Here is a 54,392-nt window from a genome sequence, read left to right as displayed (position 1 = left end):
GAGACCCGTACGACGGGCACGGCGTCGCCGCCGTATCCGTGCGCGGTGAGCAGTTCGCGCACCTCCAGCTCGACGAGGTCGGTCAACTCCTCGTCGCCCGCGTCTGCCTTGTTGAGCGCGACCACGATGTGGTCGACGCCCACCTGCCGGGCGAGCAGCACGTGTTCGGCGGTCTGCGGCATGATCCCGTCCAGCGCGGAGACGACGAGGATCGCGCCGTCGAGCTGGGCGGCGCCGGTGACCATGTTCTTGACGTAGTCGGCGTGGCCGGGCATGTCGACGTGCGCGTAGTGCCGGGTGTCGGTCTCGTACTCGACGTGCGCGATGTTGATGGTGATGCCGCGCGCCGCCTCCTCGGGGGCGCGGTCGATGCGGTCGAACGAAACGTACTGGGTGGTGCTGCCGGCCCCGCGCTCGGCGAGGACCTTGGTGATGGCGGCGGTCAGGGTGGTCTTGCCGTGGTCGACATGGCCCATCGTGCCGATGTTCAGATGCGGTTTGGTGCGGACGTACGCCGTCTTGGACATGGCGGTACCTCGAAGCCTCGTGGCGGTGGTGGGGACCCCTGGGGCCGGCCGACCCTCCCCCTGCGGGGTCCGCCGGACGATCCGGGGAGGGTCAGCTTCGGGCGCCGTCGACTGCGGCGGTGAAGTGGGCGACGGCAGCCTTCGGGGCATCCGCGACCGCGGATGCTGCGAGGTGGAAGGCGTACCGGAACATGACGCCGATCATCGCCGACGCTTCGTCGCACGTCGAATGGTTTTTGAGGGAACGGCAGTTCGAGAAAACGGCATGCCGGTACTCCGTACTACGGACCGATGGTCCGCAGCGCCTCCCGCACGGACAGCGGTGCGAGCCGGGTCCGGTGCCCGGCCACGAAGGCACGGACGGCGTCGGGGTCCGTCTTGGCGTACTCGCGCAGGCACCAGCCGACGGCCTTGCGGACGAAGAAGTCGCCGTGGCCGGACTGGCGCGTGCAGTAGCCGAAGAGGCGGTCCGTGTCGGTGCGTTCCTTGTAGCGCAGCTGGTGGAGGAGCGCCGTCCGCACCAGCCAGAGGTCCTCGTCCTCGATCCAGGCGTCCATGTCGGCCGTGAGACCGCGGTCGGCGGTGACCAGTCCCCCGACGACGTGCGCGGCGAGCAGGTCGACGGTGTCCCACCAGGGGACGGTGGTGAGCAGATGCCGGACCACGGGCAGGAACCCCGACGAGCAGTGCGTCACGTACCGGCGCAGGTAGTCGACGGCGAAGTAGTGGTACTCGCGCTCGGGCAGCCGCCAGCAGCGCAGTGCGATCGCGGTGCAGTCCGGCTCGTCGGGGCGGGGCACTCCCGCCAGCACGGTCCGGGAAAGGGAGCGGCGAACGGGCGAGGTCATGCCCAGGAACGGCGCCACGTCCTTCATGTACGCCCGCAGTCCGACGGCCCGCCCGGGGTCGGCCGCGGTGGGGTACTCGGCGGTGAGCCGCTCCAGTACGGTGTCGGCGAGAGCGCTCCGCGGCGCGTCCGGAACCGGCCGGGCTGTGACGCTCATGAGACGCAGCATACGGCGATCACACACATTTGTCGGTTAGTGTCACCGGATGCTCGATGCCACCACCCGCTCTGGGGGCACCGCCACGGTCTCTCCCCGGACCGCCACCGCGGAACTCGCCGTCGCCACCGCCGCCGGACCGGTCGCACCGTCCGGTTTCACCGCCCGTGCGACGAGAGTGCTGCTGTCCCCGTGGTCGCGTCTCTCCCTGCTCGTCGCCCTGCTGGCCGCGGCCGCGACGGCGGTGTTGCTGTTCCAGCCGCAGGAGTTGCTGACCAACGGCTGGCCGCCGCAGCTCGGCGGGGCCGCGGCTGCCCTCGCCTACGCCGTGGCGTACGGGCTGTGCACCGTCGCGTTCGTGCCGCGTCCGCTGCTCAACCTGGCGGCCGGCGCGCTGTTCGGCTCTCAGCTGGGCCTCGCCTCGGCGCTGGCCGGGACGGTGCTCGGCGCCGGGATCGCCTTCTGCCTGGGCCGCGTGCTGGGCCAGGAGGCGCTGCGTCCGCTGCTGCGGGGCAAGTGGCTGAAGGCCGCGGACGGGCAACTGAGCCGGCACGGCTTCCGGACGATGCTGGCGATGCGGATCTTCCCGGGGGTCCCCTTCGCGGCGTCGAACTACTGCGCCGCCGTCTCCCGCATGGGCCTGCTGCCCTTCCTGCTGGCGACGGGGCTCGGTTCGATCCCCAACACCGCCGCCTACGTCGTCGCCGGCGCCCGCGCCTCGACGCCCACCTCGCCGGCCTTCCTCATCGCGCTGGCCTGCATCGCCCTGCCGGGGCTCGCGGGTGCGGTGGTGGCCTGGCGCAAGCGGCACCGGCTGCGCGGGCACTGAGCCGGCGCCGATCGGGCACTGACGGGGCGTTACACCACTTCCAGGATCATGGCGTTGGCGAGACCGCCCGCCTCGCACATCGTCTGAAGGCCGTAACGGGCTCCGCGTTCGCGCAGGGCGTGGACGAGGGTGGTGGTCAGGCGGGTGCCGCTGGCGCCGAGGGGATGACCGAGCGCGATGGCGCCGCCGTGCACGTTGACCTTGTCCAGGTCGGCACCGGTCTCCTGCTGCCAGGCCAGTACGACGCTCGCGAACGCCTCGTTGACCTCGAAGAGGTCGATGTCGCCGAGCGACAGTGACGCCCTGCGGAGCACCTTCTCGGTGGCCGGGACGACGCCGGTGAGCATGAGCAGGGGGTCGGAGCCGGTCACGGCGAAGCTGTGCAGCCGGGCGAGCGGCCGCAGGCCGAGCCGGGCCGCCGTCTCGCCCGAGGTGATGAGGACGGCCGAGGCGCCGTCGTTGACCGGGCTCGCGTTGCCCGCGGTGACGTTCCACTCGATCTGCGGGAACCGTTCGGCGAAGGCCGGGTCGTGGTAGGCGGACCTCAGACCGGCGAGGACCTCGACACTGCTGTCCGGGCGGACGCACTCGTCGCGCGACACACCGTCCAGGGGCGCGATCTCGGCGTCGAAGCGGCCGGCGTCCCAGGCGGTGGCGGCCTTCCGGTGGGAGGCGACGGCGAAGGCGTCCATGCGTTCCCGCGTGAGCGACCACTTGGCGGCGATCAGTTCGGCACCGATGCCCTGCGGAACGAGCCCCTCCGGGTAGCGGGCGGCGACGCCGGGGCCGAAGGGGTCGGTGCCGGGCGGCACGTTCGACCACATCGGCACGCGGCTCATGGACTCGACCCCGCAGGCGACGACGAGGTCGTACGCGCCGGCCATGACGCCCTGGGCGGCGAAGTGGACGGCCTGCTGGGAGGAGCCGCACTGACGGTCCACGGTGGTCGCGGGGACGGACTCGGGGAAGCCCGCCGACAGCAGCGCGTAGCGGGTGGTGTTCATGGCCTGCTCGCCCACCTGGTCCACGGTGCCGCCGATGACGTCGTCGATCAGTGCCGGGTCGACCCCGGACCGCTCGACGAGGGCGCGCAGCGTGTGCGCGAGGAGCTCCACGGGATGGACGTGGGCGAGGGCGCCGTTCGGTTTGCCCCTGCCCATGGGAGTGCGTACGGCTTCCACGACGACTGCGTCACGCATGGTGCGGACCTCCGGTGGTCGGCGAACTGCCGGTGCGGAACTACCAGTGAGTAGGAAATCTGGACTCACCATAGCCGAGCGAGTTGGAATTTCAAACCCTCTCCCGTTCCTCGCCTAGACTGGCCGCCATGGCCGCCGCTCCCAAGAACCCGCGTCCCTGCTCGATCGCCGACACCCTGGCGCTCGTCGGCGAGAAGTACTCCCTGCTCGTCCTGCGCGAGGTCTGCCTGGGCAACGGCCGCTTCGATCAGCTGGTGCGCAACACCGGCGCCCCGCGCGACGTCCTCGCCACCCGGCTGCGGCGGCTCGTCGACGCGGGGATCGTGGCCAAGGAGCCGTACAGCGAGCGTCCGCGGCGCTTCGAGTACCGGCCGACCCCCGCGGGTCTCGAGCTGGAGCCCGTGCTCATGACGCTCATGGCGTGGGGCGACCGCCACCTGCGCGCGGACGGCGACCGCCCCATGGTGATCGAGCACGTCTGCGGCCACGAACTGGTCCCCCAGGTCACCTGCCCGGCCTGCGGCGACGCCGTCCGCCACGAGGACCTGACCGCCCGTCCACAGGTCCCCGGCTGGACGGTGACGGGCCCGGCGGTGGCGTAGGCACCCGCTCCCCCCCCCCGTCGTCCGGGGTTCATTTTGGGGCGCTACGCTGCCCCTCGGCACGCCAGGTCCCGATCACCGCACGCGACGGTTCGGCGTGTCCGCCGACCGTTTCTCGCCGTTCCCCGATCGCCGCTTGGACTGACGCAACTCCATGTCTTGGTTTGAATCCCTCGTCCTCGGACTCGTCCAGGGACTGACCGAGTTCCTTCCCGTGTCCTCCAGTGCGCACCTGCGGCTGACCGCGGCGTTCTCCGGCTGGCACGACCCGGGCGCGGCCTTCACGGCGATCACGCAGATCGGCACCGAGGCCGCGGTCCTCATCTACTTCCGCAAGGACATCGGGCGGATCATCTCGGCCTGGACGCGCTCGCTCACCGACAAGTCGATGCGCCACGACCCCGACGCGCGCATGGGCTGGCTGGTGATCGTCGGCTCGATCCCGATCGGCGTGCTCGGCCTGACCCTGAAGGACCAGATCGAGGGCCCCTTCCGCGACCTGCGGATCACCGCGACGATGCTGATCGTCGTCGGTGTGGTCATCGGCATCGCCGACCGGATGGCCGCCCGGGACGAGAAGGGCGGCCGGCACCGCGCGCCGCAGCAGCGCAAGGAGCTGGAGAACCTGGGCGTGCGGGACGGCCTGATCTACGGCCTGTGCCAGGCGGCGGCCCTGATCCCCGGTGTCTCCCGCTCCGGCGCGACCATCAGCGGCGGCCTCTTCATGGGCTACCGGCGCGAGGCGGCCGCCCGGTACTCGTTCCTGCTCGCGATCCCCGCGGTGCTCGCCTCCGGCGTGTTCGAGCTGAAGGACGCGATGGAGAGCGACCACGTCTCCTGGGGGCCGACGCTCTTCGCGACGGTCATCGCCTTCGCCACCGGGTACGTGGTCATCGCGTGGTTCATGAAGTTCATCTCCACCAAGAGCTTCATGCCGTTCGTCTGGTACCGCATCGCACTCGGCATGGTCATCATCGCCCTGGTGGCGACGGGTGCCCTCAGCCCGCACGCCGCGGAGTCCGCCGGCTGACCGCAGCCGCTTGTGTAGCCGTCCGGTAGCGCAGCGTCAGTGCTTGCCCCTAGGCTTGTCCGCATGTCCCCCGATTACGTGACCCCTGGTTCCGTGCGGTCCGCCGCGGAACTGAACGATCAGATCCGTGCGCTGTGGCGGCGCGCGGGCGGGACCCTGTCCGCGCAGGAGCGCGTGGAGTACGAGTTGCTGGTGGTCGAGTGGGCGACCGCGATCCGGGGCCAGGTCATCGAGGCGGCCTGAGCCGGGACGACCCGGGCCGGGACGGCCGCGGCCGAGGCGCGAGCCGGGACACCGTGGCCGAGGGACCGGTGTCGAGCGGACCGGTGCCGGGGGCCGTCCCCGTTGCGGAAGCGGCCCCGGCCGCGGGCCCCGGTCAGCGCCCGCCCGCCACCCGGAGCACCGTCCCCGTCGTGTACGACGCGTCGGGCGACAGCAGCCAGGCGATCGCGGCGGCGATCTCCTCCGCCCGGCCGGCGCGCCCCATGGGCACGGCCGCCCCCATCCGCGTCGCCCGGCCGGCATCGCCCGCCGCCGCGTGCATCTCGGTGTCGATCACCCCGGGCGCGACGGCGTTGACCCGGATCCCGTCCGGGCCCAGCTCCTTGGCCAGGCCCAGCGTCAGTGCGTCGACGCCCGCCTTGCTCGCCGCGTAGTGCACGTACTCCCCCGGGCTGCCGAGGGTCGCGGCGCCCGACGACACGTTGACGATCGCCCCGCTGCCCCGCGGTGTCATCAGCCGTGCGGCCCGCCGGGCGCACAGCAGCACGCCCAGCAGGTTGACGTCGAGGACCCGGCGCAGGTCCGCGGTGTCGCTGTCGGCGAGCCGTCCCAGCGGGCCGGTCACGGCCGCGTTGTTCACCAGCCCCGTCACGGCGCCCAGCCGCTGTTCCGCCGTCTCGAAGAGGCGCTCGACGTCGGCCTCGACGGACGTGTCCGCCCGCACCGCGACTCCGCGGCCGCCCGCCTCGCGCACCCCTGCCACGACCGACTCCGCGGCCGCCGAGTCGCGCGCGTAGCCGACGACCACGTCGTGCCCGTCGGCCGCGAGGCGCAGACAGGTCGCGGCGCCGATCCCCCGGCTGCCGCCGGTGACCACGGTGATGGGTCGCGTCATTGATGCCTCCAGGTCTGACCCAAAGCCTTCGATCGATCATCGATCATCTTAGGGAAGGAGTCACGCGCCGGACAGGCCCCGGTGTGATCAACTGAATTCGCCGTCGTCGCGGGCGCACGGTGTGCGGATGATCGGGTAGGCAGCATCGGTAAGGAGGCGCCCATGAAGCAGCTCGACCACTGGCTCGCCTCTCCGTGGCGGCGTTCGGCCCTCGCCGTGCTCGCCGGGGCCCTGCCCGTGCTCGCCTTTCCGGGCCCCGCCCTGTGGTGGTGGGCCTGGTTCGCGCTGGTCCCCTGGATCCTGCTGACGCGTACCGCGCCGGGCGGCAGGCGTGCGGCGTACGACGGATGGTGCGGCGGGTTCGGCTTCGTCCTGGCCATGCACCACTGGCTGCTGCCCAACCTGCACGTGTTCACGTTCGTCATCGCCGCGCTGCTCGGCGCGCTGTGGGTCCCGTGGGGCTGGCTGGTGCGCCGGACGCTGGGCGGGGCGCCGTCCGCCGGCCGGGCCTGGGCGGCCCTCGTGGTACTGCCGTCGGGCTGGCTGCTCGCGGAACTGGTCCGCTCCTTCCAGGGGCTCGGCGGCCCCTGGGGGATGCTCGGCGCCAGTCAGTGGCAGGTGGCCCCGGCGCTGCGGCTCGCCTCGGTGGGCGGCGTGTGGCTGCTCAGCTTCCTGGTGGTCGCCGTCAACGTCGCCCTCGCCGTCCTCGTCGCCGTGCGCCGGGCGAGGGTGCCGGCCCTGGCCGGGCTGGTCGCGACGGCCGCGGCCACCTCGGCGGCCTGGGTCTGGTCGCCGCGCCCCGACACCGACGAGCGGGCCGCGATCGCCGTGGTGCAGCCGGGCGTCGTCGCCGGGGCGGACAGCGCCGACCGGCGGTTCGACCGCGAGGAGCAGCTCACCCGGCGGCTCGCGGACCGGGACCTCGACCTGATCGTCTGGGGCGAGAGCAGCGTCGGCTTCGACCTGGACGACCGGCCGGACCTCGCCGGGCGGCTGGCCGCGCTGTCCCGGGAGACCGGCGCGGACATCCTGGTCAACGTGGACGCGCGGCGCTCCGACAAACCCGGCATCTACAAGAGCTCGGTGCTCGTCGGCCCCGAGGGCCCGACCGGCGACCGGTACGACAAGATGCGACTCGTGCCCTTCGGCGAGTACGTGCCGTTCCGCTCGCTGCTCGGCTGGGCGACCTCCGTGGGCAAGGCGGCGGGCGAGGACCGCAGGCGGGGCACCGAGCAGGTGGTGATGGACGTCGGCGACGGCCTGCGGATCGGGCCGATGGTCTGCTTCGAGAGCGCGTTCCCCGACATGAGCCGCAGCCTCGCCGCCGACGGTGCCGAGGTGCTGGTCGCCCAGTCCTCGACCTCGACCTTCCAGCACACCTGGGCACCCGAGCAGCACGCCTCGCTCGCCGCGCTGCGCGCCGCCGAGACCGGCCGGCCGATGGTGCACGCGACGCTGACCGGCGTCTCGGCCGTCTACGACGCGAACGGCGCCCGGATCGGCTCCTGGCTCGGCACCGGCGCGAGCACGTCACGGGTGTACGAGGTCCCCGTCACCCACGGCACCACTCCGTACGTCCGCTACGGCGACTGGACGGTGTACGGGGCGCTGGTGACGCTCGCGGCCTGGGGCGCCGCCGAGGGTGTGCGCGTCGTGCGGCTCAGGCGGGGCCGTCCAGCACGGCCCGGACCACCCGCTCGCACAGCTCATGGGTCTCCAGCGCGTCCCGGGCACTGAGCACCTCGCCCGAGCGCACGGCGTCGAGGAAGGCGAGCACCGCCTGCTCGATGCCGCGCTGCCGGGCCACGGGGACCCAGTCGCCGCGCCGCCGCACGGTCGGCTGGCCCTTGTGGTCGATCACCTCGGCGAGGTTGACCACCTGGCGCTTGGTGTCCTGGCCCGAGACCTCCAGGATCTCCTCGGCCGAGCCGCTGAGCCGGTTCATCACACCGAGCGCGGTGAAGCCGTCCCCGGCGAGCTGGAGCACGACGTGGTGGAGCAGGCCGTCCTCCGCGCGGGCGCGCACGGTCACGTCGTCGACCGGTCCGGGCACCAGGAACCTCAGCGTGTCGACGACGTGGATGAAGTCGTCGAGGATCATCGTGCGCGGGTCCTCGGGCAGTCCGGTGCGGTTCTTCTGCATGAGGATCAGCTCGCGCGGGTGCTCGGCGCACTGCGCGTACCCGGGGGCGTGGCGCCGGTTGAAGCCGACGGCGAGGCTGGTGCCGCGGTCCTCGGCGAGGGCCACCAGGCGCTCGGAGTCGGCGAGTTCGTAGGCGAGGGGCTTGTCGACGTAGGTGGGGACACCGGCGTCGAGCAGCCGGGTCACGATCTCGGGGTGGGCGGCCGTCGGCGCGTGCACGAAGGCGGCGTCCAGGCCCTGGGCGAGGAGCGCGTCGAGGTCGGCGTGGCGCTGCGCCGGCGGGATGCGCAGCTTGTCGGCGACGCGGGTGAGGGTGGCGGGGGTACGGGTCTGGAGGTGCAGTTCGATCCCGGGGAGGGCGGCGAGCACCGGCAGGTAGGCCTTCTGCGCGATGTCGCCGAGTCCGATGCAGCCGACCTTCACGGGATGTGCTCCTCTAACGCTCGTTGTGCTCGCCGACCTGGGTCCGCCGGGAAGCATACGGGGGCTGCGGCGGCCGCCAGTCGGCGATCCCGTCGAAGCCGCGCAGGAACAGGGCGGGACCGGCCTTGGACAGGGCGAGGATCGCGGCGTCGCGGACGGCGGTCCCGGCGCGGTTGCGCATCAGGTTGAGGCGGGCCACCTTGACGGCCTGGCGGGCGATCGCAGTGGTGCGGGGCAGCCGGGCGGCCGTGTAGGCGGCGAGGTCCAGGCTGTGGTGGGCGAGCACGACCGCGTCCTCGATCGCCTGGTTGCCGCCCTGGCCCAGGTTGGGCGGCATGGCGTGGGCCGCGTCCCCAAGCAGGGCGACCCGGCCGCGGTGGTAGGCCGGAAGCGGCTCGGCGATGTGGTGCACGTCGTGGCGCAGGACGTCCTCGGGACGGGCCGCGGCGAGGACGGCCGGGATCGGGTGGTGCCAGTCGCCGTAGCGGTGCAGCAGTTCCGCCCGCTCGTCGGCCGCGTGCCCTCCGGCCGGCGCGACGGCGGCGGCGTAGGCGTAGACCCGGCCGTCCCGCAGCGGATGCGTGCCCCAGATGCGGCCCCGGCCCCAGGTCTCGTGGGAGGCGAACTCCACGCCGGGGACCGGGATCACGACCCGCCAGGTGGTGAAGCCGGAGTAGACGGTGCCGGGGTGGTGCGGGAACAGCGTGCGGCGTACGACGGAGCGGATGCCGTCGGCGCCGACGACCAGGTCGGCCTCCAGCTCGCCGTCCGGCGTGCGGACCCTGGCCGGACGGTCGCGGTCGCCGGGGTCGGCGAGCATCGCGTCGGCGCCGGTGCGGACGGCGTCCGGCGGCAGCAGCGCGGACAGGCGCTCGACGAGGGTGGACCGGTGCAGCAGCACCAGCGGACCGCCGAAGCGCGCCTCGGCTGCCTCGGCGCTGGACCGGGAGAGCCAGCGCCCTGCGGGGGTGCGCAGTCCCCCGTCGCCCTGCCAGGCGGCGAGGTCGCGGATCTCGTCGCCGAGACCGACCACGTCCAGGGCGCGCAGGGCGTTGGGCGACAGCGAGATGGCCGCGCCGACCGGCCGGAGCGAGGGGGCGCGCTCCAGCACGGTGACCCGCAGGCCGCTCAGGTGCAGGGCGGCCGCCGCGGTCAGGCCGCCGATGCCGCCGCCGATCACGACGGCCGTCCTCGTCCTCGTCATGACACTCCTCGGCACTCGGCCCGTCTCGAAACTACAGATGTAGTAGCACGCGCCTCCGACTGTACTACAGCCGTAGTGAGGCCGGTAGATTGATCTCCATGTCCGCTCCTGCCGCACCTTCCGGGCCCTCGTCCGGCGCGTCCCGCGCCGACCTCGTCGCCGACGCCGCTCTGGCGCTGCTCGCCGAGCGCGGGATGCGCGGGCTGACGCACCGGGCGGTCGACGAGGCGGCCGGGCTGCCCCAGGGCTCCACGTCCAATGTCGCGCGGACCCGGCAGGCACTGCTGGAACTGACGGTGCGACGCCTGGCCGACCGGGAGGCGCGGGTGCTGGCCCTGCACGAGATGCCGGACCCGCGCGCCGGCCTCGACGCCCTGGTCGACGCACTGGCACTGGCGACGCACCGCGCCCTGACCCGCAACCGCGCGCTGACGCTGGCCCGGTACGAACTGGCCCTCGAGGCCACGCGCCGCCCCGAGCTGCGGGCGCACTTCGACGCGGCGGGCGCCCGCTTCCGGGAGCAACTGGGCGCCCTCGTCGCCGCGATGGGCTCGGACGCCCCGGCCCGGCACGTGCTCTCCCTGGTCGCCTGGGCGGACGGCCTGATGTTCAGCTGCGTGGCCGGAACCTTCCACGCCGAGGTGCCGGGCCTCCCGGACGTGCGGGCGGGGCTGCGGGAACTCCTGGACGGCATGCTGGGCGACTCGCGTCGCGGTGTGCGCGGTGATCTGCGCGGCGGTTCGCCGGAGGGCTGAATTCCCTTGGTGGGACAGGCCGGTCTGGGCGAGGATGCCGCCATGACGACCGAACGCAGTGAACCCCCCGTCGACGCCGACGAACGCGCCATGCTGGAGGGCTGGGTCGAGTATCACCGGCAGACCCTCGCCTGGAAGTGCGAAGGGCTCACCGACGAGCAGTTGCGGACGGCCGCCGTGGCACCGTCGACGCTGACCCTGATGGGCCTGGTCCGGCATATGGCGGAGGTGGAGCGCAGCTGGTACCGCAGGGTGCTGGCGGCCGAGGACGCCGGCCCGATCTACTACTCCGACGAGGACCCGGAGGGCGAGTTCCGGCTCACCGGGGCGGACACCTTCGCCGAGGCGCACGCCACCTGGCAGGCGGAGATCGAGGCGGCCCGGCGCAACGCGGCCGGAGTGCCCCTGGGCGAACCGACCCGGGGCAGGCACCTGCGCACCGGGGAGCGCTACACCCTGCGCTGGATCCACACCCACATGATCGAGGAGTACGCGCGTCACAACGGGCACGCGGACCTGATCCGCGAGCGCCTGGACGGAGCCACGGGCGACTGACGTCACCTCCGGTCGCCCACGGCACTCCGTACGGGGCCGGAGATCACCCGTGCGGGGCAACCTCCGCTTGTCCGGCGCCGGTCGGGGGGCCCGAAGCACCAGAGTGGCGCGGGTGCATCGAACGACGACCACCGCAACGCTTCTGCTGACCGTGGCTGTCTCGGCCGCCCTGACCGGCTGTACGACCGTCCAGGGTCCGGCCGCGGCCCAGCCGTCCGCGTCCGGGGCCCGCTCGTCCGCGCCGCACCCGGACGGCCCGGCCGAGCCACGGGTCGTCCAGGCCCCGGCCCGGGAGGCGCTGGAGATGATCGGCCCCTCCCCCGCGCCGGAGTCCGCCACCGCGTCACCACGCCGTACGCAACCCCGGGCACCCGCTGCCGCGCCGCGCGATCAGCCGGCCGGCGGTGCCCCCGCACCGCGGTCCGCCCGCCCGGCGGCGCCCGAGCACACCCGCGCCCCCGCACCGCCGCACGACAAGGTGCCCGACCTGCCGGGCGCGGCCGGCGGCGGCACCGGCGCGAAGGCGGACGTGTGCTCCCTCGGCAAGCGGTACGGCGGCTGGCGGCCGGGCAGCCCCGAGGCGCGCATCTGCGAGCAGGCGTACGGCCACTGAGGCCGGCCGGTACCCACCGGGCCGGCCGGCCCTACGGTCGCTGCCTCGGCGGTCGGCCCCGCCCCTCCGGCCCGTCGGACCCGTCGGGCCGGTCGTGGCCGTCCGTGCGGGGACCGGCGCCGTTCAGGCGCAGCTCCAGCCGGTCGATCGAGGCGCGTACGCCCTCTCCGTAGCGGTCCGGGGCGAGGGCCCCGGCCGCGGCGCGGGCGCGCCCCAGGTGCAGACGGGCCGCCTCGCGGTGACCGAGCCGCTCGTAGTCCGCGGCCAGGTCCAGGTGGAGCGAGGGGTACAGGGCGCGGGCGGCGGGCGTGTCCTCGTGCCGGTCGGCCCGCCGGTCCTCCGTCAGCTCCTCGGCGGCCGACAACGCCCTCAGGTCCCACGTCAGCTCCTGCGCCGGATCGTCCTGGGTGTCGGCGAGGTAGCGGGCCAGCGTGCAGCGGTGCAGGGGGTCACCGCGCTCGCCGATCTCGGCCCACAGGGCGAGGTAGCGGTCCCGGGCCTCCTCGCGGTCGCCCGCGTGATGCAGCATGGCGACCTGACCGATCCGTGTCAGCACGGCGTCCGGCGCCGCCTGCTCCTGTCCCTTCGCCACCAAGTCCTCCGTGCCCTCGTCGCCTGTGCCGACGACGCTAACGGCACGCACCCGCTTTCCCGGTCAGGCGGCACCGGGACGTGCGCGGGCCGGTCGGGCGACGGACCGGCCCGGTCGCCGGGATCAGCCCAGGTTCGGAACGGTCCAGTCGATCGGCTCGTGGCCCTGCGCGGCGACCGCCTCGTTGATCTGCGTGAACGGGCGGGAGCCGAAGAACTTCTTCGCGGACAGCGGCGAAGGGTGGGCCCCCTTGACCACGACGTGCCGCGTCTCGTCGATCAGCGGCAGCTTCTTCTGGGCGTAGTTGCCCCACAGCACGAAGACCGCCGGGTCGGTCCGGCCGGCCACCGCGCGGATCACCGCATCGGTGAACAGCTCCCAGCCGCGGGCCTTGTGCGAGTTCGCCTCCCCGGCGCGCACCGTGAGCACCGCGTTGAGCAGCAGGACGCCCTGCTCCGCCCACGGCATCAGGTAGCCGTTGTCCGGGATCGGGGTGTCCAGCTCCGCGTGCATCTCCTTGTAGATGTTCCGCAAGGACGGCGGGACCTTCACACCGGGCCGCACCGAGAAGCACAGCCCGTGTCCCTGCCCCTCGCCGTGGTAGGGGTCCTGGCCGAGGACCAGCACCTTCACCCGGTCGAAGGGCGTGGCCTCCAGCGCGGCGAAGACCTCCTCGCGCGGCGGGTAGACGGGGCCGTTCGCCCGCTCCTCCTCGACGAACCGCATCAGCTCCTTGAAGTAGGGCTCTTGCAGCTCGCCGCCCAGCACCTCGCGCCAGGACTCGGGCAGGATGGCGATGTCGGTCACGTCAACTTCCTTACGCTGTGCGGTCGCTTCCGGTCCCGTAGAACCTACCGGCGACCACTGACAACGGGGGCGCCGGGCGGCGCCGGGCGGCGCCGGGCGGCGCCGGAAAAGCGTTGTCCCGCGGCGGAGCGGGGCTGGTAGGAAGTGGGCATGACCTCCGACGCGATGAGCCCCACGGAACGCCTGCTCGCGGAACGCGCCTGCGAACGGCTGGTCGTCGACCTGGTCCGCCGTCTCGATCTCGGCGACCCCGGATCGGCGGCCGACCTGTTCACCGCCGACGGGGTCTGGCAGTGGCCCCACGGCGACCGTCGTGTCGAGGGCCGGGAAGCGCTGCGGACGTACTTCGGCTCCCGGCCGGCGGACCGGTTGTCGCGCCGGGTGATGACGAACATCCTCGTCACCGTGGACTCCGCGACGACGGCGACCGCGACCTCGTACCTGACGACCTACCGTGTCGACGGATACGTCGACGGGATGGTTCCGCCGCGGCTGCCCGCCAACGTCGGACACTACGAGGACACGTTCCGGAAGGTCGACGGCGAGTGGCTGCTCGCCGCGCGGACCCTGTTCCTCGCCTTCGGCGGCGGCACCGAGCGGCTGGCCGCCCCGTCTACCAGCTCGTCTTCCGGTGGAGCTGCCACATCATCATGATCGTCGACGGGTCCAGGGCCTGCTCCGCGCCCGAGATGTCCGTGCTGGCGGCGACGTACTGCTTGCCCTGCCACAGCGGCAGCAGCCGTACGTCGTTCACCATGATCTGCTGCGCCCGCTCGAAGTCCCGCTCCACGTTGCCGCGGTCGCTCTCCCGGCGGGAGCGCGGCAGCAGCTCACCGGTGATCTCCGGGGTGAGGTAGGGCGTGCCGAGCGCGTTCTGCTTGCCGACGAAGGGGGCGATGAAGTTCTCCGCGTCCGGGAAGTCCGGGGACCAGCCGCGGCCGAACACCGGGTACTCGCCCTTCTGGTAGCCGGCGACGTACGTCTTCCAGGGGCGGCTCTTGAGCGTCACCTCGAACAGGCCCGAGGCGTCGAGCTGCCGCTTGATCTCCTTGAACTCCTTGCCCGTCTCGGAGCCGTAGCGGTCGGTGGTGTACCAGAGGGTGAGCGGGACCGGGTCGGTGATGCCGGCGTCCTCGAGCAGCTCGCGGGCCTTGGGGACGCTGGGGTCGCCGTAGTCGTCGAAGAAGCCGGTGGTGTGACCGGTGAGGCCCTTGGGGACCATCGAGTACAGCGGATCGACGGTGTCCTGGTAGATCTTGTGCGCGATCGCCGCCCGGTCGATCACCTGGGCGACGGCCTGGCGCACTTCCTTGCGTCCCGCCCACGGGTCCTCGGGGTTGAAGACGAGATAGCTGATCTCCGTGCCGCTGCCCTCGACGAGCTGGAGGTTCTCCTCCTTGCCCTCCTTGCCCTGGAGCGTGATGACGTCGTCGGCGGCCAGGCCGCGGTAGGTCACCTGGATGTCGCCGTCGCGCAGCGCCTCCACCATGCCGGCGGAGTCCTTGAAGTAGCGGATGGTCACCGCCTTGTTGTGCCGTTCGGCGAAACCCTTGTAGCGGTCGTTGCGCACGAGTTCGGCCCGTGCGCCGTCCTCGTAGGACTGGAGCGTGTACGGGCCGGATCCCACGATTCCGCTGCCTTCGCGCAGGGCGTCCGCGGGATAGTCGTCGGGATTGACGATCGACATGGCGGGCGTGGCGAGCACGAACGGGAAGGTGGCGTCGGGCTTGTTGAGGTGGAAGACCACCTCGCGCTTGCTGGGCGCCTGGACCCGTTCGAGGCTGCCGAGCAGGCCGGCCGGGCCGCCGTTGACGTTGATGTCCTTGATCCGGTCGATCGAGTACTTGACGGCCCGGGCGTCGAGGGCGTCGCCGTCGGAGAAGGTCAGGCCCTCGCGCAGTCGGCAGGTGTACACCTGGTTCTTGGTGTCGGTGAACGAGCACTGCTCGGCGGCGTCGGGCTGGGGCGCGGTGGCACCACTGGGGTAACTGAGCAGCGTCTGGTAGATGTTCCGGAACAACTCCCAGGAGCCGTCCCACGAAGCGGCCGGATCGAGGGTGCTGGGGGCGCTGGTCGTCCCCACGACGATCGGCTCCTCGTCGTCCGAACTGTCGGACGACAGGATGCCGCACCCGGTGACCAGTGAAGATATGGACACGATGGCCGCGATCCGCCGCAGGCCCCGCTTCCGGTTGAACACGCGCACGCTCCTCGATCCGCCGTGCCAAGGGTCGGCAGACCTTACCGCAGCACAACGCCCCCTGAACCCCCTTCTGAACAGGGGTTTTGATCATTTGGCGATGACTACGTTGTCATCGTGCACCGGGTTCCGATACGCGGACACGGGCGCCGTTCTCATCAACGGCACCCGTGTCCGGGATTGATCTTGAGAGGGCCTCGGGGTCGAGATCAGGCCACGCCGGCGTTCAGGAAGATGCCGCCGTCGACGACGAGCGTCTGTCCGGTGACCCAGGCGGACTGCTCCGAGGTGAGGAACTCGGCGGCACCGCCGATGTCGGAGGGCACGCCGAGCCGGCCCAGCGGGTAGCCCGAGGCGGCCTCTTCCTCACGGCCCTCGTACAGGGCGGCGGCGAACTTGGTCTTCACGACCGCCGGGGCGATCGCGTTGACCCGCACCCCGGGCGCGAACTCGTGCGCCAGCTGCGCGGTGAGGTTGATCAGCGCGGCCTTGCTGACGCCGTATGCGGCGATGAAGGGCGAGGGCGAAAGGCCCGCGACCGAGGCGATGTTGACGATCGCGCCGCCGTTGTCCTTCTGCCAGGCGTGCCAGGTGCGCTGGGCGAAGCCGAGCGCCGAGATCACGTTGGTCTCGAAGACCTTGCGCGCGACGTTCAGGTCGAGGTCCGCGATCGGCCCGAACACCGGGTTGGTACCGGCGTTGTTGACCAGGAAGTCGACGCGTCCGAAGGCCTCCATCACCCGCTCGACGGCGACGGCCTGGTGTGCCTCGTCGTGCGCCTTGCCGGCGACGCCGATGACCCGGTCGGCGCCGAGCCGCTCGACGGCCTCCTTCAGCGCGTCCTCGTTGCGGCCGGTGATGCAGACCCGGTCGCCGCGCGCGACCAGCGCCTCGGCGACGCCGTAGCCGATGCCGCGGCTGGCGCCCGTGACGAGCGCGACCTTGCCGGACAGTCCGGGCGTTTCAGTCATGTCAGTGTTCCCAACCGTTCCTGGTCTCCGTGTTCACTGTTCGCTAGTCGAGCGGTCCGCCGGCCACGTACAGCACCTGGCCGGAGACGAAGCCGGCGGCCTCGCCGGTGAAGAAGGCGATGGCGTTGGCGATGTCGTCGGGCTCGCCGACGCGCGCGACCGGGATCTGGGTGGCCGCGGCGGCCTTGAAGTCGTCGAAGCCCATGCCGACGCGGTCGGCGGTGGCCTTGGTCATCTCGGTGGCGATGAAGCCGGGGGCCACGGCGTTGGCGGTGACGCCGAACTTGCCCAGCTCCTTGGCGAGGGTCTTGGTGAAGCCCTGGAGACCGGCCTTGGCGGCGGAGTAGTTGACCTGCCCGCGGTTGCCGAGGGCGGAGGAGGAGGACAGGTTGACGACGCGGCCGAACCCGGCGTCCACCATGTGCTTCTGGCAGGCCTTCGTCATCAGGAAGGCACCGCGCAGGTGCACGTTCATGACGGTGTCCCAGTCGGAGACGCTCATCTTGAACAGCAGGTTGTCGCGCAGCACGCCCGCGTTGTTGACGAGGATCGTCGGCGCGCCCAGCTCCTCGGCGATCCGTGCCACGGCCGCCTCGACCTGCGCCTCGTCGGAGACGTCGCAGCCGATCGCGAGCGCCCTGCCGCCGGCCGCGGTGATCTTCTCCACGGTGTCCTTGCAGGCGGCCTCGTCGAGGTCGATGACGGCGACGGCACGGCCCTCGGCGGCCAGTCGTACGGCGGTGGCGGCGCCGATGCCGCGCGCGGCTCCGGTGACTACGGCGACCCGCTGCTCAGTGGTGGACATTCGCTGCTTCTCCTCGTCCTGGGGATGCGGCCCGTGCGGAGCGTGCGCCCTGGGTGAGCGACCGCTTAGTACCTTCCGCAGACGTGACGCTAGAAGCCCTGGCACCCGGTGTCAACGGGACACCGGGCCGGTGTGATCCATTACCCGGCCCTCCCGGCGCGCCACTCGCCCCCGGTCGCCCGATCGGCCCAGCGCTGCGGGCCGCCCGGCCGCCGGGCCCATAGCGTCGAAGCGCGAGCCACCCGTGGCCGGAAAGGAGGCGTCCATGCGCCGTCGTACCGGTGCAGCAGGCATAGCCGTCGCGATCGCCGCGATCGTGCCGCTGGCCGACCCCGCACCCGCCCAGGACCTCAACGCGGACCTGGGCCAGGACTGCCGGAGCTTCACCTACCAGGAAGCGGTACCGATCGGGCTGGACACGGATCCGGGCAACCCGGATTCGCCGTGCCCGGACGCGCTGTACGAAGACCCGTCCGCCGACGCCCCGCTGGACGAGGGCCGGTCCGACGACGGCCGGCTCGACGGGGGCGGACTCGGCAACGGTCGCCCGGACGAGGGGCTGTCCGACGGAAGCGGACCCGGCCAGGTCCGGCCGGACGGGAACGGCTCCGGCGGAGGCGGACTCGACGGAGGCCGTCCGGACGGAGGGGGTCTCGACGGAAGCGGTCCCGGCGGGGGCGGTCTCGACGGGAACGGAACCGATCCCGGCCGGCCCGGAGACGGCCGGTTCGACGAGGGCCTGCTCGACCAGAACCGGCCCGGGACGTCCCACTCCACCGGCCAGGGCTCGTTCGGCCAGGGCGGAATCCGTGAGATCCGGGACGCGGACGGCGGCGTGGGCGGCGGCGCGGCGCATCCGCGGGACCAGGACCCGACGATCTCCGCCACCTCCCAGCCGCGTCCGGCCACGACGGCGCCCGCCCCGGTCGTCACCGCACCCGCGCCCGTCGCCTCCCCCGCCGTGACGCCCACGCTCGGCACCCAGGGCGGCCTGGGCGGCGCCTCGGGCACCGGGCCCAGCGACTGGGACATCGGTATCGGTCTGACCTTCGTCACCGGCGCCGCGCTCGCGACCGGCTTCGTGGTCCGGCGCCGCCGACGCGCCTGAGGCACGGCTCGGCCCCGCGGGTGTCCGACCACCCGGGGCGGGCCCCGTCCCCCGCCGCGCTCAGCGCACCAGCAGGTCCAGGAGCCGCTCCGTCTCGGCGGCCGGGTCTGCCGTCAGGCCGGTGTGGACGGGGCCGGGCTGGACGATCGTCGAGCGGGGGGCGATCAGCCAGCGGAACCGGCGGCCGGGGTCGTCCCCGGCCGCCTGGCCCGCCGCGTCCCCTCCGGCGCACACGCCCTCGACGGCATCCAGCGCCGCCCGCACCCCGGGCAGGTCCACCCGCGGGTCCAGGGCGAGCAGCCGGCCCTCGTCGAGGTGGGTGCGGGCACCGACGTAGGACCTGGCCCGGCAGTAGACGAGGACGCCGGCGTTGACGCACTCCCCGCGCTCGACCCGCGGCACCACGCGCAGCAGCGCGTACTCGTAGACGTGGCGGTCGCTCACCGCTCCCCCTTGGTTCACTTGACGCGTTCGTGGATCGTGGCGGCCCGCGCGAGCAGCGGCGCGGCGTAGGCCCTGCGCAGGTCGTCGGGGGTGGCGAAGCCGGGTTCGTCGCGCAGCCAGACGTCCGGGATCTCGGCGGTGACCTCGGCGAGGAGTTCCTCGGTGACCAGCGGCGCGAGCGCGGCGGCGGCCGAGCGGACGTCCGGCGCGAAGCGCGCGAGGGCGTGGTCGGCGGCGTCGTAGGGACGGGCGGCGGAGGCCTCGGCGCCGGGCCAGTTGTGGTGCCAGATCATGGTGGCGCCGTGGTCGATGAGCCACGTCTCGCCGCGCAGGCGCAGCAGGTTGGGGTTGCGCCAGGAGCGGTCGACGTTGTTGACCAGCGCGTCGAACCAGACGATCCGTCCGGCCTCCTCGGCGCTCACCCCGAAGGCGAGCGGGTCGAATCCGAGCGCGCCGGAGAGGAAGCCCATGCCGAGGTTGGTGCCGCCGCTGGACTTGAGCAGCTCCTGCACCTGCTGGTCGGGTTCGCCGAGCCCGAGCACCGGATCGAGGTCGACGGTCACCAGCCGCGGCACCCGGAAGCCCAGCCGGCGGGCGAGTTCGCCGCAGACCACCTCGGCGACGAGCGTCTTGCGGCCCTGTCCCGCGCCGGTGAACTTCAGGACGTACGTGCCGAGGTCGTCCCCCTCGACGAGGCCCGGCAGCGAGCCGCCCTCACGCAACGGCGTGATGTAGCGGGTCGCGATGACTTCCTTCAGCATCGCCCCAGGCTACCGGCGTGGCGCGGGGGCGCCGCACCTGGCCGGTGTGCGGCCGACAGCGAATCGACAGCCGTGTTTTACGCCCGCCCGACCGCCGGCCCGACAGCATCTCGGCACGGTCTGAACAGCACGTGCCACGGGACCGTACCTCTCGGCAGATCATCACGCGTCCTCCCCGGAAGGGAATCCCAGCATGACCAGCGCATCGTTTCATCCCGCAGCGGGACCGGCCCGTCGTACCGTCGTGGCGGCGGCCGGAGCGGCAGGGCTCACCGCCGTGCTGGCCGCCTGCTCAGGCTCGGACGACGACGCTTCGGCCGACACCGGCACCGCCCCCTCGGACGCCGCCTCCCAGGAGGCGGGCAGCAGCGGTTCGGGCGGCGGCGAGAACGCCGGGGCGGGGCCGGCGCTCGCGGCGACCGCCGACATCCCGGAGGGCGGCGGGAAGGTCTTCCCCGACCAGAAGGTGGTGGTCACCCAGCCCGCGGCCGGTGAGTTCAAGGCGTTCTCCGCCACCTGCACCCATCAGGGCTGCGCCGTGAAGAGCGTGGCCGACGGGGTCATCAACTGCCCGTGCCACAACAGCAACTTCTCGATCACCGACGGCAGTGTGCAGGGCGGTCCCGCGCCCAAGCCGCTGCCCGCCGTGCAGATCACGGTCAGCGGGGACTCGATCCGGCTGGCCGGATGACCGTGACGCAGCGCCGGGGGCGCCGGATCATGATGACCCCCGGCGAACTGGAGGCGTTCCTCACCGCCCAGCGCACCTGCCGGGTCGCCACCGTCTCGGCCGACGGAGCCCCGCACGTGAGCACGCTGTGGTTCGTGTGGGACGGCTCGTCGATGTGGCTGTACTCCGTCGTGCGCAGCCGGCGCTGGACGGACCTGCGGCGCGATCCGCGGGTGGCGATCGTCGTCGACACCGGCGAGGAGTACGGCGAGTTGCGGGGCGCGGAGCTGTCCGGCCGGGTGGAGTTCGTGGGCGAGGCGCCGCGCACCGGCGAGCTGTGCGCCGAACTGGACTTCCCGGAGACGCTGTTCGCCCGCAAGAACTTCGGCATGCAGGAGATGCCGCACGACGGCCGGCACGCCTGGCTGCGGCTGACACCGGAGAAGGTCGTCTCCTGGGACTTCCGCAAGCTGGCCTCCGCCTAGGCGGGCACGCCGGGGCCGGGGCCCGCCGGGCGCGGGGCCGGGGCCCGCCGGGCGCGGGGCGTGGGACGCGCCGTGCGCGGGTCACCGGGCGCGGGGCGTGGGCACGCCGTGCGCGGGTCACCGGGCGTGGGACGCGCCGTGCACGGGTCGCACGGGTCGCCGGGCGCGTCTCACCCCGCCTGGCCCACCTCCTTCGCCGTCGCCCGCAGTGCGTCCACCGCCGCCCGGATCGACGGGCGGCGGTCGGCGTCGGCCCGCCAGACGACGTACACGTGCCGGCGCACCCGCTGCCTCAGCGGCACCGTGACGACGTCGGCGGGCATGGGGTGGCGTCCGAGCAGCGGCGCGATGCACACGCCGAGCCCCGCGGCGACCAGCCCGAGCTGGGTGTGGGTCTCGGCGGCGCGGTGGCCGACGATCGGCTCGATGCCCTTCGACCGCAGCGTGAACATCAACCACTCGTGGCAGAACTCGCCCTCGCCCCAGGTGATCCACTCGTCCTCGGCGAACTCGGCTAGGTCCACCTCGTCCCGGGCCGCGAGCCGGTGGCCGACCGGCAGGGCGACGTCGGCGGGATCGTCCAGGAGCGGTGCCTTGACCAGACCGTCGGGCAGCGGGATCGGCTTGTTGTACCAGTCCAGCACGACGGCCAGGTCCAGGTCGCCGCGCACCACGCCGCTGATGCCGCGCTCCGGCTCCAGCTCGGAGGAGCGGATGCGCAGCGCGGGGTGTCCGGCGCGCAGCGTCGCCAGCGCGGCGGGGAAGAGTCCGCGGGCGGCCGTGGGGAACGCCGACAGTCTCAGCTCGCCCGCCACCTGCCCGCGCTGCGCCTCCAGGTCGGCCTGGGCCAGCTCGACCTGGGAGAGGATGCGGGCCGCGTGCTCGGCGAGCAGCCGGCCGGCGTCCGTGAGCCGGACGCCGCGCCCGTTCTTGGCGAGGAGCCGCTGACCGGCCTCCCGCTCGAGCTTGGCCATCTGCTGGGAGACGGCCGAGGTGGTGATGTGCAGACCGGCGGCGGCGCCGCTGACCGAGCCGTGCCGGGCGAGGGCGTCCAGGGTCCGCAGGCGCTCCAGGTTCAACATGTAAGCGATGCTACGAGATATTCCGTGCGAAATCTCGATTGTGCTACGAGGACGGCTGCCGCATCGTTGCCAGCATGAGCAGCGTCCCGGCCTCCTCCGCCCCCGTCCCCGTCCCGGCCAAGCCCCGCCGCGTCCTCGACTGGCGGCTGCGTTTCGGGGCCCTCTCCCTCGTGTGGGGGTTCAGCTTCCTCTTCATGAAGGTGGGCACCGAGAGCTTCGCGCCGTTCCAGGTGACGCTCGGGCGGCTGGCGTTCGGTGCGGCGGTGGTCGCGGCGGCGATGGCGGTCAAGCGGGAGCGGCTCCCGCGCGGGGCGTGGACGTGGGTGCACCTGACGGTCGCCGGGTTCCTCCTCAACGCGCTGCCGTTCTCCCTGTTCGCCTTCTCCGAGCTGACGATCCCCTCGTCGCTCGCGGGCATCTGCAACGCGACCTCGCCGTTGTGGGGTATGGCCCTGTCGCTGGTCGCCCTGTCCGAGGACCGGCCAACGCGGCGCCGGGTGGCCGGCCTCGGCGTCGGCTTCCTCGGCGTCCTGACGGTGCTGGGCGTCTGGCAGGGCTTCCACGGCCTCGACGTCACGGGCACGGCGCTGGCGCTGCTGGCCTCGCTGAGCTACCCGGTCGGATGGATCTACGTGCGGCGCACCCTGGCCGGCTCCAGCCACTCCCACCTCTCGCTGACCGGCACCCAGCTGGGTCTCGCCACCCTGCAACTGGCGGTCGTGACGCCGTTGTTCACTTCGGTGCCGGCCTCCTTCCCGGTACTCCCCCTGCTGGCGGTCGCGGCCCTCGGCGTCCTCGGCACGGGGCTCGCCTTCCTGATCCAGTACGACCTGGTCGCCGAGGTCGGCCCGACGACGGCCCAGATGGTCACCTACTTCACCCCGGTCATCGCCACGGCCGCGGGCGTCGCGCTCCTCGGCGAGTCGCTGTCCTGGTCGACCCCCGTCGGCGCGGTGATCGTCCTCGCCGGCGCGGCGCTGACCCAGTCCCGGTCCGGGACCCGCCGGGGCGGGGCGGCGCCCGCGCCCCAGGCACCGTCCCCGGTTCGCCGGGCATCGCGGGTCTGAGGGGCGGGGCCGCTCAGACGTAGCTCCGCGGCGGCCCCGCCCCGGGCCCCGCTGCCGCCGCGACAGCCGCTGCCAGCGGCCCGAAGTCGGCCTCCCCCAGCGTCGAGACGGTGATCCTGATGCCGGGCGGGGTGCTCAGGCGGAAGCGGGCGCCGGGGGCCACGGCCCAGCCGCCGTGCAGGAGCCGGGCCACGGCGCCGGTCTCGTCGGGCACCGGAATCCACACGTTCATTCCGGTGCGCCCGTACCCGGCGACCCCGTGTTCCGCCAGGGCGCCGAGGAGCGCGTCCCGGCGTCGCCCGTACACCCGGGCCACCGCGCGGGCGTCCACCGCGCCGTCCGCCCACAGCCGGGCCACGGCGCGCTGGGTGACGCGGCTGACCCAGCCGGGGCCGAGCCGCTGACGTCCCCGCACCCGGTCGAGCGTGACCGGGTCGCCGACGAGCACGGCGAGCCGGAGGTCGGGGCCGCAGGCCTTGGCGGCGGAGCGGACGAAGGCCCAGTGACGGGTCGTACCGGCGAGGGGGTACGGCGGGAGGTCGACGATGCCGTGGCCGTGGTCGTCCTCGATGAGCAGCGTCCCGGGGTGCTCGCGCAGCACCGGCCGCAGCGCACGCGCGCGGGCCGCGCTCACCGCCGCGCCGGTCGGGTTCTGCGCGCGGTCCGTGACCACCAGGGCACGGGCGCCGGCCGCGAGGACCCGGCGCACGTCCTCGGGCAGCGGCCCCTGGTCGTCGACCCCGACGGCGACCGTGCGCAGACCGAGCGCGGGCACCAGATCGAGGAGGCTGCCCCAGCCGGGGTCCTCGACGGCGACGGCGTCCCCGGGCTTGAGGTGGGCCGCGAGGACCCGCTCCATCGCGTCCAGCGAGCCGGACGTCACCGCCAGGGGCCCGTCCGGCACTCCGTCCGCGTCCAGTTCGGCGCGGGCGACGCGGGCCAGCTCCGGGTCCACGGGCTCGTGCCCGTACAGCACCGGTTCGCGGTCGCCCTGCTCCGCCGCCGCGGCGAACGCCGGGCCGAGGGCGGGCAGCAGGGCCGGGTCCGGGTTGCCGTCGGACACGTCGCGCACCCCCTCGGGCACCTCGACGCGGATGAACTCGCGTCCGGTGGTGGCCGGTTTCGCGCGCACCCGGCTGCCCCGCCGGCCGGCCGTCTCGATGACCCCGCGCTCGCGCAGGGTGCGGTAGGCGGCGGCGACGGTGTTCGGGTTCACCCCGAGACGCTGCGCCAACTCCCGCATCGGCGGCAGGGGTTGACCCGGTTCCAGTTCTCCCGAGCCCACCGCGCGCTCGACGCTCGCGGAAATCTCCGCAGCGCCCCGCCCGGTGATCGGATAGTCTCCTAGCACAAAGAAGATTATGCACTAGTGCAATGGAGAACGCCATGCAGGGGACCACGGGGACGCCGTCGCAGCCGGCCGACACCTACCCGCCCACCGACCGCACCGTCCCCACCCGCTCCCCCGACCGGGCCGCGTACGACAAGGAGCTGGTGCACTCGATACTCGACGAGGGCTACGTGTGCCACCTCGGCTTCGTCCGCGACGGCGCCCCGGTGGTCCTGCCGACCCTGTACGGCCGCGTGGGCGAGCGCCTCTACCTGCACGGCTCGACGGGCTCGCGCCCCCTGCGGATGACGGGCGCGGCCGACCCGGGGCTGCCGGTGTGCCTGACGGTGACCCACGTCGACGCGCTGGTGCTGGCCCGCTCCGCCTTCCACCACTCGATCAACTACCGGTCGGTGGTGGTGCACGGCACGGCCCACGAGGTGACGGACCCCGAGGAGCGGCGCACGGCCCTGGACGCCCTGGTCGACCACGTCGTCCCGGGCCGTTCCCGCGACTCCCGGCCGGCGAACAAGAAGGAGCTGGCCGCCACCGCCGTGATCCGCCTCGACCTGAACGAGGTCTCCGCCAAGCTCCGCACCGGCGGGGTGAACGACGAACCGGAGGACCTCGCCCTCCCGCACTGGGCCGGTCTCGTCCCGTTGCGCAAGGGGTACGGGACTCCGGTGGCCGATCCGGGTCTGGACCCCGCCACCGCACTGCCCGACTACCTGTCGGCCGGGTGACACCGGCCCGGGCGGACGGCGGCGGCGCCCCGCCGGCCCCTCGGCCTCAGGCCGGCGTCGGTCGCGTCCCGGCCTCCCTCACCTGCCGCGCCGCCCGGGTCTCCGCCACCGCGAGTCCCGCGACCGAGCCGAGCATCAGCAGCGTGCCGGCCAGGGTCGCCGCCGTGATGTGCTCGCCGAGCAGCAGGACGGCGAGCGCCGCCGCGCTGACCGGCTCGAGAAGCATGATCACGGAGACGGTCGCGGACCGGACGACGGCCGCGCCGGCGAAGTAGAGCCCGTAGGCGAGGGCGGTCGGGACGGCCGCGACGTACGCCAGCAGCCACAGGAGCCGGACCGGTTCGGCGGTGTGCGGCACCAGGCCCTCGGCCAGGGCGAGCGGCAGCAGGCACAGACTCGTGACGGCGAACGCACCGACGGAGGTGCTGCCGGCGTCCGCCCCGCCGCCCCTCCCCCACCAGCGGGTGAGCAGCGTCATCACCGAGTACCCGGCGGCGGACAGCAGCGCGAGGAGCACGCCCGGCAGCCGGACGGTCGTACTCCCGCCGCCGAGGACCAGTACCGCGAGCCCGGCGAGCGCGCCGACGACGGCCGCGGCGCCGCCCGCCCCCAGGTGTTCGCCGAGGGCGAGGCGCGCGCCGAGGGCGATCAGTACGGGCCCGGCGCCGAGGGTGACGACCGTGGCGACGGCGAGCCCGGTGGACTGTACGGCGGCGAAGTAGGCGGTCTGGAACACCGCGAGCCCGAGCCCGGTGACGCCCGCCCGCAGCGCCTTTTGCCCGAACGGTTCACGGACGGCCGGGCGCACCCGCGGGCGCAGCGGGCGGGCGGCGAGCAGCAGGACGAGTCCCACCGCGCAGCGCCAGAACGACAGGGCGACGGGGCCCATGTCGCTGGCGCGGTAGACCAGTGAGGCGGCGGCACCGGCGGTGCCCCAGGCGACACCGGCGACGATCAGATAGAGGAGGCCACGCCCGACGGGCAGGCCGGAGACGGCATTCGACACGAGTTCTCTCCGCAGACGCGCACGGGGCGCGGAAGTTCGAGGCGTCCCGGAACGAACGACCGGGGCGCGGGGACTCTCGTCCGCGGGCAGCACCGTCCGGCCCGGCGACCACGCGCCGGGCTCGTCACAGGGGCCCGCCTCAGGCGGCCGGAGGCGGGAGGACGAGTGCGTCGGAATGCATGGTCCGCACCCTAGGTCGCCGTCCCTCGGCTCGACAACTCCCTTTCGGGTCCCCCACCGGCCACCGGGCCCGCCGAGCCCTTCGCGGGGGTCGAGGACTGGGCGATGAGGGCGCCGGCCAGCACCACGACGCCGCCGACGATCTGCGGGGCGGAGAGGTGCTCGCCGAGCAGCACCCAGGCCAGGACGGTCGCGATGACCGCTTCGAGGCAGGCCACGACTCCGGCGACCTGCGGCGACAGGCGGCGCACGGCGACGATGCCGGTGACGTAGGCGAGCACCGTGGCGACGAGCACGATCCAGGCCAGCAGCAGGACGGCGGCGACGGACGTGCCGTCCATGGCGGCGGTGCCGGTCAGGACGGACCAGTCCATCGACCAGGGCCGGGCGACGACGGTGAGCACCGCGGCCCCGACGAGCAGTCCGTAGGCGATGACGCCGAGCGGGTCGGGCGCCTCCTCGCCGGCGTCGCTGCCCTGGTCGGACAGGACGAAGTAGCCGACCTGGCAGCAGGCCGCGCCGAGTGCGAGCAGCAGTCCGAGGGCGTCGAAGCCCAGTCCCGACCAGACCTCGACGACGCAGGCGAGCCCGCCGACCGCCAGGACCACGCCGAGTGCGGCGGCCCGCGTGACCGGCCGCCGCTGCACGAACCGCACCCAGCCGAGGACCAGGGCGGGTGCCAGGTACTCGACGAGCAGCGCGACGCCCACGGGGATGCGCGAGATGGCGGCGAAGTAGCAGGCCTGCACACCGGCCACGGCGAGCAGGCCGTACCCGGCGACCAGGGCGGGGCGGCGGCGCGGCAGGGCGCGGTGGCGCACGGCGAGCGGCAGCATCACCAGGGCCGCGCCGGCCACGCGCAGCCAGACCACGTGGAGGGGATCGAGTCCGGCCTCGATCAGCGGTTTGGCGGCGACTCCGGAACCTCCGAAGGCGACCGCGGAGCCGAGTGCCAGGCCGAGCCCGGTGCCCTTGCCGCGGTTGCCCCGGGCGCTGTCAGACGTATGCACCGGCACATGATGACAGGGGTCGACATGACCGTCACCCCCAATGACACCTGTCTCACCGACTGGACGGCGGAGCGGCGCCCCTCGGCGAGCGGGGACGGGACGGGCTCAAGGCGTCGGCTCGAAGTGGCTCTCCACCCGGGCCAGCACGGCGTGCGGCTCGACGGCGGCTCGGGCCAGCACCTCGACGGCGCGCGTACGCGGGTCCGCGACCAGGGCGGCGAGCAGGTCCACACCCCCGGTGCGGGCCGCCCCGCGCCGGGCCGCACGTACGCCGGCGTCCTCCATGGCGGCCGCGGCCGGCGCGGAGAACCCGTCGACGCCGGACACGACGGGTACGGCGCCGGAGTCCTCGACGGCACCCTGCCAGCGCAGCCCGTAGCCGATGCTGCGCTGCACGAGGTAGCCGAGGACGCGGGCGATCCTGGGCCCGTCCCCGAGCAGCGCGCGGGCCTCGGCGTCGCACTCCAGCAGCGAGTGCAGCAGGTGGGCCGTGTCGATCTGCCGGTCCCCGTCCCGCACCGCTCGGCGGCGGGCGCCGGAGACCGCCGAGGCCAGTTCCGCGCTGAACCGGTCCTCGAGGTCGGTGCCGTCCGGCCACCGGCCGCCTTGCTCGCCGGCCGACTGCCGGGGGATACGGGGTTGCACGTATCCCAGCTCACCAGTCCCTCGCGGCCCGGTCATCCCCGGCGGGAAGCATTTCGCCGTCCCACACAGAGTGGACCCGCCCGGACGGAATCTCCTCCTTGCGGATGAGATCAGGCCGTTTCGGTCCTCCGGGCGCGCGCCGCCTTGCCTTGCGCCCCCGGGGGCAACCGAAACCCGCCCTCGCGGGTCGGACAGGGGCATGAGGAGCAGGTGCTGGCTGGTGTCGCTGCCCGCCGTCGACGGCAGGCAGTACGTGTACCGGGTGGACGCCCCGGCGGAGGCGTTGCCCGCCGATCTGTTCTGGGAGGCGTGGCACTGCCACGACGAGAGCGCCTTCCCGCGCGCGTGGGACCTCTTCGACGCGGCGGTGATACGGCGGGTCGACTGAACGGCACGCCCCGGGGCCGCTCCGCCGCACACTCCACGGCACGCAGAGGGCCCCGCGGATCCTGCCCGCGGGGCCCCTGCGTTCCGGCCGGCGTCAGTCCTCGTCGGCGAGGATCAGGTACAGCTTCTTACGGGCCTCGCCGATGACGGCGAGCGCCTTCTCCCGCTGCTCCTTGCTGCCGGTCTTCCAGACCTGGCCGAAGGCCTCCATCAGGCCGAACCCGGCCTGCCGGACGTCGTTGAGGGCGTCCCAGTCGACGCCCCGCGAGGCCTCCTCCCAGGGCGCCTCCGGGCCTTCCTCGGCCGCGGTGCGGCCCGCCTCGGTGAGCGCGAAGAGCTTCTTGCCGCCCTCGCTCTCGCTGGCGATCAGCCCCTCGTCCTCCAGCAGCTGGAGGGTGGGGTACACCGAACCGGGGCTGGGCTTCCACGCCCCGCCGCTGCGCTCGGCGATCTTCTGGATCATCTCGTAGCCGTGCATCGGCCGGTCCTTCAGGAGAGCGAGGATCGACGCCCGTACGTCGCCGCGCCGCGCCCTTCCCCTGGGCCCGCCCCTCCCTCGGCCGCCCCAGGGGCCGCCGTGACCGAAGCCCGGCCCGAAGGGACCGGCGGGGCCGCCGGGACCACCCGGACCGAAGGGCCCGAAGGCGGCACGCCGGGCCTCGAAGGCACCTCGTCCGAAGGGCCCGAAGGAGCCGCCCTCGCCGTGACCGTGTCCACCGTGTCCGCGCTCGTATCCGTGGTCGCGCATCGCCATCACTCCATTCAGTCGTTGATCTGTCGCGATGCCTCAACGATATATCGGAACGTATCGCACGGCAAGCCTCTGCCGACTGCCAGGTCAGTGGGCGGACGCCGACAGACCCGACCGGCACGACAGGCTCAGGCGGCCGTCGTGGACTTCGGCGACCCGGTCGACCGCCGTGAGGTGCGTGCGGTCGTGGGTGACCAGAACGGTGGCGCTCGCCTGCTGGTGGGTGAGGCGGGTGATCAGGTCGATCACGGCGGCACCGCGTTCGTGGTCGAGGGCGCTGGTGGGCTCGTCGACCAGGAGGACGGTGGGCTCGTTCATCAGGGCGCGGGCGAGGGCGACGCGCTGGCGCTGGCCGCCGGAGAGCTGGTGGGGACGCCGGCCCGCCTGCCCGGCCAGCCCGACCGCGTCGAGGAGTTCCATCGCCCGGCCCCGGGCGGTACGGGGCTTGCGACCGTCGATCTGTGCCATGACCTGCAACTGTTCGGCGGCGGTGAGGGAGGGCAGCAGGTTGGGCTGCTGGAAGACGATGCCGATCCTGTCGCGGCGCAGAGCGGTCAGCTCCCCGCGGCTGAGGCCGGTGGTGGGGATGCCGTCGACGGTGACGGTCCCGGCGTCGGGGGTGATGAGGGTGGCGGCGACGGCCAGCAGGCTGGACTTGCCGGATCCGGAGGGGCCGACCACGGCGGTCAGGCAGCCCCGGGGGACGTCCAGACCGACCCGGTCGAGCGCGGTCAGGCGGTCCTCTCCGTCGGCGTAGGTGAGGGTGACGTCGGTCAGGTTCAGGCTCATCGGGCGCTCCCCAGGGCGGTCAGCGGGTCGACGGAGGTGATCCGGCGGATGGACAGGGCGGCTCCGAGGGCGCCGAGGACGATCGTCACGGCGGCCGGGAGGAGGACGGTCGCGGGAGTGAGGAGGAACGGCACGGCGGAGCCGGCGACAAGCGCTCCCAGGGCGGCTGCGATTCCGGTGCCGATCAGGGTGCCGCCGGCCAGCAGGACGACGGCCTGGCCGAGGGCGTCCTTGAGGAGGCCGGCCGTGGAGGCGCCGAGCGCCTTGAGGACGGCGACGTCACCGCCGCGCTGGATCGTCCACACGGTGAAGAAGGCGCCGATGACGAGGGCGGAGATGGCGAACAGGAAGCCGCGCATCAGCTGGAGGGAGCCGTTCTCGGAGGTGTAGGAGCCGATGGCGGACAGCGAGTCGTCCTTGGAGAGCGTCCTGGTGCCCGTCGCCCGGTCGGTGGCCGCCACGTCGGCGCCGGGGGCGGTGTTCAGGGCGATCACGGTCGCGGTCGGGCCGTCGCCCCCGGTGGCGGTGGGGGGCGCGGTCTTCCGCCAGACGTCCAGGCTGGTCCACACGACCGGGGTGTGGCTGAAGAAGGCGTCGCCCCGGACGGCTGCCGCGGTCAGCCGCTGACCGGCCAGGTCGAAGGTGTCACCCGTCGTGACGCCGAGGTCGTCGGCGGCCGTCGTGGACAGCACCGCCGTCCGCTGGTCCAGCCTGCCGCTGTCCGGGGCGAGGCGGGAGCCCGGCCGGACGCCGAAGGCGGAGACCCCGGTGCTCCGGTCTCCGGCGGTGGCCTTGGTGGTGGTGATCCCCAGCGGTTCGGCGCCGGTGACCCCGGGCGCCTGTGCCCACCGCTGCCACTGCCGCTCGGTGACGGTGGAGTTGGAGTACGACGGGTCCTGTCCGCCGCTGGGCGCCTGGAAGGCGATCCGGTCGGCGGGCAGACCGGTGACGGCGGAGATGTTCTGCTGCCCCAGACCCGCCGTCAGTCCGGACAGCAGTCCCACCAGGAGGGTGATCAGCACGATGACGGTCCCCATCAGGGCGAAGCGCCCCTTGGCGAACTTGAGGTCTCTCCAGGCGACGAACACGGTCTCTGCCTGTCCTTTCCGGCGGGGGCAATCGGTACGACCCCACCGTCGCCGCCGGCTCCCCCCGCGCGCGTCTGGCGCAGGACCGCACTTCGCGGGCCGGAAGGCGGCACCCGGTTTGTAACTTTCGATGGAGGCTCCCGGGCCCCGCCTTTCGTAGCCTGGACACACTGTGAACGCTTCCGCTCCCGCCCTGACCCCGACCACCCGGGCCCTGGCCTGGTGCCTGCACCTGCTGGTCGTCGGTCTGCTCGTCCTGGTCGCCGCCCGCGCCGTGACGGACGGCCGGTCCCACGCCGGGCCGATCGTCGCCGTCGCGGTGGTGTGCGGCCTGGTGTACGCGGCCGGGCCGGTGCTGCCCCGGGTCCGGCTCGTCCGGCGGGTCGCGGCCGCGTGGCTGGCCGCCGTGGGGGCCGTGTGGCTGGTGCTGCTGGCGCTCTCCCCCGAGGCCGTGTGGGTGGCCTTCCCGCTGTACTTCCTCCAGCTCCACCTGCTGTCGCGCCGGGCGGGCCTGGCCGCCGTGACCGCCACCGCCGTCGCGGCCGTCGCCGGGTACGCCGCCCATGCCGGCTCCTTCGGCCCGGCCATGGTGATCGGTCCCGCGCTCGGCGCCGCCGTCGCCGTCGCCGTGGTGTGGGGCTACCAGGCCCTGTACCGCGAGAGCGAGCGGCGCAGTCGGCTGATCGAGGAACTGACCGCCACCCGTGCCGACCTCGCCCGCGCCCAGCACACCGCCGGCGTGCTCGCCGAGCGCGAGCGGCTGGCCCGCGAGATCCACGACACCCTCGCCCAGGGGCTGTCCAGCATCCAACTGCTGCTGCGCGCCGCCGAGCGCGCCCTGCCCGAGCGGCCCGACGCCGCCGCCGGCCACGTCGTGGCGGCCCGGCAGGCCGCCGTGGACAACCTCGCCGAGGCCCGCCGCTTCGTCGCCGCCCTGACCCCGCCCGCCCTCGACGGCACCACCCTGGCCGGCGCCCTGGAACGCCTGTGCGCCACGACGTCCGCCCGGCACCGGGTCACCGCCCGCTTCCACCTCACCGGTGTCCCGCTCCCGCTGCCGACCGCCCACGAGGTCGCCCTGCTGCGCATCGCCCAGTCGGCCCTCGCCAACACGGTCCGCCACGCCGACGCCACCACGGCCGAGGTCACCCTCAGCCACCTCGGCGACCACGTCGCCCTGGACGTCGTCGACAACGGCACCGGCTTCGACCCGGACGGGCTGCCCCCGGCCGACCCCGAGGCGGGCGGCTTCGGCCTGGCCGCCATGCGGGCCCGCCTGGACGCCCTCGGCGGCACCCTGAGCATCGAGTCCGCACCCGGCCGCGGCACCGCCCTGGCCGCCCGGCTGCCGTTCACCCCGCCCACCGAACCCGAGGCCCGCCCGTGACCGAGACCCCCGTCCGCCTGCTCCTCGCCGACGACCACCCCGTGGTGCGGGCCGGTCTGCGCGCCGTACTGGAGACCGAGCCGGGCCTCGAGGTGGTGGCCGAGGCCGCCACCGCGGAGGAGGCCGTCGCACGCGCCGCGCACGGCGACATCGACGTCGTACTGATGGACCTGCAGTTCGGCAAGGGCATGAACGGCGCCGAGGCCACCGCCGCCATCGCCGCCCGCCCCGGGGCCCCGCGCGTGCTCGTCGTCACGACGTACGACTCCGACGCCGACACCCTGCCCGCCATCGAGGCCGGCGCCACCGGCTACCTCCTCAAGGACGCGCCGCCCGAGGACCTGGCCGACGCCGTGCGCACCGCCGCCGCCGGCCGCACCGCCCTCGCGCCCGCCGTCGCCGACCGGCTCATGAACCGGCTGCGCACCCCCGGCACCACCCTGACCCGGCGGGAGACCGAGGTCCTCGCCCTGGTCGCCGGCGGGCTGTCCAACCAGGCCATCGGGCGCCGGCTCCACCTCACCGAGGGCACGGTCAAGTCCCACCTGGCCCGCATCTACGCCAAGCTCGACGTCGACTCGCGCACCGCCGCCGTCGCCACCGCGGCATCCCTCGGTCTGATCCGGCGCTGACCGGGCACATGCCGCCGGCCGGGGGCCGCTGACGGGCACCGGTGCGGGCCGCGGCCGCGAAAAACGGGCCGCCACCGCGCGATTGGCCTTGGTCCGCGACTCCGGTCGGCGTCTAGCGTCGGGGCATGCGCATCCGAATCGTCGACGCCTTCACCGACCGGCCCTTCGCCGGCAATCCCGCCGGGGTCGTGCTCCTCGACGCCTTCCCCGGCGACGACCGGCTCCAGCGGATCGCCCTGGAGGTCAACCACTCCGAGACGGCGTTCGCCCACCGGCTGCCCGCGGGCGGCGAGGCCGACTGGGCGCTGCGCTGGTTCACACCGGCCACCGAGGTGGCGATGTGCGGCCACGCGACGCTCGCCACGGCCCACGTCCTGCACACCACCGGCGCCCACGAGGGGCCGGTGCGGTTCGCCACCCGCAGCGGCGTCCTGATCGCGGCACCCGGCGAGGACGGCTCGATCACCCTGGACTTCCCGACGGCGCCGCTCACCGAGGTCGAGGCGCCGGCGGGCGTCGGCGGGGCTCTGGGCGCCGAGCCGCTCACCGTCCTGGACACCGGACCGAACATCGGGGACCTGCTGGTCGAGGTCGCCGACGAGGAGACGGTGCGCGGCCTGGCGCCGGACCTGCCGGCGCTGGCCGCACACTCAGAGCGCGGCATCATCGCCACCGCCCGCGCGGAGGACCCCGCCCGTGGCTACGACTACGTCTCCCGCTGCTTCTTCCCCAACGTCGGCATCGACGAGGACCCGGTCACCGGCAGCGCCCACACGGCCCTCGGGCCCTTCTGGTCCGAGCGTCTCGGCCGCCCGGACCTCACCGGGCTCCAGGCCTCGCCCCGCTCCGGCCGGGTGCGCACGGAAGTGCGGGGCGGGCGCACGCTGCTGAGCGGGCACGCGGTGACGGTGATCGACGGCGAGCTGCTGGCCTGACCCCGCGGCGGCTCGAGGCCCCGGCGGGTCACGCCGTCGGGAGCCAGTCCACCTTCCCGGCGAGCAGGCCGTAGCCGACGAAGGCCCCGATGTCGAGCAGCGAGTGCGCCACCACCAGCGGGCCCACGCGTCCCCAGCGGCGGTACAGGTAGACGAACACGACGCCCATCACCATGTTGCCGACGAACCCGCCGATCCCCTGGTAGAGGTGGTACGACCCGCGCAGCACCGAACTGGCCGCCAGTGACGCGCCCGCTCCCCAGCCGAGCTGGTCCAGCCGGCGCAGCAGGTAGCCGACGACGATGACCTCCTCCAGGACGGAGTTCTGCACCGCCGACAGGATCAGGACGGGGTACTTCCACCACACGTCGGGCAGGGCCTCGGGCACCACGGTGAGGTTGAAGCCCAGGCCGCGCGCGGCGAGGTAGAACGCGATGCCGGTGCTGCCGATGACGGCGGCCACGGCGGCCCCGCGCCCCAGGTCCGGCCACGGGCGGGTGCGGTCGAAGCCGAGGGTGCGCAGACTGCGCCCCTCACGCAGCAGGAAGTGCGCGACGAGGGCGACCGGGACGAGTGCCGTGGTGATCCCGAAGAGCTGCCAGGCCAGGTCGAGCCAGGGACGGCCGGGCGCCGCGGAGGCGTTGAGGGTGGCCGCCTGGTCCTTGAGCCCGCCGGGCCGGGTGACCGAGCCGATGAAGCTGATGAGGGCGGACACGCCGCTCGCACCGAGCGAGAGCGCCAGGACGAGCAGGGTCTCGTCGCGCAGGATCCGCCGTGTGAGCCGCTCCTCGGTCAAGGGCTGTTCGCCGAGTCGCTTCTGAGGGAACGCATCGTCCACCGGGCCCGCCTCCGCCATGCACACCTGCCTCCAGCTGGGACGTCACAGCTTGCCCGATCAGTATGGGGCGGCGCGCGGCGGGGGCGGGTCCGGCGGCGGTCAGCTCGGCGGCGCCGTCTCCGGCAGGCCCACCGGCCACAGGTGCACGGGGTCCCCCTCGCGCATCAGCTCGACGTAGCGGCGGGTCGTGGCGGCCAGCGCGGCCTCCCGGGACAGGCCCGCCTCCAGCGCCCGGTGGAACGTGGCCGCCTGCCAGGAGGCGCCGTTGACCCGTCGCCGGCACCGCTCCTCGATCACGCCGAGGTAGAGGTCCCGGTCGGCGGGTTCCACGCCCCACGCGTCCAGCCCGGCCTCGGCGAGCGGCAGCAGTTCGTCGCGTACGAGGACGGCGGCGTCGACCTCGGTGGTGCCGCCGAGGCGGCCGCGCCGGGGCCACTCGAAACGGGCGTCGATGCCGTGGCGGCACGCGGCCTCGAAGTTGGCGGCCGCGGCCTCGAAGGGCAGCCGGGTCCACACCGGCCGGGGCTCCTCAGCGAGCGCGCGCACGACCCCGTAGTAGAAGGCCGCGTTGGCGATGACGTCGGTGACGGTGGGTCCGGCGGGCAGGACCCGGTTCTCGACCCGCAGGTGCGGCACGCCGTCGGCGATGTCGTAGACGGGACGGTTCCAGCGGTAGACGGTGCCGTTGTGCAGGACGAGTTCGGAGAGCGAGGGCACGCCGCCCGCGTCGAGGACGTCCAGCGGGTCCTCGTCGTCGCAGATCGGCAGCAGGGCCGGGAAGTAGCGCCGGTTCTCCTCGAAGAGGTCGTACGCCGAGGTCACCCAGCGCTCCCCGAACCAGGTGCGCGGCCGCACGCCCTGGGCCTGGAGTTCGGGCGGGCGGGTGTCGGTGGACTGCTGGAACAGCGGGGGCCGCGACTCCCGCCACAGTTCGCGGCCGAAGAGGAAGGGCGCGTTGGCGCCGAGGGCGATCTGCGCGGCGGTGACGGCCTGCGCGGCGTTCCACACGTCGGCGAAGCGGTCGGGGGTGACCTGAAGGTGCAGTTGCACCGAGGTGCAGGCGGCCTCGGGGGCGATGGACTTCGAGGTACAGGTCAGGCGCTCCACGCCCTCGATGTCGAGGGTGAAGTCCTCCCCGCGGGCGGCCACGATCTGTTCGTTGAGCAGGGCGTAGCGGTCGACGGCGGAGAGATTGGACGAGACCAGGTCGTCCCGGTCCAGCGTCGGCAGAATACCGATCATCGCGATTCCCGCGTCGACCTCTCCCGCCTTGCGGTCCGCATATGCCAATGACGTGCGGATCTCCTCGGCGAGCCGGTCGAATACCCGCCCGCCCAGGCGGTGCGGAGCTATGTTGACCTCCAGGTTGAACATGGCGAGTTCGGTCTGGAAGTCGCGGCTCGCGATGCGCTCGAGGACTTGCGCATTCAACATTTTCGGCATCCCGTCGGCACCGACGAGATTCAATTCGATCTCCAGCCCCATCAGGTTCTTCGGACGGTCGAACCGCTTCTCCGCCAGAAGTCGCTCCAGGCCCGTCAGGCACCGCTGGAGCTTGTCGCGGTAGCGCTGGCGATCGGACAGGTCGAACTGACCTGCCTCGACCTTCTCCCCCATGGAAGAGTCCCTTCTCGGAGCGGTGTGCGGAAGATCCGGCCGCCGCTGGCCGGCCGCCGGTCAGGTGGGATGATGCCCAGCCGAAGCGATCGATAACGTCCCCGCACCGGCCCGGCAGCCGCTACGCTGTGCCGGTGTGACCGGTGGCACATTCACCGGGCATGGCGCGTCGAGCGGTTTCCCGGGCCGGCAACTCGTGAAAAACGCCGACGACAATTGGCCGACCGCTCGGTGAACATTCCCCGAGGTCATCGCCGTACACCTGGTCCGGAATCCGGAGGATTCCCGCATATCGGCGGCCGAATTCAACCTTGTACTGGTTGCCGGAATCGGCTAGCCGAAACACAGTCTGAACACATGTCGTATAAACTCCGCGGACAGGCAGCGGACCGGAGCCCACGGTCGAAGGATCCTGCCGTCGAGCTGACGCGTGGCAGGCCTCTCCCACTTCTCGTTTCCCGGACCCGGTCCCTGCCTCTCCCAGCCCTGTGAGCCGACAGCGTCGTCCGCCCCGCCCTCGCGCCACCGTGCCTTCGAATGAGAGGCGACCCATCATGCCCCTGTGTGTTCCCCAGGCCCCCGCGCCCGCCCTGCGCTCCGTCCTGACCGCCCTCTCGTCGCCCACCGCGGTCCGCGAGGCCCGGACACCCGCCCTGCTGCGCGCCCAGGGACCCGCCACACCGGAACTGCCGCTCCCCGTGCACGTCCTCGACCGGGTCACGGAGCAGGGCGTGACGGCCACCCGACTGACCGGGTGGCGCTTCCACATCCGGTGCGGCGACCTGTCGGTAGCGGCCGCGGAGACGATGCTGACCGCCGACGGCTGGGCGTTCTCGCACTTCTTCGAGGGCCCCTACGTCGCCTCGACCGAGCGCGCGCTGCGGCAGGCCGACTCGATGGCCCAGTCCTACCAGCCGCGCCTGCTGTCGGTTCCCGAGCTGTACATGCTCACACTGTGGCTGCACGGCGACTGCGCCGCGGACGCCGCGGCCGGGCACCCCGCGGCCACCGACCTGCTGGTGCCGCTGGCACCGGCGCCGCCCGGGATCGCGGCCCACCTGCCGCACCGGGTCGCCGAACTGCTGCCGGTCCTCACGCACCGGATGACGCCGACGCGGCTGCTGGGTTCTCCCGCCTGACCCGCCCGCGGCCTGCGTCCGGCCCGGCGGCCCGGTCCTGACCGCCGGCCCACCCGCGCGGACTAGCCCCAATCGGCCATGCCGAACCACCCGAAATGACAGTGCAGTTGGGCTGAACCGTCCGCGCGGGTGACGCGTCATCAACCTGTGAGAAGCGGTGCTGCGAAATACCTGCGGATCGACTCCCGCGGGGCAACACTGGGTTCGGACCGACTCAAACAACGGGGGGCGGCCATGAACGAGGTTCCACGCCGCGGTACGGACAAGACAGCCGACTCACTCATCACCACAGACCGAGAGACCCCACTCATGTGCCAGCACCAGCCACCGTGCCCGTCAGCCGTCTCCGCCGACCGGGAGTCCGCCCGTCTCGTGGCGCACCACCCGGAGCAGGGGTGGAGCCTGCTGTGCAACGGTGTCGTCCTGTTCGAGGACACCGGTGAGCTGCTGCCGGACGGTCGGGCGATCGCCCCGCACCGTCCCGTCGGCGCGGGCCTGACGACCGCCGCCTGACCGGGAGCGGGGCGGTGCGACGCCACTGTCCCGGCGCCTCATGGGGCGGTACGACTTCCCCGGGGCGGCCGTTTTCCGGAAGACTCCCGGCTGTTGCGCGGTCGGTGTCTGCGGAGGTGGGGAAGTGGCATTGGACGGGGCCCGGGCGAAGACGGCTTCCGGCGGCCGGGGCAGGGTCACGATCACGGACATCGCCCGCCGCGCGGGGGTCTCGGTGCCGACCGTGTCCCGGGTGGTGAACGGCCGGTCGGACGTGTCGCCCGGGACCAGGGCGCGGGTGGAGGAACTGCTGCGCCGGCACGGGTACCGCAAGCGCGCCGCCGCGCCCGGGCGCCGGGCCGCCCTGCTCGACCTGGTCTTCAACGACCTCGACAGCCCCTGGGCCGTGGAGATCATCCGCGGGGTCGAGGAGGTGGCCCACGCCGCCGGGGTCGGCACCGTGGTCTCCGCGGTCCACGGCCGCTCGGGCGACGCACCTCGGTGGATGCGCAATCTGCGGGCCCGGGCCTCGGACGGCGTCGTCCTCGTCACCTCGGCCCTGGATCCCGTGCTCCACCAGGAGCTGCGCATCCTCGGCGTGCCCCTGGTCGTCGTCGACCCTGCGGGCTCCCCGGCACTGGACGTGCCCACGGTCGGCGCGGCCAACCGGGAGGGCGGCACGGCGGCCACCGAGCATCTGCTGGCGCTGGGGCATCGCAGGATCGGCCTGATCGCCGGGCCGCCGCGGCTACTGTGCTCGCGGGCCCGCCGCGACGGCTACCGCGCCGCCCTGGAAGGCGCCGGCGTCGCCGTGGACGAGTCGCTGATCGTCCCCGGCGACTTCCGTCACGAGTCCGGCTTCGCGGCCTGTGAAGCCCTGCTGGCTCTGCCCGAGCCGCCGACGGCGGTCTTCGCGGCCAGCGACCAGATGGCGCTCGGTGCGATCGAGGCGCTGCGCCGGCGCGGGGCGAGGGTGCCGCAGGACATGAGCGTCGTCGGTTTCGACGACCTTCCGGAGGTCCGCTGGTCGGCGCCGCCGCTGACGACCGTGCGCCAGCCGCTCGCCGAGATGGGCCGGGTGGCCGCGCGCACGGTGCTCCGCCTGACCCGCGACGAGGATCCGGACCCGCCGCGGGCCGAACTGGGCACGGAGCTGATCCTGCGCGCCAGCACGGCACCCCCGCCGGGGATCGCGACACCGTCCGGTTGAGCCGTCCGCCTATGCCCTGCGCCCGAGCCTGCGGCGCGGCGCACGCACCACGACCTGTCCCCAGCTGACCTCGCCCGTGATCTCCACCCTCAGCACCACGGGCACCCCGGTGTCGACGCTCCTCGGCGTCTTCACCTCGCCGTAGCTGGTCACGAGTGAGTCGGTGTCCACCACGATGCCGGGCCGGGTCAGGATCTTCAGCGCCCCGGCCCGCAGGTCGAGGTCGATGCGGAGGGTGTCGTGCGTGATCACCGCCCGGGCGAGGTCCAGCGTCACCTCGCCCCAGGCGGACCGGATCTCCATGCGCCGCGGCACCACCCAGCCCTCGCCCCGCCGGGTGGACGTGCCCTGCTGCTCGATACGGACGACGTCCTTGGCCGCGGGGGCCGCGGCGCCGTCCGCCGCGAGCGGCAGGTCGGCGGTCAGGGCGGCCAGCTCGTCCTGGGTGCGTGCGGTGAGCGCCGCTCCCACCCGGTCGTCCAGTTCCTCGGCGGTCAGCCTGCCGTCTCCGGCGGCGGCGCTCAGTATGTCCACGGCCCGGTCCCGGTCCGCGTGCGAGGCGCGGAGCGCGGGCGTCACGACACCCTGTGAAGACTGCACCGGCATGGCTCGACCCCGATCTCCCCGGGCGTCCCGTGAACGCCCCACCACTGCGAGGAACTAACGCTATATCGCGTCATACTCCATAGCCAACCCCTCGTCCACCGTTTCCGTCCCGCGGCCTATCGTGACCCGCATGGAGTCCTACACGATCGGCCGGGCGGCGCGGCTGCTCGGCGTCAGCCCGGACACCGCGCGCCGCTGGGCCGACGCGGGCCGGATCGCCACCCGTCGCGACGAGGGCGGGCGGCGCGTCGTCGACGGGCGCGACCTGGCCGCGTTCTCGGTCGAGCTCGCCCGCTCCGGCGGCGCCGACGAGGAGACCCCGTACACCTCGGTCCGCAACTCGTTCCCGGGGATCGTCACCGCCATCAAGCTCGGCGACGTCGCGGCCCAGGTCGAGATCCAGGCCGGCCCGCACCGGCTCGTCTCCCTGCTGACCAGGGAGGCGGTGGAGGAACTCGGCCTCGAGGTCGGCGTCGAGGCCACGGCGCGGGTGAAGTCGACGAATGTACACATCGACAGAACCTGACCCACGCGTCCCCCCGGCTGCCGGCACCGCCCTCACCACCGGCGCCGCGGTGTGCGCAGCAAGGGCGACGACATGCCGAGAGGCTCCGTCCGGGCCGTGCGAGCCCGGACGGAGCCTCTCTCACTCCCGTGTCGGGGCTCAGTCCTCGTACGCGTCCAGCGGCGGGCAGGAGCAGACCAGGTTGCGGTCGCCGTAGGCCTGGTCGATGCGGCGCACCGGCGGCCAGTACTTGTCGGCGGCGGACACACCGGCCGGGAAGACGGCCTCCTCGCGCGTGTACGCGTGGTCCCACGCGCCGCCGAGCGCGGCCGCGGTGTGCGGGGCGCCGCGCAGCGGGTTGTCCTCTGCGGGCCAGGCGCCGGAACCGACCTTCTCGATCTCCGCGCGGATGGCGATCATCGCCTCGCAGAACCGGTCCAGCTCGGCCAGGTCCTCGGACTCGGTCGGCTCGATCATCAGCGTGCCGGCCACCGGGAAGGACATCGTCGGCGCGTGGAAGCCGTAGTCGATCAGCCGCTTGGCGACGTCGTCGACGCTCACGCCGGTGGCCTTGGACAGCGGACGCAGGTCGATGATGCACTCGTGCGCGACCAGCCCGCCGGGGCCGTTGTAAAGCACCGGGAAGTGCGCCTCCAGGCGCTTGGCGATGTAGTTGGCGGACAGCACGGCCACCTGCGTGGCGCGCTTGAGCCCCTCACCGCCCATCAGGCGGACGTACGACCACGAGATCGGCAGGATGCCCGCCGAACCCCAGGGCGCCGCCGAGACCGGGCCGACGCCCGTCTGCGGACCGGCCGCGGGCTGCAGCGGGTGGTTGGGCAGGTACGGCGCCAGGTGCGACCGTACGGCCACGGGGCCGACGCCGGGACCGCCGCCGCCGTGCGGGATGCAGAAGGTCTTGTGCAGGTTCAGGTGGGAGACGTCGCCGCCGAAGTGGCCGGGCTTGGCCAGGCCGACCAGGGCGTTGAGGTTGGCGCCGTCGACGTAGACCTGGCCGCCCGCGTCGTGCACCTGGGCGCAGATGTCGGCCACGTGCTCCTCGAACACGCCGTGCGTCGAGGGGTACGTGATCATCAGCACGGCCAGCTCGTCGCGGTGCTTCTCGATCTTGGCGCGCAGGTCCTCGACGTCGATCTCGCCGTCCTCGGCGGTCTTGACGACGACGACCTTCATACCGGCCATCACGGCGCTGGCGGCGTTGGTGCCGTGCGCGGAGGACGGGATGAGGCAGACGGTGCGCTGCTCGTCGCCGTTGGCCCGGTGGTAACCGCGTACGGCGAGAAGTCCGGCGAACTCGCCCTGCGACCCGGCGTTGGGCTGGAGCGAGACCTTGTCGTACCCGGTGACCTCGGCGAGCCGTTCCTCCAGCTCGCGGATGAGGGTGAGGTAGCCCTGGGCCTGCTCGGCGGGCGCGAAGGGGTGCAGCGCGCCGAACTCGGGCCAGGTGACCGGCTCCATCTCGGTGGTCGCGTTGAGCTTCATGGTGCAGGAGCCCAGCGGGATCATGCCGCGGTCCAGCGCGTAGTCCCGGTCGGCGAGGCGGCGCAGGTAGCGCAGCATCGCGGTCTCGGAGCGGTGCTGGTGGAAGACGGGGTGGGTCATGAAGTCGTCGGTGCGCAGCAGCGCCTCGGGCAGCGTCTCCCCGGTCTCCGCGTCCAGCGACTCGACGTCGCCCTCCACGCCGAAGGCGTGCCACACGCCGCCGACCTGGGCGCGCGTGGTGGTCTCGTCGCAGGCGAAGGACACGTGGTCGGCGTCGACGAGCCGCACGTTGATGCCGTTCTCGCGGGCGGCGTGCACGATCGCGCCGGCCCGGCCGGGCACCCGCGCGGTGACGGTGTCGAAGTAGGAGCCGTGGACGATCTCGACGCCGCCGGCGGCGAGACCGGCCGCGGTGATCGTGGCGTACCGGTGGGTGCGCCGGGCGATGGCCCGCAGCCCCTCGGGACCGTGGTAGACGGCGTACATGCCGGCCATGACGGCGAGCAGCACCTGCGCGGTGCAGATGTTGCTGGTGGCCTTCTCGCGGCGGATGTGCTGCTCGCGGGTCTGGAGGGCCAGGCGGTAGGCCTGGTTGCCGTCGGCGTCCACGGAGACGCCGACCAGGCGGCCGGGCAGGCTGCGGGCGAACTTCTCGTGGACGGCCATGTAGCCGGCGTGCGGTCCGCCGAAGCCCATCGGCACGCCGAAGCGCTGGGTGGTGCCGACGGCGATGTCCGCACCCAGCTCGCCGGGCGAGGTGAGCAGCGTGAGGGCGAGCAGGTCGGCGGCGACGGTGACGAGGGCGCCCAGCTCGTGCGCCCGGTCGATCACCGGCTTGATGTCGCGGACGGCACCGGAGGCGCCCGGGTACTGGATCAGGACGCCGTTGATCTCCCGCTCGGCGACCTCGGCGGGGATGCCCTCGCTCAGGTCGGCGACGACGACCTCGACGCCGGTCGGCTCGGCCCGGGTCTGTATCACGGCGACGGTCTGCGGCAGGGCGTCCGCGTCGACCAGGAAGAGGCCCTTCTTGTTCTTGCCCATGCGCCGGGACAGCGCCATCGCCTCGGCGGCGGCGGTGCCCTCGTCGAGCAGCGAGGCGCCGGAGGTGGGCAGGCCGGTCAGCTCGGCGACCATCGTCTGGAAGTTCAGCAGGGCCTCGAGCCGCCCCTGCGAGATCTCCGGCTGGTACGGCGTGTACGCCGTGTACCAGGACGGGTTCTCCATGACGTTGCGCAGGATCACCGGCGGGGTGAAGGTGCCGTAGTAGCCGAGGCCGATCATGGAGTCGAGGACCTGGTTGCGGTCGGCCAGGGAGCGCAGCTCGGCCAGCACCTCGGCCTCGGAGCGCGCGCCCGGCAGGTCGAGCCGGTCGGCGTTCTTGATCACATCCGGCACCGCGGCGGCCGTCAGTTCGTCGAGCGAACCGTAACCGACCTGCGCGAGCATCTTGGCCCGGGCCTCGTGGTCGGGGCCGATGTGGCGCTGCTCGAACGGCGCTGCCTGTTCGAGTTCGGAGAGCGGAGTGCGATGGGCGGTCATTGCGGAGGCCTCCTGGTCTGACGACCTTCGAGGGGCACCACGGCGCGGGTACCCGGACGGCCTCCCCCTCTGTCATCTCAACCTGAGAGCTTCACCGGAGGAGCCCGGAGGCTCTTCCGGCTTTCACCGTCGGTGAGAGCGGAAGCCGTCGACACCCGCCCTGCTTTCCAGAGTGACCTCGTCCGTGCGGTACGTGAGCCTGAGAGATTCCGGGGAGGATTTGCTCCTTCGGCGCCTCCGGTGGTGTCCGGAGGACTCTCCCGCGCGGGGTCAGCGGCCGTTTGCCAGCGTACCAGCGAGGCACTCGTGAGAACTTCGAGTGGCCGACCGACCACATGTGCTCTTTTGTAGTACTTACGGATGATTAGGCGGCTGGTGTGCGACCCAGTGCGGCCCAGTGGTGCGATCAAGTGGAGGGCCCCGTGCGTACTGACATCGATCCGCGGAACCTGATCGGCCGCAAGGCGTTCGACCGCGACGGCACCAGGATCGGCACCGTGGACGAGGTGTACCTCGACGATGCCACCGGCGTCCCCGAGTGGGCGGCGATACGGACCGGCCTCTTCAGCAGGGACGCCTTCGTCCCCCTGGAGCCCAGCGAGCTGGTCGAGGGCACCCTGCGCGTGCCTTTCGACCGGTCCCTGATCAAGGAGGCGCCCGACTTCGGCGTCGGCCGCCATCTCTCGCCGGAACAGGAACTCCAGCTCTACCACCACTACGGCCTGGACGTGGCGGCCGCTCCCCCGCCTCCCGACCACGACTTCGGCAAGCTGGCCGGCAAGGGCAACGACGACGGCTGACCCGCCGCCCGCGCCACTCCCGCCCGCACTACCCGGCCACCCGTCGCGCGGAGCCGCCCCCACCGGGCGGACCGACGGGTTCTCCACCGGGTCTTCGGACCACTGGGGAGACCAGTGGCAGGGGGTCCGCCGGGGCCAGCTCCGGGTCGTCCACCGGGAACGTCCGCACCCGGCCGACCTCGGAGTACGGCGTCTCGAACCGCACGGTGACCCGTCCGAGGCCGCTGCCCTGCACCCACCCGTGTCCGAGCTCCGCGTGCCGTACGTCGTGCCCGGCGGGCCACCGGCGCTCGGCGGGCGAAGGAGCCTGCTCCTCGACGGGCCCGGCCTCGGGCTCCTCGGCCGGTTCCTCGGAAACGTCACCCGCGGCCTGCGCGAACAGGTCCTCCTGCGTGTAGTCGGCGAGCCCGCTGACGCCCACCCCGAGCAGCCGCACGCCGCCCGTGGTGTCCACCGAGTCCAGCAGTCTGGCGGCGGCCTCCCGGACCACCGCGGGGTCGTCGGTGGGCCCGCGCAGCGTCTCGGAGCGCGTCAGCGTGGAGAAGTCGTATCGGCGCACCTTGAGCACGATGGTCCGCCCGGACAGACGGGAGGCCCGCAGCCGCCGCACGCAGCGGTCCGCCAGCCGTCCCACCTCGACGCCGACCCGCACCCGGTCGTGGATGTCCACGTCGTAGGTGTCCTCGACCGACACGGACTTGGTCTCCCGCTCGGCCACCACGGGCCGCTCGTCGCGTGCCAGCGCCATGGCGTACAGCGCGTGGCCGTGCGCCTTGCCCAGCAGCCGCACCAGCTCGTCCTCGCCCGCCTCGGCGATCTCGCCGACCGTGGTGATCCCCGCCCGGCGCAGGTGGTCCCCCGTGGCCGGTCCCACTCCGGGCAGCGTCCGCACGGTCATCGGCTCCAGCATGGCCCGCTCCGTCCCCGGTGGGATGAGGACCAGTCCGTCGGGCTTGGCCTCCTCCGAGGCGATCTTGGCGAGCATCTTGGAGGCGGCGAGCCCGACGGAGCCGGTGAGGCCCGTGACGGTGCGGATGTCGGCGCGCAGCTTCACCCCGGCCAGCCGCGCCGAATCCGCGTCCCGGGCTGCCTGGCCGGCCTCCAGGTCCACGAAGGCCTCGTCCAGGCTGAGCGGCTCCACCAGGGGCGACAGCTCCCGCAGCAGCCGCATGACCTGCTCGCTGATCGACCGGTAGAGCTCGAAGCGCGGAACGAGATAGGCGGCGTGGGGCGCCAGCCGGCGTGCCTGGCCCATCGGCATCGCGGAGTGCACGCCGAACACCCGCGCCTCGTACGAGCAGGTGGCGACCACGCCGCGCGGTCCGAGACCGCCCACGACCACGGCCTTCCCGCGCAGACTCGGCTTGGACGCCTGCTCCACCGAGGCGAAGAAGGCATCCATGTCGAGATGCAGGATCGTGGGCGCGGTTCTCACGTCTCCGATGCTGCCCTACGCCACTGACAATGCCCTCACCGGACGGCTCCGGGGCGCGGCGGGGTCAGACCGCCCGGTTGTTCCGCCGCCGGGCCAGTTCGTCGGCCGGATTGTGCCCGACCAGGGTCTCCCCCGTGTCGATCCGCTCGCCGTGCAGCTGGGACAGCGCGCTCTCCACGTCCCGCCACACCACGCCGACGGCGATCCCGAAGATGCCCTGGCCGCCCTGGAGCAGGGCGTGCACCTCGTCGGGCGAGGTGCACTCGTAGACGGTGGCGCCGTCGCTCATCAGCGTCATCCGCTCCAGGTCGCGAAAGCCGCGCTCCCGCAGGTGCTGGACGGCGGTGCGGATGTTCTGGAGCGACACCCCGGTGTCGAGGAAGCGCTTGACGATCTTCAGCACGACCACGTCGCGGAAGCTGTACAGCCGCTGCGTCCCGGATCCGTGCGCGGGCCGCACACTGGGCTCCACGAGGCCCGTGCGCGCCCAGTAGTCCAGTTGCCGGTAGGTGATGCCGGCGGCCGCGCAGGCCGTCGGCCCGCGATAGCCGATCTGCTCGGACGCCATGGACGTCGCCCCTCCGCTGGTCGGCAAGGCTGCCGGTCGCTGTGGACCGGGATCGGCCGCGCCACCGTGCCGGGCGTGGCCCGCGCCTGCGCGAAGCCGGGAACCCGGGGGAGGGTACGGACCGCCTGCCCCGAGGCTGTGCCCGGGGCCACCCCCAACCGTACCGTCGCCGCTGATTCTCACGCCGACCTCCGTCCTTGACCTGCCTCCTCGAAGGTAGGCAGTCACCAAGGGTGCGTCAACGATCGCCACACTCGGCACGCCGAGTGATAATCACCCTACGAGTGGTTTCGCGTGCCCAGTTCCGGGAAAGGCTGGTCGGATGTGCCCGGACGGGGCCCGTGAGGCCCCGAATCCGCCCCGGCCGCACACCTCACTGGTTGCTGGTTCCGAAGTCCTCGGGCGAGATCTGGTCGAGGAACTCGCGGAACTTCTCCACCTCGTCCTCCTGCTCGTCCGGGATGGAGATACCGGCTTCGTCGAGGAGCGTCTCGCTGCCGTAGATCGGCGTACCGGTGCGCAGGGCGAGCGCTATGGCGTCGGACGGCCTGGCGCTGACCTCGACCCCGCTCGCGAAGACCAGCTCGGCGTAGAAGACGTTGTCCCGCAGGTCGGTGATGCGCACTTCCGTGAGCTCCTGCCCGACGGCTTCCAGCACGTCCTTGAACAGGTCGTGGGTCAGCGGCCGTGCGGGAGCCATGCCCTGCTGGGCGAAGGCGATCGCCGTCGCCTCCCCCGGTCCGATCCAGATGGGAAGGTAACGGTCGCCGCCCACCTCGCGCAGCAGCACGATCGGCTGGTTGGAGGGCATCTCGACCCGGACACCTACGACATCGAGCTCGTTCACACAGCAACCCTAGGCCGTGCCCGGGACGTTTGGGTAGTCGGGCCGGGATCGGGTGGGCGATCCGGGTCCGGACCGGGGGTCGATTCCGGACGCTCGCCCCTGCCCGCTTCAGGGCAGCCGCACGCCCAGAGCGGTCTGCACCAGGGCCGCGTGCAGTTTCACCGCGAGCCCCGCCAGCTCCTTGGTGCGGGCTTCGGCGTGTGCCCTGGTCTGGGGGTTGCGGTGGCGCTTCAGCGGGGCCACCACCTGGTCCACGAGCCCGGCGTCCCGGTCGGCGGCCGCCTTCATCACCCGCAGGTGCCGCGGCTCGATCCCGAACCGCCCCAGCTCCACCACCAGCGACGCCACGGTGACCGCCTCGGCGTCGTACGCCCCGTCGGCCAGCGGGGCGAGGAGTCCGTACGACTCCCACTCCTTCAGCTCCTGGTCGCCGATCCCGGCGGCGGCCAGCAGCTCGTCCCGCCCGATCCGGGCCACCGTCGGGCCCTCTGCGGGCTCCGGTACGGCCTGCTCCCCGTCCCGCTGCCGGCCGACCCTCGGCAGGGAAACCGCCTCACCGCGCTCCACGGCGTCCAGGTGCTCGCGGATCACCTTGAGCGGCAGATAGTGGTCCCGCTGCATGCGCAGCACCTGGCCGAGGCGCTCGACGTCGTGCGCGCTGAACTTGCGATACCCGGCCGGGGTCCGCCGCGGCTCGACGAGACCCTCCGACTCCAGGAAACGGATCTTGGAGATGGTGATGTCGGGGAACTCGTCACGCAGCGCGTTCAGCACCGCGCCGATGCTCATCAGCCCACTGTCCGTGGCGGCGGCGCCTTGCCCGGCACCGCCGCTCGGTGTTTGAAACATGGACCTTCCCTGGAGGTTCCCCGGGCGGGGGCCCGGGGGCGGGTCAGTAACCCCGCTGGCTCGCGTAGAACACCAGCCGGTACTTGCCGATCTGCACCTCGTCGCCGTTCGACAGGGCGACCTGGTCGATGCGCTCCCGGTTGACGTAGGTGCCGTTCAGGCTGCCGACGTCGGCGACCGTGAACGAGCCGTCCGGGCTGCGGCGGAACTCCACGTGCCGGCGCGAGACCGTCACGTCGTCCAGGAAGATGTCGCTCTGCGGGTGACGCCCGGCGGTGGTCAGCTCACCGTCCAGCAGGAAGCGGCTGCCCGAGTTCGGGCCGCGGCGCACGACCAGGAGCGCGGAGCCCAGCGGCAGCGCGTCGACGGCCGCCTGCGCCTCGGGAGAGAGCGCCGGCATCGCCGTCTGGCCGGTGACCTCGGCGTCGTAGGCCTCCAGACCCGAGATGGAGATCGTGGAGGTCGTCTCGGACGCGCGCTCCGGGACCGCACCGGGCCGCAGCGGAGCGCCGCAGTTGGAGCAGAAGCGGCTGTTCTCCGCGTTGCGGTTGCCGCACCTCGTACACACCAGGGCCGACATGGACGGATCCTCCTGCCGCGGCTGCCCCGCCGGGGCGTTCGACGCGTACGGGTCGGGGTTGAACCCTCCGCCCGTACCCGGGGCCGAGGGCTGGCCGAAACCTATGCCGCCGGACTGAGAAGGGTCAACAGACGGCGCGCCGGGACCACCCACCTGGTCCCGGAACATCGGGCGTGAGCCCTCCGCGTCGGGCTGGGCGCGATGACGGGCGGTCGCGTTCTCGCCGCCGCCCTCTCGCGCGCTCTTGCCGAACAACTTCGCAAACAACTTCACGGGCGATTCCCCTTGACCGAAACAGACCCGCCCGTGGGGCAGGACGAACCCTTGCTGAACGCACTGACCGACCCGGACACCTTCACAACGTCCGTCTCCACCAGACAGTTTCCACCACGCACCACCCAATCGGTGCGCCGACCCCCCGCAACCTCATGCCCTCGCCGGACGCCCCCCATGCACCGCCGGTTCACTGGGAGGACGACCGAGCGTAGTCAGGCCGCTCCGCCGCTCGCAAGGCGTCCACGACGATCTTGCTCGACCGCTCAACAGTAACGGTGGCCTGTTCCTTCTCCAGAGTCTGCACCACTCCTCCAGGAATGTTGAGAGCCGGTTCGAGGTCCTGCGGCTTGCCGATGACCTGGAAACGATAGGGCGCGTTGATCTTGTTCCCGTCGACGCTGACGGAGTTGTCGGCGTCGGCGAGGTACGTGCCGGCGACGACCCGGACCCCGTTGACCTGAATCGCCTCCGCACCGGCCGCGCGCAGCTCCTGGATGGCGTCGAGCAGCATGTCCGCCTCGACCGTCCCCTTCGTGTCGTCGATGGTCACCGTGATGCCGGGCCCCTGCGCGGCCACGGTGCCCGCGAGGATGCCCAGTTGCCGCTCCTTCTCGAGCGTCTGCTTGCGGGCCTCCTCCGCCTGGTCCGAGCTGTTCTCCAGCTCGTCGCGCTGCTTCTCGAGGCCCTGCTTCTCGTCTTCAAGACGCTGAGTACGGTCGTCCAGTTCATCGAGGATGCGGACCAGATCCTCCTGGCGGGCGCCACGCAGCGCGCTGTCGCTGTCACTGTTGGACGCCACCTGGACGGCGAGGCCGAAGCCGAGCCCGAACAGGAGCAGGGCCACGATGAGTTGCGCCCGCGTGAGGCGCGGCGGCCACAGCCCCTTCAGGAGCCGCTGCCTGCCGGTCAGCCCGTTCCCCTCCTGCCGCGTCTCCTGCGGCGGGTCGGCCACCCGGTCGTCCGCGTCCGGGGTCTCCCCGGGTGCCACTTCCGCGGGCAGCTCCTTGCGCAGCCGGCCCGGCCCCTGCTCGTCCTGGTCGCTCATCGGCCTCACGCCCGGAAGACGTGGCGTCGGATCGCCGCGGCGTTGGAGAAGATGCGGATGCCGAGGACCACCACGACACCGGTGGACAGCTGGGCGCCGACGCCCAACTTGTCGCCCAGGAACACGATCAGCGCGGCGACGACCACGTTCGACAGGAACGACACCACGAAGACCTTGTCGTCGAAGATGCCGTCGAGCATGGCCCGCAGACCACCGAAGACGGCGTCCAGCGCCGCCACCACGGCGATCGGGAGATACGGCTCCACGGCCGCCGGCACCTCGGGCCGGACCAGCAATCCGGCCACGACTCCCACGACGAGGCCCAGTACGGCGATCACGATGTGCCCTTCTCGGTTATCGGCTGTGCTGTACGTACGATCAGACTCGGTGCGGCCGGCAGCTTGAGGTCGTCCGCGACGGAGAGGGCGGTCCGGATGCCGTAGCTCTCCTGCAGGGCATGCAGGTACAGCCCGTCGGCACTGTCCTGGAACGCCCTGCTCAGCCCCTCGCCGTCCCCCACCGCGAGCACCGTGTACGGCGGCACCAGCGGCCTGTTGTCGACCAGTATCGCGTCACCCGCGGCCCTGATCGCCGACAGCGCCGTCAGACGCTGTCCGTTGATGGAGATCGCCTCGGCGCCCGACTCCCACAGCCCGTTGACCACGCGCTGCATGTCCCGGTCCCGCACCCGGCCCGTGTCGGAGAATCCGGAGGTACCGCGCGGCTTCCCGTCCGCCCCGGTGCCCACGTCCTTGGCGTCGTCGACCACGAGCTTCACACCCGGACCGTGCACCTCGACGGCGCCCGCCAGCATGCCCACGAGGTCGGACCGGTCGCCGTCGCCGCTCTTCTCCAGCGCCTCGCGCCGACGCGCGTTCACGTCGTCGCGCAGCTCGTCGACGCTCTTCTCCAGCTTGTCGGCCGCCGAGGTCTCCGCCTCTATGCGGTCGACGAGCTCTTCGCGCTCCTTGGCGACGACGGGAGCGGCGACCCGCGCCTGGGCCGCCCCGACCGTCACGACCAGGGCCGCGAGCACCAGACCGGCCGCCAGACCCAGCTTGGCACGGAGCGTCTTGGGCATCCCGCCGCCGCCGTCGGCCTTCTTCCGCGCGGCGGCCTCGGCGTATCCGTCGTCGAGGCTGTGGTCCATGACGTTCGTGAGCAACGACATGGACGCGTCCGGGCGCGCGGGCCGCGTGGATGTGCTCCGAACGGGGGGTGGCTGCGGCATGCCGCACATCGTCGCACGCCACCGCCACTACCTCCGAACGGCCCCACCGGCGTGCCGGACAGGCCCCCTTGGGGACACTTGTCCGGCACGCACGCGTGCGGCGCGTTCTACCGGCCGGCGCTGTCCACCACCGCGGCCCACTCGTCCAGCAGCGCCTGCGCGGAGGCGTCGTCGGGGCCCTCGGCCCACAGATGGGTGACCGCCTCCGCCGGGTCGGGCAGCACCATCACCCAGCGCCCGTCCGTCTCGACCACCCGCACCCCGTCCGTGGTGTCGACGAACCGGTCTCCGGCCGCCTCGACGACCCGTCGCATCACCAGGCCCTTCACGGCCCACGGAGTGGCCAGGTCACGCTTGAGGACGTGGGCGCGCGGGATCCGCGCGTCGATCTGGCTGAGCGTGAGCTGCGTGCGCGCGACCAGACCGATGAGCCGCACGAAGGCAGCCGTGCCGTCGTAGACACTGCTGAATTCGGGGACGATGAAGCCGCCCTTGCCGTCGCCGCCGAAGATCGTGCCTTCCTCGCCCCCCACTCGCGTCAGGTCGTCCGGGGAGGTGGTCGTCCACTCGACCTGCGTGCCGTGGTACGCGGCGACCTGCTCGGCGATCCTGGTGGTGGTCACCGGGAGCGCCACCCGGCCGCTGCGCCGCTCGGCCGCGATCAGGTCCAGCATCACCAGCAGAGCCCGGTCGTCCTCGATGATGCGGCCCTTCTCGTCGACGAGCGACAGCCGTTCACCGACGGGGTCGAACCGCACACCGAACGCGGCCCGCGAGGACGCCACGATCTCCCCGAGGCGCACCAGACCGGAGCGCCGCATGTCGGCCGACTCGGTGGGCCTGGCCTCGTCGAGACCGGGATTGATCGTCAGCGAGTCGACGCCGAGCTTCCCGAGCAGGCTCGGCAGCACCAGCCCCGAGCTGCCGTTGGAGGCGTCCACGACCACCTTGAGCCCGGACTCCGCGATACCGGTGATGTCGACATTGCGCAGCAGTGACCCGGTGTACGAGTCGAACACGCTGGACGGGAAGTGCAGGTCCCCGATCTCGCCGGGGAACGCCCGCCGGTACTCCTGCCGCGCGAAGACCCGGTCCAGTTTCCGCTGGCTGCCCTGCGAGAGGTCGGCGCCCTGGCCGTCGAAGAACATGATGTCGACGGAGTCCGGCACACCGAGGGTGGTCCGGATCATGATCCCGCCGGCACTGCCCCGCGCGGTCTGCTGCCGCGCCACGGGCAGCGGTACGTTCTCCAGGTCGCGTACGTCGATGGCGCTGGCCTGCAACGCGGAGATCACCGCCCGCTTCAGCGCACGGGCACCGCGGGAGTGGTCGCGGGCCGTGGTGACGGTGGACCCCTTCTTGAGGGTCGTCGCGTACGCACCGGCCAGCCGCACGGCGAGCTCCGGGGTGATCTCCACGTTCAGGATGCCGGAGACCCCGCGGGCACCGAAGAGGTGCGCCTGCCCGCGGGACTCCCAGATCACCGAGGTGTTGACGAAGGCACCGGCCTCGATGGTCTTGAACGGGTAGACCCGCACGTTGCCCTGGATGATCGATTCTTCACCGACCAGGCACTCGTCACCGATGACCGCGCCGTCCTCGATCCGCGCGGCGCGCATGATGTCGGTGTTCTTGCCGACCACGCAGCCCCTCAGGTTGCTGTGCGGTCCGACGTACACGTTGTCGGCGACCACGGCCTTGTGCAGGAAGGCGCCGCTCTTGACGACGACGTTTGACCCGATGACCGTGTGTTCCCGGATCTCGGCGCCCGCCTCGACCTTGGCGTAGTCGCCGACGTACAGGGGCCCGCGCAGCACGGCGTCGGGATGCACCTCGGCGCCCTCGGCCACCCAGACGCCGGGAGAGATCTCGAAGCCGTCGATGTCGACGTCGACCTTGCGCTCCAGGACATCGGCCTGGGCCTTCACATAGCTCTCGTGGGTGCCGACGTCCTCCCAGTAGCCCTCGGCGACGTAGCCGTAGATGGGCTTGCCTTCCTTCATCAGCTGCGGGAAGACATCACCGGACCAGTCCACGGGCACGTCGGGGTCGACGTAGTCGAAGACCTCGGGCTCCATGACGTAGATCCCGGTGTTCACCGTGTCCGAGAAGACCTGCCCCCAGGTCGGCTTCTCCAGGAAGCGCTCGACCTTGCCCTCTTCGTCGACGATGGTGATGCCGAATTCCAGCGGGTTGGGCACGCGCGTCAGACACACGGTGACGAGCGATCCCTTTTCCTTGTGGAAATTGATCAGGTCGGTGAGGTCGAAGTCGGTCAGGGCGTCGCCGGAAATGACGAGGAAGGCATCGTCCTTCAATGCCTCCTCGGCGTTCTTGACGCTTCCGGCGGTACCGAGTGGCTTCTCCTCGTTGGCATAGGTGAGCTCCATTCCGAGCTCTTCGCCGTCACCGAAGTAGTTCTTGACCAGCGAGGCCAGGAACTGGACGGTGACGACGGTCTCGTTGAGCCCATGCCTTTTGAGCAACCTGAGCACATGCTCCATGATCGGCCGGTTGACCACCGGAAGGAGCGGCTTGGGCATGCTCGAGGTCATGGGACGAAGGCGCGTGCCTTCGCCTCCAGCCATCACGACGGCCTTCATGTCGGAAGCGTCCTCCTCTGAGAGACGACGGTTTAGCCGACTTCACCCGTCCAGGGTCCCGCACTTTTCGTGCGCGGGCCATCCGGCCACTTGGGCCGCACAATCAGCGAGTTCAATCGGCTGCGACGTCCGCACGAACCAGGCGGCGGACCTGCACCACGTAGAGAACACCTGCCCACCAGTACAGGGTTGTACCCCATCCGGCGAACGCCCATCCGAAAACGGCGGCGAGTGACGCGATCCATCCGCTTCCGTCGCTGAGCAGAAGCAGCGGGAAGGCGTACATGAGGTTGAAGGTCGCGGCCTTGCCCAGGAAGTTCACCTGTGGCGGCGGATAGCCGTGTCGCCGGAGGATGCCCACCATCACCAGCAGCATCGCTTCCCGGGCAAGCAGTACAAGGGTCAACCAGAGCGGGAGAATCTCGCGCCAGGTGAGTCCCACCAGCGTCGACAGGATGTAAAGCCGGTCAGCCGCCGGGTCCAGGAGCCGGCCGAGGCTGCTGATCTGATTCCAACGCCGCGCGAGCTTTCCGTCCAGGTAGTCGCTGACTCCGCTGAGGGCCAGCACCAACAGCGCCCAGCCGTCGCTCTGCGGGCCGCCGAACTCGGGCCGCAGGATGAGCCACAGGAACAGGGGCACGCCGGCCAGGCGCGCCATGCTGAGGATGTTCGGGATGGTGAGGACCCGGTCGGTCTGCACGCGGGTCTCCTGGACCTCCACGCGGGGGCCTCCTGGGGGAAACGAGCCAATGATGCTCACTGACCTTACCTCAACGCAAAAAAGCTCTGGCTCTCGGGCTGCGTGCCCAAGAGCCAGAGCTCTAAAAGGA

The 54,392-nt window shown here is 72.6% G+C and carries 57 protein-coding genes, 1 pseudogene and 1 riboswitch (1 of these 59 running past the window's edge); of the genes and pseudogenes, 23 read left to right on the top strand and 35 right to left on the bottom strand.

Annotation, left to right across the window (positions count from 1 at the left end; genetic code table 11):
• Both tuf and Sco07f_RS12045 read right to left on the bottom strand, forming a co-directional pair.
• Nucleotides 1-527 carry the start of an elongation factor Tu gene (gene tuf / locus Sco07f_RS12050; protein WP_108987838.1) on the bottom strand. 652 nt of this gene lie to the left of the window's left edge, so 527 of the gene's 1,179 nt are visible here — the first part of the coding sequence; it begins with the start codon at nt 525-527; its stop codon lies beyond the left edge, outside the window.
• Between the two features lie 281 nt (nt 528-808).
• On the bottom strand, nt 809-1,531 hold the full coding sequence (locus Sco07f_RS12045) for a DNA alkylation repair protein (RefSeq protein WP_108988090.1): 723 nt from the start codon (nt 1,529-1,531) through the stop codon (nt 809-811).
• A gap of 49 nt (nt 1,532-1,580) precedes the next feature.
• Between Sco07f_RS12045 and Sco07f_RS12040 the strand changes: the two genes are divergently transcribed.
• Nucleotides 1,581-2,360 (top strand): TVP38/TMEM64 family protein, encoded by a 780-nt coding sequence (locus Sco07f_RS12040; protein ID WP_007447291.1) that lies wholly within the window; start codon nt 1,581-1,583, stop codon nt 2,358-2,360.
• A 29-nt stretch (nt 2,361-2,389) separates the two neighbouring features.
• On the opposite strand, the gene Sco07f_RS12035 is transcribed toward Sco07f_RS12040, so the two are convergent.
• Nucleotides 2,390-3,559 carry a thiolase family protein gene (locus Sco07f_RS12035; protein WP_108987837.1) on the bottom strand — a complete coding sequence of 390 codons (1,170 nt, stop codon included), beginning with the start codon at nt 3,557-3,559 and terminating at the stop codon, nt 2,390-2,392.
• A 128-nt stretch (nt 3,560-3,687) separates the two neighbouring features.
• On the opposite strand from Sco07f_RS12035, the gene Sco07f_RS12030 reads away from it, so the two are divergent.
• The 3 genes from Sco07f_RS12030 to Sco07f_RS12020 all read left to right on the top strand — a co-directional run bounded on the left by Sco07f_RS12030 (nt 3,688) and on the right by Sco07f_RS12020 (nt 5,434).
• Nucleotides 3,688-4,161 (top strand): winged helix-turn-helix transcriptional regulator, encoded by a 474-nt coding sequence (locus tag Sco07f_RS12030; protein WP_007447292.1) that lies wholly within the window; start codon nt 3,688-3,690, stop codon nt 4,159-4,161.
• A 154-nt stretch (nt 4,162-4,315) separates the two neighbouring features.
• The gene (locus tag Sco07f_RS12025) at nt 4,316-5,191 is read left to right on the top strand and encodes an undecaprenyl-diphosphate phosphatase (protein ID WP_108987836.1); all 876 of its coding nucleotides are present in this window, start codon (nt 4,316-4,318) and stop codon (nt 5,189-5,191) included.
• Between the two features lie 63 nt (nt 5,192-5,254).
• On the top strand, nt 5,255-5,434 hold the full coding sequence (locus Sco07f_RS12020) for a hypothetical protein (RefSeq protein WP_007447296.1): 180 nt from the start codon (nt 5,255-5,257) through the stop codon (nt 5,432-5,434).
• Between the two features lie 133 nt (nt 5,435-5,567).
• On the opposite strand, the gene Sco07f_RS12015 is transcribed toward Sco07f_RS12020, so the two are convergent.
• Nucleotides 5,568-6,308 (bottom strand): SDR family oxidoreductase, encoded by a 741-nt coding sequence (locus tag Sco07f_RS12015; protein ID WP_108987835.1) that lies wholly within the window; start codon nt 6,306-6,308, stop codon nt 5,568-5,570.
• Between the two features lie 162 nt (nt 6,309-6,470).
• Between Sco07f_RS12015 and lnt the strand changes: the two genes are divergently transcribed.
• Nucleotides 6,471-8,045, top strand: a complete 1,575-nt coding sequence (gene lnt / locus Sco07f_RS12010; RefSeq protein ID WP_108987834.1) for an apolipoprotein N-acyltransferase — start codon at nt 6,471-6,473, stop codon at nt 8,043-8,045.
• On the opposite strand, the gene Sco07f_RS12005 is transcribed toward lnt, so the two are convergent.
• Together Sco07f_RS12005 and Sco07f_RS12000 are read right to left on the bottom strand one after the other, a co-directional pair.
• Entirely contained in the window at nt 7,969-8,874 is a 906-nt protein-coding gene (locus tag Sco07f_RS12005; protein WP_108987833.1) for a Gfo/Idh/MocA family protein, read from the bottom strand. The two genes, lnt and Sco07f_RS12005, sit on opposite strands and share 77 nt — an antisense overlap.
• A gap of 13 nt (nt 8,875-8,887) precedes the next feature.
• Nucleotides 8,888-10,078, bottom strand: a complete 1,191-nt coding sequence (locus Sco07f_RS12000; protein WP_108987832.1) for an FAD-dependent monooxygenase — start codon at nt 10,076-10,078, stop codon at nt 8,888-8,890.
• Nucleotides 10,079-10,176: 98 nt separating this feature from the next.
• On the opposite strand from Sco07f_RS12000, the gene Sco07f_RS11995 reads away from it, so the two are divergent.
• From Sco07f_RS11995 to Sco07f_RS11985, 3 genes are all read left to right on the top strand, one after another.
• Nucleotides 10,177-10,833 (top strand): TetR/AcrR family transcriptional regulator, encoded by a 657-nt coding sequence (locus tag Sco07f_RS11995; RefSeq protein WP_108987831.1) that lies wholly within the window; start codon nt 10,177-10,179, stop codon nt 10,831-10,833.
• Between the two features lie 42 nt (nt 10,834-10,875).
• Entirely contained in the window at nt 10,876-11,388 is a 513-nt protein-coding gene (locus Sco07f_RS11990) for a DinB family protein (RefSeq protein WP_087792040.1), read from the top strand.
• Nucleotides 11,389-11,500: 112 nt separating this feature from the next.
• Nucleotides 11,501-12,001: a hypothetical protein gene (locus tag Sco07f_RS11985; RefSeq protein WP_439959688.1), complete on the top strand. Its 501-nt coding sequence runs from the start codon at nt 11,501-11,503 to the stop codon at nt 11,999-12,001.
• A gap of 31 nt (nt 12,002-12,032) precedes the next feature.
• Here Sco07f_RS11985 and Sco07f_RS11980 read toward each other — a convergent pair whose 3' ends face one another.
• Together Sco07f_RS11980 and ung are read right to left on the bottom strand one after the other, a co-directional pair.
• On the bottom strand, nt 12,033-12,593 hold the full coding sequence (locus Sco07f_RS11980; RefSeq protein ID WP_108987829.1) for a hypothetical protein: 561 nt from the start codon (nt 12,591-12,593) through the stop codon (nt 12,033-12,035).
• A 123-nt stretch (nt 12,594-12,716) separates the two neighbouring features.
• Complete coding sequence (ung, locus tag Sco07f_RS11975; RefSeq protein ID WP_087792037.1) at nt 12,717-13,400, bottom strand: uracil-DNA glycosylase; 684 nt, start codon at nt 13,398-13,400, stop codon at nt 12,717-12,719.
• A 150-nt stretch (nt 13,401-13,550) separates the two neighbouring features.
• Here ung and Sco07f_RS11970 point away from each other — a divergent pair, with 150 nt between their 5' ends.
• Nucleotides 13,551-14,054: a nuclear transport factor 2 family protein gene (locus Sco07f_RS11970; protein WP_007447263.1), complete on the top strand. Its 504-nt coding sequence runs from the start codon at nt 13,551-13,553 to the stop codon at nt 14,052-14,054.
• On the opposite strand, the gene Sco07f_RS11965 is transcribed toward Sco07f_RS11970, so the two are convergent.
• From Sco07f_RS11965 to fabG, 3 genes are all read right to left on the bottom strand, one after another.
• Nucleotides 14,014-15,600: an ABC transporter substrate-binding protein gene (locus Sco07f_RS11965; protein ID WP_167468080.1), complete on the bottom strand. Its 1,587-nt coding sequence runs from the start codon at nt 15,598-15,600 to the stop codon at nt 14,014-14,016. The two genes, Sco07f_RS11970 and Sco07f_RS11965, sit on opposite strands and share 41 nt — an antisense overlap.
• A gap of 209 nt (nt 15,601-15,809) precedes the next feature.
• Nucleotides 15,810-16,571 (bottom strand): SDR family oxidoreductase, encoded by a 762-nt coding sequence (locus tag Sco07f_RS11960; RefSeq protein ID WP_007447259.1) that lies wholly within the window; start codon nt 16,569-16,571, stop codon nt 15,810-15,812.
• 43 nt (nt 16,572-16,614) lie between these two features.
• Nucleotides 16,615-17,376, bottom strand: a complete 762-nt coding sequence (gene fabG / locus Sco07f_RS11955; RefSeq protein WP_007447260.1) for a 3-oxoacyl-ACP reductase FabG — start codon at nt 17,374-17,376, stop codon at nt 16,615-16,617.
• Nucleotides 17,377-17,641: 265 nt separating this feature from the next.
• On the opposite strand from fabG, the gene Sco07f_RS11950 reads away from it, so the two are divergent.
• A complete protein-coding gene (locus tag Sco07f_RS11950) occupies nt 17,642-18,484 on the top strand; it encodes a hypothetical protein (RefSeq protein ID WP_108987828.1) in 843 nt (280 codons plus the stop codon).
• Nucleotides 18,485-18,544: 60 nt separating this feature from the next.
• On the opposite strand, the gene Sco07f_RS11945 is transcribed toward Sco07f_RS11950, so the two are convergent.
• Entirely contained in the window at nt 18,545-18,928 is a 384-nt protein-coding gene (locus Sco07f_RS11945) for a DUF3037 domain-containing protein (protein ID WP_007447261.1), read from the bottom strand.
• A gap of 14 nt (nt 18,929-18,942) precedes the next feature.
• Nucleotides 18,943-19,689 (bottom strand): HipA family kinase, encoded by a 747-nt coding sequence (locus Sco07f_RS11940; RefSeq protein ID WP_007447262.1) that lies wholly within the window; start codon nt 19,687-19,689, stop codon nt 18,943-18,945.
• 193 nt (nt 19,690-19,882) lie between these two features.
• Between Sco07f_RS11940 and Sco07f_RS11935 the strand changes: the two genes are divergently transcribed.
• Both Sco07f_RS11935 and Sco07f_RS11930 read left to right on the top strand, forming a co-directional pair.
• Nucleotides 19,883-20,380 (top strand): Rieske (2Fe-2S) protein, encoded by a 498-nt coding sequence (locus Sco07f_RS11935; RefSeq protein WP_042825749.1) that lies wholly within the window; start codon nt 19,883-19,885, stop codon nt 20,378-20,380.
• Complete coding sequence (locus Sco07f_RS11930; protein ID WP_007447251.1) at nt 20,377-20,844, top strand: pyridoxamine 5'-phosphate oxidase family protein; 468 nt, start codon at nt 20,377-20,379, stop codon at nt 20,842-20,844. Before Sco07f_RS11935 ends, Sco07f_RS11930 begins: the two co-directional genes overlap by 4 nt.
• Nucleotides 20,845-21,014: 170 nt before the next feature.
• Here the strand turns inward: Sco07f_RS11930 and Sco07f_RS11925 are convergent, their stop codons facing one another.
• Complete coding sequence (locus Sco07f_RS11925; protein ID WP_007389864.1) at nt 21,015-21,926, bottom strand: LysR family transcriptional regulator; 912 nt, start codon at nt 21,924-21,926, stop codon at nt 21,015-21,017.
• Between the two features lie 74 nt (nt 21,927-22,000).
• Here Sco07f_RS11925 and Sco07f_RS11920 point away from each other — a divergent pair, with 74 nt between their 5' ends.
• Nucleotides 22,001-22,993 carry a DMT family transporter gene (locus Sco07f_RS11920; protein ID WP_174855343.1) on the top strand — a complete coding sequence of 331 codons (993 nt, stop codon included), beginning with the start codon at nt 22,001-22,003 and terminating at the stop codon, nt 22,991-22,993.
• A gap of 13 nt (nt 22,994-23,006) precedes the next feature.
• Here the strand turns inward: Sco07f_RS11920 and Sco07f_RS11915 are convergent, their stop codons facing one another.
• Nucleotides 23,007-24,344 carry an aminotransferase class I/II-fold pyridoxal phosphate-dependent enzyme gene (locus Sco07f_RS11915; protein ID WP_087792033.1) on the bottom strand — a complete coding sequence of 446 codons (1,338 nt, stop codon included), beginning with the start codon at nt 24,342-24,344 and terminating at the stop codon, nt 23,007-23,009.
• Between the two features lie 35 nt (nt 24,345-24,379).
• Here Sco07f_RS11915 and Sco07f_RS11910 point away from each other — a divergent pair, with 35 nt between their 5' ends.
• A complete protein-coding gene (locus tag Sco07f_RS11910; protein WP_054102822.1) occupies nt 24,380-25,066 on the top strand; it encodes a pyridoxamine 5'-phosphate oxidase family protein in 687 nt (228 codons plus the stop codon).
• A gap of 46 nt (nt 25,067-25,112) precedes the next feature.
• Here Sco07f_RS11910 and Sco07f_RS11905 read toward each other — a convergent pair whose 3' ends face one another.
• The 3 genes from Sco07f_RS11905 to Sco07f_RS11895 all read right to left on the bottom strand — a co-directional run bounded on the left by Sco07f_RS11905 (nt 25,113) and on the right by Sco07f_RS11895 (nt 27,907).
• Nucleotides 25,113-26,072: a DMT family transporter gene (locus Sco07f_RS11905; RefSeq protein ID WP_108987826.1), complete on the bottom strand. Its 960-nt coding sequence runs from the start codon at nt 26,070-26,072 to the stop codon at nt 25,113-25,115.
• 191 nt (nt 26,073-26,263) lie between these two features.
• The gene (locus Sco07f_RS11900; RefSeq protein ID WP_087792031.1) at nt 26,264-27,268 is read right to left on the bottom strand and encodes an EamA family transporter; all 1,005 of its coding nucleotides are present in this window, start codon (nt 27,266-27,268) and stop codon (nt 26,264-26,266) included.
• Between the two features lie 99 nt (nt 27,269-27,367).
• Entirely contained in the window at nt 27,368-27,907 is a 540-nt protein-coding gene (locus tag Sco07f_RS11895) for a Clp protease N-terminal domain-containing protein (RefSeq protein ID WP_087792030.1), read from the bottom strand.
• A 199-nt stretch (nt 27,908-28,106) separates the two neighbouring features.
• On the opposite strand from Sco07f_RS11895, the gene Sco07f_RS11890 reads away from it, so the two are divergent.
• A complete protein-coding gene (locus Sco07f_RS11890) occupies nt 28,107-28,295 on the top strand; it encodes a hypothetical protein (RefSeq protein WP_164140174.1) in 189 nt (62 codons plus the stop codon).
• Between the two features lie 93 nt (nt 28,296-28,388).
• Here the strand turns inward: Sco07f_RS11890 and Sco07f_RS11885 are convergent, their stop codons facing one another.
• The 3 genes from Sco07f_RS11885 to Sco07f_RS11875 form a co-directional block, all read right to left on the bottom strand.
• Nucleotides 28,389-29,042, bottom strand: a complete 654-nt coding sequence (locus Sco07f_RS11885) for a PadR family transcriptional regulator (protein WP_108988089.1) — start codon at nt 29,040-29,042, stop codon at nt 28,389-28,391.
• Between the two features lie 90 nt (nt 29,043-29,132).
• Nucleotides 29,133-29,834 (bottom strand): ABC transporter ATP-binding protein, encoded by a 702-nt coding sequence (locus Sco07f_RS11880; protein WP_108987825.1) that lies wholly within the window; start codon nt 29,832-29,834, stop codon nt 29,133-29,135.
• A complete protein-coding gene (locus Sco07f_RS11875; protein WP_108987824.1) occupies nt 29,831-30,922 on the bottom strand; it encodes an ABC transporter permease in 1,092 nt (363 codons plus the stop codon). Before Sco07f_RS11875 ends, Sco07f_RS11880 begins: the two co-directional genes overlap by 4 nt.
• Before the next feature lie 172 nt (nt 30,923-31,094).
• Between Sco07f_RS11875 and Sco07f_RS11870 the strand changes: the two genes are divergently transcribed.
• The 3 genes from Sco07f_RS11870 (at nt 31,095) to Sco07f_RS11860 (ending at nt 33,876) form a co-directional block, all read left to right on the top strand.
• Nucleotides 31,095-32,309: a sensor histidine kinase gene (locus tag Sco07f_RS11870; RefSeq protein ID WP_108987823.1), complete on the top strand. Its 1,215-nt coding sequence runs from the start codon at nt 31,095-31,097 to the stop codon at nt 32,307-32,309.
• A complete protein-coding gene (locus Sco07f_RS11865; RefSeq protein ID WP_087792027.1) occupies nt 32,306-32,941 on the top strand; it encodes a response regulator in 636 nt (211 codons plus the stop codon). Before Sco07f_RS11870 ends, Sco07f_RS11865 begins: the two co-directional genes overlap by 4 nt.
• A 125-nt stretch (nt 32,942-33,066) precedes the next feature.
• Nucleotides 33,067-33,876, top strand: a complete 810-nt coding sequence (locus tag Sco07f_RS11860; RefSeq protein ID WP_087792026.1) for a PhzF family phenazine biosynthesis protein — start codon at nt 33,067-33,069, stop codon at nt 33,874-33,876.
• Between the two features lie 28 nt (nt 33,877-33,904).
• On the opposite strand, the gene Sco07f_RS11855 is transcribed toward Sco07f_RS11860, so the two are convergent.
• Nucleotides 33,905-34,732, bottom strand: coding sequence for a CPBP family intramembrane glutamic endopeptidase (locus tag Sco07f_RS11855; protein ID WP_007388183.1), 828 nt, complete (start codon nt 34,730-34,732; stop codon nt 33,905-33,907).
• A gap of 81 nt (nt 34,733-34,813) precedes the next feature.
• Nucleotides 34,814-36,331 carry a glutamate-cysteine ligase family protein gene (locus Sco07f_RS11850; RefSeq protein WP_007388184.1) on the bottom strand — a complete coding sequence of 506 codons (1,518 nt, stop codon included), beginning with the start codon at nt 36,329-36,331 and terminating at the stop codon, nt 34,814-34,816.
• Nucleotides 36,332-36,885: 554 nt separating this feature from the next.
• Between Sco07f_RS11850 and Sco07f_RS11845 the strand changes: the two genes are divergently transcribed.
• The 3 genes from Sco07f_RS11845 to Sco07f_RS11835 all read left to right on the top strand — a co-directional run bounded on the left by Sco07f_RS11845 (nt 36,886) and on the right by Sco07f_RS11835 (nt 39,172).
• The gene (locus Sco07f_RS11845; protein WP_167468079.1) at nt 36,886-37,470 is read left to right on the top strand and encodes a hypothetical protein; all 585 of its coding nucleotides are present in this window, start codon (nt 36,886-36,888) and stop codon (nt 37,468-37,470) included.
• Between the two features lie 309 nt (nt 37,471-37,779).
• Nucleotides 37,780-37,983: a DUF5999 family protein gene (locus Sco07f_RS11840; protein ID WP_007388206.1), complete on the top strand. Its 204-nt coding sequence runs from the start codon at nt 37,780-37,782 to the stop codon at nt 37,981-37,983.
• Nucleotides 37,984-38,107: 124 nt separating this feature from the next.
• Nucleotides 38,108-39,172 (top strand): LacI family DNA-binding transcriptional regulator, encoded by a 1,065-nt coding sequence (locus tag Sco07f_RS11835; protein WP_108987821.1) that lies wholly within the window; start codon nt 38,108-38,110, stop codon nt 39,170-39,172.
• A gap of 9 nt (nt 39,173-39,181) precedes the next feature.
• On the opposite strand, the gene Sco07f_RS11830 is transcribed toward Sco07f_RS11835, so the two are convergent.
• A complete protein-coding gene (locus Sco07f_RS11830) occupies nt 39,182-39,751 on the bottom strand; it encodes a DUF1707 SHOCT-like domain-containing protein (protein WP_244942039.1) in 570 nt (189 codons plus the stop codon).
• 157 nt (nt 39,752-39,908) lie between these two features.
• Here Sco07f_RS11830 and Sco07f_RS11825 point away from each other — a divergent pair, with 157 nt between their 5' ends.
• On the top strand, nt 39,909-40,304 hold the full coding sequence (locus Sco07f_RS11825) for a TOBE domain-containing protein (RefSeq protein ID WP_007388208.1): 396 nt from the start codon (nt 39,909-39,911) through the stop codon (nt 40,302-40,304).
• A 138-nt stretch (nt 40,305-40,442) separates the two neighbouring features.
• Here Sco07f_RS11825 and gcvP read toward each other — a convergent pair whose 3' ends face one another.
• Nucleotides 40,443-43,328 carry an aminomethyl-transferring glycine dehydrogenase gene (gene gcvP, locus Sco07f_RS11820; protein ID WP_108987819.1) on the bottom strand — a complete coding sequence of 962 codons (2,886 nt, stop codon included), beginning with the start codon at nt 43,326-43,328 and terminating at the stop codon, nt 40,443-40,445.
• A gap of 177 nt (nt 43,329-43,505) precedes the next feature.
• Nucleotides 43,506-43,601: riboswitch (glycine riboswitch) on the bottom strand.
• Nucleotides 43,602-43,750: 149 nt separating this feature from the next.
• Here gcvP and Sco07f_RS11815 point away from each other — a divergent pair.
• Nucleotides 43,751-44,128: a PRC-barrel domain-containing protein gene (locus Sco07f_RS11815; RefSeq protein WP_007388209.1), complete on the top strand. Its 378-nt coding sequence runs from the start codon at nt 43,751-43,753 to the stop codon at nt 44,126-44,128.
• On the opposite strand, the pseudogene Sco07f_RS11810 reads toward Sco07f_RS11815, so the two are convergent.
• The 10 genes and pseudogenes from Sco07f_RS11810 to clsA form a co-directional block, all read right to left on the bottom strand.
• Nucleotides 44,044-45,563 (bottom strand): annotated as a pseudogene (locus Sco07f_RS11810) (DNA polymerase IV). The gene Sco07f_RS11815 and the pseudogene Sco07f_RS11810 overlap by 85 nt on opposite strands.
• A 64-nt stretch (nt 45,564-45,627) precedes the next feature.
• Nucleotides 45,628-46,314, bottom strand: a complete 687-nt coding sequence (locus Sco07f_RS11805) for a MerR family transcriptional regulator (protein ID WP_174855342.1) — start codon at nt 46,312-46,314, stop codon at nt 45,628-45,630.
• Between the two features lie 190 nt (nt 46,315-46,504).
• Nucleotides 46,505-46,978, bottom strand: a complete 474-nt coding sequence (locus tag Sco07f_RS11800) for a bifunctional nuclease family protein (protein WP_042822063.1) — start codon at nt 46,976-46,978, stop codon at nt 46,505-46,507.
• 108 nt (nt 46,979-47,086) lie between these two features.
• Entirely contained in the window at nt 47,087-47,827 is a 741-nt protein-coding gene (ftsR, locus tag Sco07f_RS11795) for a transcriptional regulator FtsR (RefSeq protein ID WP_108987818.1), read from the bottom strand.
• A gap of 43 nt (nt 47,828-47,870) precedes the next feature.
• Nucleotides 47,871-48,680, bottom strand: a complete 810-nt coding sequence (locus tag Sco07f_RS11790) for a zinc-ribbon and FHA domain-containing protein (protein ID WP_078581406.1) — start codon at nt 48,678-48,680, stop codon at nt 47,871-47,873.
• Between the two features lie 190 nt (nt 48,681-48,870).
• Nucleotides 48,871-49,728 (bottom strand): DUF881 domain-containing protein, encoded by an 858-nt coding sequence (locus Sco07f_RS11785; RefSeq protein WP_108987817.1) that lies wholly within the window; start codon nt 49,726-49,728, stop codon nt 48,871-48,873.
• Between the two features lie 5 nt (nt 49,729-49,733).
• Complete coding sequence (locus Sco07f_RS11780) at nt 49,734-50,066, bottom strand: small basic family protein (protein WP_003977440.1); 333 nt, start codon at nt 50,064-50,066, stop codon at nt 49,734-49,736.
• Complete coding sequence (locus Sco07f_RS11775) at nt 50,063-50,899, bottom strand: DUF881 domain-containing protein (RefSeq protein ID WP_164139984.1); 837 nt, start codon at nt 50,897-50,899, stop codon at nt 50,063-50,065. The genes Sco07f_RS11780 and Sco07f_RS11775 overlap by 4 nt, the downstream gene beginning before the upstream one ends.
• Nucleotides 50,900-51,066: 167 nt before the next feature.
• The gene (locus Sco07f_RS11770; RefSeq protein ID WP_087792018.1) at nt 51,067-53,562 is read right to left on the bottom strand and encodes a mannose-1-phosphate guanyltransferase; all 2,496 of its coding nucleotides are present in this window, start codon (nt 53,560-53,562) and stop codon (nt 51,067-51,069) included.
• Between the two features lie 112 nt (nt 53,563-53,674).
• The gene (clsA, locus tag Sco07f_RS11765; RefSeq protein ID WP_007388195.1) at nt 53,675-54,283 is read right to left on the bottom strand and encodes a cardiolipin synthase ClsA; all 609 of its coding nucleotides are present in this window, start codon (nt 54,281-54,283) and stop codon (nt 53,675-53,677) included.
• Nucleotides 54,284-54,392: the final 109 nt, after the last annotated feature.

Origin of the sequence: Streptomyces coelicoflavus (assembly GCF_003112555.1) — a bacterium.
GTDB classification, from domain to species: Bacteria; Actinomycetota; Actinomycetes; order Streptomycetales; family Streptomycetaceae; genus Streptomyces; species Streptomyces coelicoflavus.
This window is presented reverse-complemented; position numbering and strand designations above follow the sequence as displayed.

Excerpts from the sequence above, each read along its gene's own strand:
- Sco07f_RS12045 (WP_108988090.1), bottom strand. The coding sequence starts at position 1,531 with ATGAGCGTCACAGCCCGGCCGGTTCCGGACGCGCCGCGGAGCGCTCTC.
- Sco07f_RS12040 (WP_007447291.1), top strand. The coding sequence starts at position 1,581 with ATGCTCGATGCCACCACCCGCTCTGGGGGCACCGCCACGGTCTCTCCC.
- Sco07f_RS12035 (WP_108987837.1), bottom strand. The coding sequence starts at position 3,559 with ATGCGTGACGCAGTCGTCGTGGAAGCCGTACGCACTCCCATGGGCAGG.
- Sco07f_RS12030 (WP_007447292.1), top strand. The coding sequence starts at position 3,688 with ATGGCCGCCGCTCCCAAGAACCCGCGTCCCTGCTCGATCGCCGACACC.
- Sco07f_RS12025 (WP_108987836.1), top strand. The coding sequence starts at position 4,316 with ATGTCTTGGTTTGAATCCCTCGTCCTCGGACTCGTCCAGGGACTGACC.
- Sco07f_RS12020 (WP_007447296.1), top strand. The coding sequence starts at position 5,255 with ATGTCCCCCGATTACGTGACCCCTGGTTCCGTGCGGTCCGCCGCGGAA.
- Sco07f_RS12015 (WP_108987835.1), bottom strand. The coding sequence starts at position 6,308 with ATGACGCGACCCATCACCGTGGTCACCGGCGGCAGCCGGGGGATCGGC.
- lnt (WP_108987834.1), top strand. The coding sequence starts at position 6,471 with ATGAAGCAGCTCGACCACTGGCTCGCCTCTCCGTGGCGGCGTTCGGCC.
- Sco07f_RS12000 (WP_108987832.1), bottom strand. The coding sequence starts at position 10,078 with ATGACGAGGACGAGGACGGCCGTCGTGATCGGCGGCGGCATCGGCGGC.
- Sco07f_RS11995 (WP_108987831.1), top strand. The coding sequence starts at position 10,177 with ATGTCCGCTCCTGCCGCACCTTCCGGGCCCTCGTCCGGCGCGTCCCGC.
- Sco07f_RS11990 (WP_087792040.1), top strand. The coding sequence starts at position 10,876 with ATGACGACCGAACGCAGTGAACCCCCCGTCGACGCCGACGAACGCGCC.
- Sco07f_RS11970 (WP_007447263.1), top strand. The coding sequence starts at position 13,551 with ATGACCTCCGACGCGATGAGCCCCACGGAACGCCTGCTCGCGGAACGC.
- Sco07f_RS11960 (WP_007447259.1), bottom strand. The coding sequence starts at position 16,571 with ATGACTGAAACGCCCGGACTGTCCGGCAAGGTCGCGCTCGTCACGGGC.
- fabG (WP_007447260.1), bottom strand. The coding sequence starts at position 17,376 with ATGTCCACCACTGAGCAGCGGGTCGCCGTAGTCACCGGAGCCGCGCGC.
- Sco07f_RS11950 (WP_108987828.1), top strand. The coding sequence starts at position 17,642 with ATGCGCCGTCGTACCGGTGCAGCAGGCATAGCCGTCGCGATCGCCGCG.
- Sco07f_RS11940 (WP_007447262.1), bottom strand. The coding sequence starts at position 19,689 with ATGCTGAAGGAAGTCATCGCGACCCGCTACATCACGCCGTTGCGTGAG.
- Sco07f_RS11935 (WP_042825749.1), top strand. The coding sequence starts at position 19,883 with ATGACCAGCGCATCGTTTCATCCCGCAGCGGGACCGGCCCGTCGTACC.
- Sco07f_RS11930 (WP_007447251.1), top strand. The coding sequence starts at position 20,377 with ATGACCGTGACGCAGCGCCGGGGGCGCCGGATCATGATGACCCCCGGC.
- Sco07f_RS11925 (WP_007389864.1), bottom strand. The coding sequence starts at position 21,926 with ATGTTGAACCTGGAGCGCCTGCGGACCCTGGACGCCCTCGCCCGGCAC.
- Sco07f_RS11920 (WP_174855343.1), top strand. The coding sequence starts at position 22,001 with ATGAGCAGCGTCCCGGCCTCCTCCGCCCCCGTCCCCGTCCCGGCCAAG.
- Sco07f_RS11910 (WP_054102822.1), top strand. The coding sequence starts at position 24,380 with ATGCAGGGGACCACGGGGACGCCGTCGCAGCCGGCCGACACCTACCCG.
- Sco07f_RS11890 (WP_164140174.1), top strand. The coding sequence starts at position 28,107 with ATGAGGAGCAGGTGCTGGCTGGTGTCGCTGCCCGCCGTCGACGGCAGG.
- Sco07f_RS11885 (WP_108988089.1), bottom strand. The coding sequence starts at position 29,042 with ATGCGCGACCACGGATACGAGCGCGGACACGGTGGACACGGTCACGGC.
- Sco07f_RS11880 (WP_108987825.1), bottom strand. The coding sequence starts at position 29,834 with ATGAGCCTGAACCTGACCGACGTCACCCTCACCTACGCCGACGGAGAG.
- Sco07f_RS11860 (WP_087792026.1), top strand. The coding sequence starts at position 33,067 with ATGCGCATCCGAATCGTCGACGCCTTCACCGACCGGCCCTTCGCCGGC.
- Sco07f_RS11855 (WP_007388183.1), bottom strand. The coding sequence starts at position 34,732 with ATGGCGGAGGCGGGCCCGGTGGACGATGCGTTCCCTCAGAAGCGACTC.
- Sco07f_RS11850 (WP_007388184.1), bottom strand. The coding sequence starts at position 36,331 with ATGGGGGAGAAGGTCGAGGCAGGTCAGTTCGACCTGTCCGATCGCCAG.
- Sco07f_RS11845 (WP_167468079.1), top strand. The coding sequence starts at position 36,886 with ATGCCCCTGTGTGTTCCCCAGGCCCCCGCGCCCGCCCTGCGCTCCGTC.
- Sco07f_RS11840 (WP_007388206.1), top strand. The coding sequence starts at position 37,780 with ATGTGCCAGCACCAGCCACCGTGCCCGTCAGCCGTCTCCGCCGACCGG.
- Sco07f_RS11825 (WP_007388208.1), top strand. The coding sequence starts at position 39,909 with ATGGAGTCCTACACGATCGGCCGGGCGGCGCGGCTGCTCGGCGTCAGC.
- gcvP (WP_108987819.1), bottom strand. The coding sequence starts at position 43,328 with ATGACCGCCCATCGCACTCCGCTCTCCGAACTCGAACAGGCAGCGCCG.
- ftsR (WP_108987818.1), bottom strand. The coding sequence starts at position 47,827 with ATGTTTCAAACACCGAGCGGCGGTGCCGGGCAAGGCGCCGCCGCCACG.
- Sco07f_RS11785 (WP_108987817.1), bottom strand. The coding sequence starts at position 49,728 with ATGAGCGACCAGGACGAGCAGGGGCCGGGCCGGCTGCGCAAGGAGCTG.
- Sco07f_RS11775 (WP_164139984.1), bottom strand. The coding sequence starts at position 50,899 with ATGTCGTTGCTCACGAACGTCATGGACCACAGCCTCGACGACGGATAC.
- Sco07f_RS11770 (WP_087792018.1), bottom strand. The coding sequence starts at position 53,562 with ATGAAGGCCGTCGTGATGGCTGGAGGCGAAGGCACGCGCCTTCGTCCC.